Source organism: Gayadomonas joobiniege G7 (assembly GCF_000300815.1).
In the GTDB taxonomy this organism is placed as follows: domain Bacteria; phylum Pseudomonadota; class Gammaproteobacteria; order Enterobacterales; family Alteromonadaceae; genus Catenovulum; species Catenovulum joobiniege.
Window position 1 is genome coordinate 57,672 of the sequence record NZ_AMRX01000008.1, and the last position, 57,671, is coordinate 115,342.

The following is a 57,671-nucleotide window of genomic DNA, read 5'->3' on the forward strand; positions in this document are numbered from 1 at the left end:
GTAGCTGATAGCTGCAACGGGTAATCAATGGCAACATTGGCTTCGCTACCTTGTTGTATAACGATTTGTTCAACTTTATCTTCAGTCCCTGTAATAGTGACTTGGATATTGCGTAATACGGAATCGTCTGCGCCATTGTCAATTAAATAATCAAAATTATAAACTGCAGTCTCTTGATAGGCCAACAAGTTTTGCCACATGCTGGTATCTATCACTAAAAACTCTTCGCGTTTACGAATAGCGCCGTTAGGTAGGGCAGGACCTTGATATAAAGGATCGTCGTTTTCATCGGTGTCGTAATAATTTAGCTGTCTCGTGTAGATCACCCCATCGGCTTTTGGATTGCTGACGCCGTCTAATAAAGAAGCTTCTACGATCCCCTGTTCTTCAGTTAGGTCAATTTTTAACGGGCCATCAATAGTGACTGGCTCTGAAGCCAAGAAGTTTCCATTTCCTTCGTTTTTGTGGTCATCACAGGCGCTAAGTGTTGCGGCTATGGCAACTGTGAATAATAAATTTTTAATCATTTTTGTTGTCATAATGAATTCTCCTAGTTACCCCTTAAAAGTTAACTCGTACAGATGCACGATACATACGGCCAGTTTTGTATTCGGTTAACGTTCTTGATGTGTCGACATCGTTATCAAGCGCGTTGCCTTCATCCAAAATAGTGCCATCGTGCAGTTTCATAGAGGTTGAGGTAAAGAAGGTACGGGTCGTATCATCTGTTAAATTAAGTGCATGTAACGAAACGGAAATATCTTGACTCACTTTGTAATTAGCAGTGAAATCCAGTCGGTTTTTAGCGTCTTGCCATGAAGCCCCATTATCTAAACCACGGTTAACTAGCTGTATGCCGTTATAGCGATTTGCTAATCTAAGTTCTAGATCTTGATAGCCCCAAAATACGGTCATATTTGCACTGTGTTTTGGTGTATAAGGTTGTGGCAAGGATTTTAACTCGCGACCAGTTAATTCAGAGCCTTGAATCTGCAAAACTTCTGCGTCTGATTCAGATTCTGCATAGGTGTAGTTAAGCTCAGCGCCCAAACCTGCTAATGCACCCGGTAAAAAGTCGTAAGTTTGGCGGTAGTTAAACTCAATACCTTGCGTGGTGGCGCCAGAGGCATTCCGCCATACTTTGGCTTGAATGTCTTTACAACCGAGGCGAATACCGGCTTTCATTTGGTCAAACGCCATGCGGTGCGGCATACAGTTATAGCTTTCCGATACTTGATCGTAAGCCATCATGCTTTCATCTTTTGCGATTAGTACGTCCGCTATATCAAGTGTTTCTCGTTCATAATCGGTTCTAAAGTCGTTCCAATAAAAGGTATCAGTCACTTGTTCTTCTAGGTTTTTCATATCTTTCATAAAATAACCTAAAGACAGCATGCCGGTTTTATCAAAATACCATTCGATCGATAAATCTAAATTATTTGATTCTAATGGGGCTAGTTTAGGGTTAAACACCTCAACACGGTCAAAATCATTCCAAATCATTTCTTGCGCTTTAAAACCCGGCGCAATATGGTCCATAATCGGACGTGACATGGTTTTGGATACCGCAAAGCGACCAATTAGCTCATTTGAGAATAGATAATTTAAATTTAGGCTCGGTAATAAAATACTATAATTGTTTTCACCTGTATCGCTATAGACACGTCGGCTCATGGCATTGGGGTTAAGTGCTGCGACTTCTTCACCGTAAATTTCTTCAGCAAATTGATCTTGAGTTGATGTGTCGCCATGGCGGTAGTTTGACCACCAAGAGCGCCATGAGCCATTTGCCGTCGGATCATTTTGCACTATGTCTGTGACCATGCCATTTTCATCATAGTTAACTTCTAAGATTTGATTGGTCGTTTGGTTCCAATTAGTAAAGTTATGAGTGAGTGTATAGTCGTAACAAGGGTAATCTTCACTGGTTAAAAATTCGCCTTGGTTGCTGGCGTTTAATTCTGGACAAGCTGATAATTGTTCGTTGGCCAATTGTTTTATATAAATTAATTCACTGCCGTCCATCATTTCTGGGCCGCCAAAATATTCAATGGTTGGGTTACCTACCGAATGAACATCATCTTCAACGTACCTTAAACCGATATTACCGCGTAGTTTACTATCCAAAAATTCAAAGTTGAGTTTGGCGTATAAAGAGGTGGTATCCACTTGAATACGGCGGCTGCCACTATCATCTGTCGCTAGTTCAACATCGTCAATTGCAAATGCTTGTTCAAAAGCTTTGTCCGAATCAAGCATTAACCAACCATTCATAAATTCGTTGGAGTATTGCGGGTCATTTGCGACTAAACCGTCCATAAAATTGTCATAAGGAAAGTTTTCGCCCGATAAGATATTAACGACTGCAATATCCGCTGGTTTTTGGCCACGTATCGGTTGACCAGTCTCAGGATCAAATACAACCGTTTCTGTATTGTCGATAAAGCTATAAACAGTGCGTACATCTTTATCACGCTGTGAATATTTAACACCAAATTCGGCTTTGTTGAAATGATCTCCGTCCAGATCCCAATCTAAATCAACAAACAATGACTTATTGATGTCGGTCGTATTATTATCATATTTTGCCATATAACCGACATGTGACATATAAGGGTCTAATGGGTTAAAACCACCCGTCGCTTCATTCGATTGATTGTTATTAACACCGCCCGGTACATAGGTGAACGCACCCGTTGAAACGACCATTTGACATTTTCCAGACGTACAGTCATAACCTACGGGTTCTAATTGCTCGGTTGGGATTTTATCAAGCGCTTCTTGAGGTAATGAATTCCAGGTTGCGGTGCCAACATTTGAGTTAGGTAAAGATTCAAAATCAGTTTTTGAATAACCCGCTTTAACGTCTAAAGTAAGTGTATCTCCGATATATTGTTTAATTGCTAAAGAGGCAACTGAGTTTTCATTAATACTACCGCCAACACTGCGCGTAAATCCGCCATTACCAAAACGGTTTAATGATTTAGTGATTGTATGCGAATCTTGATTTACGACCCAATAATTAGGGCTGTCAGCTTGACCGTCTTCACTTTCGGTGTGGTTGAATTTTTGCTTATTACTCCAGAGATCGGGTACACGAACATTGATCGAATGATTGTCTGTATGAGATTCTGTTTTACTATAGTTTAAGTCAAGTTGAACGTCTGTTGTTGATGTGGGTAAAAATTGAAAACCACCGCTAACAGTAAGTCGATCTCGTGAGTTTTGATTAAGCCCATAGTTTAACGTTTTACGGATAATGGCTGAAGTATCTTCGCTGATTACTTCACCGGTTTTTGAATCAACGGCAGTGCCAGCCTGAATAGGGACGACTTGATATGGGGTTAACCAGTCGCCAGAAATTCTATCGGTGCGAGATTCTTGCGTTTCGTCGGCAACGGTAAGTGCAATACCAAATCGATCGTCAAAAAACTTTTCAGTAATAGTGCCTGAAATCTTTCTATCATATTCACCCGCATATTCATGATAGCGACCTTGAATGGATAAACTGCGACGATCTTTTTGCACATTCAAAGGTTTAACTGTGCGTAAAATAACATTAGCACCTAAAGAACCCTCATCATGATCGGCGCTGGGCGTTTTTACTACATCAATTGACGCTAGCATATCCGACGAAAAGGTGCTTAGATCCACGGCTTGGTCAGCAACTGGGTTAGCGCCATCACCATTTAAACCTGAGGTTAATGCAACCCCGTTAATGGAGACTTGGTTTAAGTTAGCACCTGCACCACGAACTGAGATACGTGTACCTTCGCCATCTGATTCTTGTACGGTAACACCTGTCACCCGAGATAAAGCATCCGCGATATTTTGGTCGGTCGACTTACCTATATCTTCGGCAAAAATTGAATCAACTATGGTATCTGAGTTTCGTTTTTGGCTAATGGCTTTTAAAATACTGCCTCTATACCCTTTAACTTCTATTTTTTCAATTTTTTCGTCACTCTTGTTTTCTTCAAGGTTTTCACGTTCTGTGTTTTCAGCCGCGTATAACGATTGGCTAGACAGAGCAGCGATCACCGCAAGATGGACAGGTTTGATAATTGGTTGTTTGACCATTTTTAACCCCATATTAGATGTGTAATTATATTTTAATTGTAAATTTCATAAATGAACTGGTGGATTGTATACAATTAAATATATTTTTAAAGGGGTTACACTATAAAAATGTGTAAAGATATAAAATTTATGTGTATATATTTCTAATATGTTGAAATTTAGAACAATGAATTTTAACTATGGAAACTCATTTTTCAAAAGGACGGATAATATTAGATGAGAATGTTCTTTTTTGAAATATTGTTTTTGTATATGTAAAAACGGCATGCCAGAAGCCAGCTAATGGCATGCCATTGTATTAAATGTCGATTACAACTTTACCTCTTGCTTTGCCACTGGAGAGGTGATCGTGGGCTTTACCGACCTCAGCTAATGTGAAACGCTGTTCATCTACTATTGGTTTAAGCGCACCTTGACCGACAATTGCTGCCAGATCTTTTAATATGGCTCCGTGGGTTTTACGATTTGCATTGTGTAACATAGGTATAAGCATAAAGATCACATGTAATGAAAGGCCCTTTAAGTGAGCTAAGCTCAGATCCAATGAGACTAAAGCGACGGTAGAGGCAACTTGACCATTTAACTTTGCAGCCTCAAAAGAGTTCAACATATTTTCGCCGCCAACAGAGTCAAAGACGATATCAAAACCTTGTCCGTTTGTGGCGCTCTGAACATAATCTTGAACAGATTGTGTTTTATAGTTGATACCTTTAGCACCTAGGGATTCAATCAGTTGAATTTGCTCATCTCCACCGCCAGTTGAAAAAACTTGTGCTCCCCAGTGTTTTGCAAGTTGAATGGCAATATGACCAACACCGCCTGAACCGCCATGCACTAATACGGACTTATTCGCCGCGATCTGGCTGCGCTGTAAACCTTCATAAGCCGTAATGCCGACTAATGGTATTGCTGCGGCTTCTCGCATAGATAACCGTGTTGGTTTATGAGCAATTAAATCCGCATCTGCATTGATATATTCAGTCAGTGTGCCTGGTAAATTGGCTAAACCACCAGCACAACCATATACCTGATCGCCAACCTGAAATTGCTCAACCCCTTCGCCAACGGCTTCAACCGTGCCGGCAAAGTCCATTCCTAAAATGGCGGGCAACGCAGGGGATAATGGCAAACTTTCGCCCATTTCTCTGATCATGGTATCCACTGTATTGACACTGGTCGCGGCGATTTTTACCAACACATGTCCCGCTTTAATCTCTGGTTTTTCTACCTCAGCGGATTCAAATACTGAGCTGTCACCAAAACTTTTAATTATCATTGCTTTCATTTGTTATTCCTCAGGTTTGCTAAATTGGATACCAATTTACACTAAGCTAGTTTTTTAAGAACCTGGGATGTAGATAATCAGTTTCAAAAAATTATTGAAAGATTGTTGACGGTTAAAAAAATTAGTTGCCGTTTTGCAGGGCAGATTGCACTGTGACCGAACAATGGGCAGTTTAAAAGAAAGGTTAATATTGCTAGCAATAAGTTAATTTTTATATCCTTTATAAAATTTCATAAATACCAAAATTGCTAGCAACCTGCGGAATCATTGTTACCAATCACTACATTTGTTCGTTTTATATTTTAACATTTGTCTTGTATTTGTTTTTTGGCCTGTTGTTTGCTTTAACGATTTAGACATCAACAAACACGGAAAATAAAAATATGAAAAAACATCTATTAAGTTTAACCGCAGTGGCTTTGTTGCAGGCCTGTAATAGCAGTGATTCGGATCCTGCTGGGGAAACCATGAACCCAGAACCTATTGATATTTCTGAAATCACTATTGCTGGAATCCATTCAGCAATTGAAAGCGGTGAGGCTACCTGTGAAAGTATTATTGAACAATATGTTGAACGTAATAATGCGCTCAACAAAGAAGGCCCTGCTTTAAATGCGGTTATCACCTTAAACGATAAAGCTATCGAGCAGGCGATTGCATTAGATGAAGCATATGCCGAAGAAGGGCTGACTGGTAAAATGCACTGTGTGCCTGTTACCCTTAAAGATAACGTAAATACAAAAGATTTGCCGACCACAGGTGGGGCTATTGCTGGGGCACAGCCAGATTATGATGCTTTTATCACTCAGCGTATTTTAGCCGAGGGCGGTATCATTATTAGTAAAGCGAACCTGCACGAATACGCTTTGGGTTATGGCGGTGGCAGTACTTTAGGTGGGCAAGCTAAAAACGTATACGATATTAGCAAAGGGCCGGGTGGTTCCTCATCTGGTACAGCAACCGCTGTTTCTGCAAATATGGCCGTTGTTGGCATAGGAACAGACACAGGGGGCTCTATTCGTGTACCTTCTTCAGTACAAGGTTTAGTGGGTATCCGACCCTCAATGCGCTTAGTTTCGCAAAACGGTATTATGCCACTTGCACCTTTCCAAGACACCGCTGGGCCGATTTGTCGAACGGTTGCAGATTGTGCTGTGTTTTTAGATGTACTAACTGGTTATGACGAAGCTAAGGACAGTGGTCAACGGCAGGAATTTGCAAAAATAGCACCATTAATTACCAATGAAGCACAATATAAAGCCATTACCAATGTGCCAGAAAATGGTTACAAGTTAGATGCTGATGCGCTCGAAGGCGCTCGTATTGGTGTTGTTCGAGATATGTTTGCACCGGGTGACACACCAGAGCAATTAGAAGTAAATCGTTTAATGGAAAACGCAATCGAAAACATGAAAGCCATGGGTGCTGTTATTGTTGAAGTTGATATTCCAGATTTAGATTATATTGTTTCACGTTATTACAGTTTGTCTCGTTATGAATTTGAAACGAGTCTTGAAGATTATTTATTAAGCTGGCCGTCTGATATCGATAATCACCCAACCACTATGGCTGATTTATATAACCAAGGTATGTATACAGACGGTTTGTATTTTAATAGTTCATACGAAAGCCGCTATTTAAACTTAGACGATCCTTGGGAAGAAGAAGAATATTTAACGGTTATTAATGAGCGCCCTGATTATGTACGTAGCCGAATCACACAAACTCTGGATCAGACAGATGAATTGGGTAATTCATTAGCAGAACCACTAGATGTCATTATTTATCCAAGTATTTTAGGTCTAGCTGGCGAGCTAGGACGATCACCAACTACCTCAGGTACCAATAACAGATTAAGCCCATTTAGTGGTTATCCTGCGATCACTCTACCTGTTGGTTACAGTGATATCGAAGGCACTTTACCATTACCAGTTGGCTTGGAGATGTTAGCACGTGAATTTGACGAAGCGACTTTGATCAAATTGGCTCATTCATACGAATCGCATTATTCAGCGCGTATTGAACCTGAGTTTTTATCTTCAGAAACTTTATCAACAAGTGCTAAAACTATCTCAGCACGGTCTTATGTAGAGTATGGTCTGCCAGAAGAAAACTAATGGTTTGAACCAATCATAATTAAAATGGTGAGATAACTAAAAAAGCTAAACAACCAGGTTGTTTAGCTTTTTTATTAATGGGTCAATCTCGTTTTCAGCTGGCTTAAAAGATATTAAATAATCATCGGCGCTAAACGTTTGCTGTGTTAAATTAGTGGCTTGTCGCTTTATCGATTGCCGAAAAACTCGATGATACCACTAGAAACCCTGCTCGTATTTATTACCGCATCATTTGCTTTAGCCCTTGTCCCAGGCCCAGATAATATCTTTGTCTTAACTCAGTCGGTATTGTATGGCCGTCGCGCCGGTTTGTTCGTCAACGCGGGTTTGTGCACTGGGTTGTTATTTCATACCGCATTAGTCACCTTGGGTGTTGCGGCTTTATTGCAGGCGTCACCATTGGCGTTTAATTTAATAAAAACCGTTGGCGCGCTCTATCTGCTGTATTTAGCATGGCAGGCTTGGCACGCACACCCTAGCTTGTCAGTGGGCAAGCAAAGTCGTACTTTGCCGAAGCGCGCGCTATATTTTCGTGGACTGATGATGAATATGAGTAACCCTAAAGTAGCGATTTTTTTTATCGCGTTTTTACCTCAGTTTAGCGATCCTGAATCCGGCTCAGTTTTTTTGCAAATGGCCATGCTGGGTGTTTTGTTTATGTTGGCCACCTTGATTATTTTTTCTGCAATTGCGTGGGCAGGCGAGTTATTGGCTAGAGGCTTTATTCATTCAGTCAAGGCACAGCGAGTACTGAATCGATTTGCCGCTGCTATTTTTGCCACTTTGGCGATTAGGCTACTGTTTATAGAACTTTAAGCTGGGCTGATTAACAAAATTTCAAAACACAAGCTTGTGGTTAATCAGTATAATGATGGTTTTGTGTCGCTATTGGTTTTACATGTCAAACCTTCAACTTACTTCTTCGTTTTATCGGTTTTTGGCTGGCCGTGCATTATTCAGCCTAGTTGAGTCAGTGCTCTTGGTCGCGGTGGGCTGGCACTTGTATCAGCAAACCGGCGACCCCTTTGACTTAGCGCTGGTTGGTCTGTTCCAAATAACGCCGGTTCTGGCTTTATTTTTAGTCACTGGCTGGGTGGTTGATCATGTCTCGCGGAAAAAAATCTTAGTTTATGGTGCCGCAATGCAAAGCTGTATTTTGTTGGCGATCGCTTTTGTGATGAATGCGGCGAGTTTTGATAAATGGCAGTTATTATTACTGTTAAGTGCCGCTGGTGCTGTTAAAGCTTTTATGTCGCCCACTATTCAAGCCGCGCTGGTTAATATTGTTGAATCTAAACGATTAAATAAAGCCATCGCTATCAGTAGCACTGTGTGGAATTTAGCGACTACACTAGGGCCTTTTATTGCTGGGATTTTAGTGGCTTGGATAGCTTACGATACCTATTGGCTGTTGGTGGTTGGATCGCTTTTAACATTGATTAGCTTTATTAGCTTACCTGCAATACCAGCCAGTAACAAGGTCGCACGTTCTTGGGCTGTGATGCTGGGTGGTTTTACATTTTTGCGCCGAAATCCCATTGTTTTTGGCTGTTTATTATTAGATTTATTAATGGTGTTATTAGGCAGTGTGGTTGCTTTGTTACCCATATATGCCGCGGATATTCTAAAAGTAGGTGCTGAAGGTTTAGGTTTATTGCGGGCCATGCCTGCGGTTGGCGCTGTGGTGATAGGCGTCTATTTGGCTCGTTATAAAAGTGATTTTGCGCATACGGGTTACACATTATTTATTGCGCTGGTGGTTTTCGCTATGTCTATTTTGATGTTTTCGTTTGCGACTACCTTATGGCTTGCCGCGGTCTCGTTATTTATCTACGGCGCATCAGACATGTTTAGTGTGGTGATAAGGGGGGCTGTCGTTCAGCATCATACGCCCGATGAGCTAAGAGGTAGAGTCAGTGCGGTTAACTCGATTTTTATCGCTAGTTCAAACCAGTTAGGAGATTTTAGGGCTGGCAGTGTTGCAGCAGCCGGTGGTGCTGTTAACGCAGCAATTTGGGGTGGCATAAGTGCATTGTTAGTGGCAGTTTGGGGAGCTTATTATTTTAAAGATTTGCGTAAATTAAAATCCAGCCAAACCGCAAACCATTAGCCCTAATTAATTAAAATAATGGGCTAATCTTTGATATTTATTTTTAATATGTTCAATTAAGGTTTTGGTTTTAAGCGGCAGATGTTTAGTGTTTGGATACACAGCATAAACCCCTTGTTTTTTAGCCACCTGTGAAGGAAATAAGAGGCTTAATTTGTGATCGCGAAGATCTTCATGCACTAAACAGCGGGGTAAATACGCAATACCATAACCGGCTAATACAGCTTTACGAAGAGCCGCAGCGTTGTTTGTCGAAAATGAGCCGTTAACTCGAATCGAATATGTATGCTGACCGTCTTTAAATGCCCATTCATTTGCGCCAGAACTCTGATAAGCGTATTTTAAACAATTATGCTGTAAAAGATCTTTAGGTGTCTTGGGGGACGGGTGATTTTGCAGATAGCTTGTTGATGCACATACCACCCATTGTGAATCAATAATATGACGGGCAATTAAACTTGAATCTGTTAGGTGCCCAGTACGGATCACAAGATCATAACCTTCTTCTATCAGATCGACAAAACGATTATCAAGCGACATATCAACAGTTAAACCTTGGTGCAGCTGGCAAAATTCTGCGACTGCTTCGGCTAATAACAAATCACCAGAAATTGTTGGCACAGACATTTTTATATGTCCAGTGATGCAAGTCTCTAAATTCGAGACGCTGGCAAACGCTTCTATGGCAGCCTGATTGACGTTTTTTGCACCTTGCGTCAACAGCCGCCCAGCTTCAGTGACGGTCAACTTGCGCGTTGTCCGATACAGTAGCTGTACGCCCAATTCAGCTTCTAACCGTGCAATACGTTTACTGACCACTGAGTTGCTTACTTGGTTGATTTCGGCGGCTTTACTAAAACTGCCAAGTTCAACCACCTGAGAAAATAGAATTAAATCGTCAGCTTGCATATTATGTAACTTTTAGAAATAGTGTTTTTCATTATTTCTATTTATTGACAAAAAATAAAGCAGTAAAGTTAAAAAATCATAAATATTAATTGTCTGGTACGCAAAAATGATTATTTCAGCTTCAACTGACTATCGCAAAGCGGCTCAAGCCAAGTTACCACCGTTTTTATTTCATTATATTGATGGTGGATCGTACGGCGAACATACGTTAAAACATAATACGAGTGATTTAGCCGATATCGCGCTGAAGCAGCGTGTTTTAAAAAATATGTCTGAATTAGATCTGTCGACTGAATTGTTTGGCGAAGAACTGTCACTTCCTATGGTGTTAGCCCCCGTGGGTTTAACGGGCATGTATGCACGCCGCGGTGAAGTGCAAGCAGCGAAAGCGGCTGAGAACAAAGGCATTCCTTTTTGTATGTCTACGGTTTCTGTTTGCCCTATTGAAGAAGTCGTGCCAACAATCGATCGTAAAATGTGGTTTCAGTTGTACGTATTACGTGATCGCGGTTTCATGAAAAACGTGTTAGAGCGGGCAAAAGCCGCGGGGGTAAAAACGCTTGTTTTTACGGTTGATATGCCAGTACCAGGTGCTAGGTATCGCGATATGCATTCTGGTATGAGTGGGCCGAATGCGGCGATGCGTCGCGTTTTACAGGCAATGACACATCCTTCTTGGGCACTCGATGTTGGTTTGTTGGGTAAACCGCACGATTTGGGTAATATTTCAACTTATCGCGGAGAGCCAACTAAACTAGAAGATTATATCGGCTGGTTAGGAAAAAACTTTGATCCTTCGATTTCTTGGCAAGATCTTGAATGGATCCGTGATTTTTGGGATGGTCCCATGATCATCAAAGGGATTTTAGATGCTGAAGATGCAAAAGATGCCGTTCGTTTTGGTGCCGATGGCATTGTCGTTTCGAACCATGGCGGTCGCCAATTAGATGGTGTTTTGTCTTCAGTAAAAGCCTTGCCAGATATTGCCGATGCGGTAAAAGGTGATATAAAAATTTTAGTTGATTCTGGTATACGGACTGGCTTGGATGTAGTGCGGATGATCGCGCTAGGTGCGGACTGTACCTTATTAGGGCGCTCGTATATTTATGCGCTGGCCGCTGCGGGGCAAAAAGGGGTTGAAAATTTATTGGATCTCTACCAAAAAGAAATGCGTGTTGCTATGACACTGACAGGTGCGAAAAATTTATCTGAATTAAATCAAGATGCGTTAATTCAACACAATAAATAATTGCGGTTTTTGGCGGTTGCATTGTTTTATTTTTAGTAAAATTAAATTAATAACAGAGTAATAAAATTTCATGAAAATAAACGTGTTATTGAGCAGCCTAGTGCTGCTGACCGCCAATGTTAGTGGTACCCTGAGTGCGCATGAACATGGTCATACACAAGCAAAAGACCTAAGCAAACCGAACGTTATTTATATTTTATCTGATGATACCGGCTACGGTGATTTAGGAAGCTACAATCCTAACTCAAAAATACCAACACCGAATTTAGATAAAATGGCGGCTCAAGGGATCAGGTTCACCGACGCTCATTCGCCATCTTCAGTTTGTACGCCCACTCGGTATAGTGTTTTAACTGGGCGATACGCTTGGCGAAGCCGATTGAAAAAAGGGGTCCTATGGGGATATGATCCTGCGTTAATTGAAGATGGAAGGGAAACTCTAGCCTCGTTACTTAAACGTAGCGGTTATAATACGGTTGGTATCGGCAAATGGCATTTAGGATTAGGTGATCGTAAAAAGACGGATTACACGCAGCCATTAAGACCTGGTCCAGTCGACAATGGCTTTGATTATTATTATGGTATTCCAGCGTCTTTAGACATGTCACCGTATGTGTATTTTGAAAATGATAAAGTGGTAGAGCCACTTAGTAAAAAAATTGCAACGCATGGCAAACCAAGAGGTCAAGGGTTTTACGACGGAGAAGGGTATTGGCGCGGAGGCGCTATATCGGAAAACTTTAAACATATAGATGTAGTGCCGCATTTTACCGAAAAAGCAGCAAATTATATTAAGTCGCAAAAAGACAGCGATAAACCTTTCTTTTTATTTTTTCCTGTGCCAGCTCCGCATCAACCTTGGTTGCCAACCGACGAATTTAAAGGTAAAAGCCAAGTAGGTGCGTATGGTGATTTTATTAATCAAATGGACGCGTCAATCGGTCAATTAATGGCTGCTTTAGACGATGCGGAACTAACTCAAAATACCATTATAGTGTTTACCAGTGATAATGGTTCTCACTGGTACGAGCACGACACCAAAAAATATGGTCACTCGGCAAACTATATCTATCGCGGCCTGAAAGGCGGTGTATATGAGGGCGGACATAGGGTACCTTTTATTGTGCAGTGGCCTGCGGCGATCCCGGCTGGGCAGGTTTCAGATCAATTAGTTAATTTAACCGATTTTATGGCCACTTTGGCTGATATTACAGGAACTCAGTTAGCTGAAGATGCTGGCGAGGATAGCGTCAGTTTGTTGCCGATTTTAACGGGAAAACAAGCAGACAAACCAGTCCGTGAATCAACTATAGTGCACTCAGTATCTGGCATGTTTGCGATCTTAAAAGGGCCTTGGAAACTTATTGATGGTGCCACCTCAGGCGGATTTGGTGCTGGTAAACAAGATACAAAAAACTTGCCACCGATTCAGCTGTTCAATTTAGATAAAGATCCGTCGGAAACAACTAATGTTTACGACAAACATCCAAAAATTGTTAAAGAGTTATTATCAGATTTAGAGCGGATTAAAAACCAATCTTAGCTGCTAATTACCAATAACGATTAACCTTCTTCTAAACAGAGACAGGGACGTCTTTTTCCGTCAGATATTTGGTCAAAATGATGAAACTATTATCAAAAAAACGACTATCAAAACAGGTCAAAATTTTGTCTGTGTGTGCGCTTGGTTTTAGCAGTGTTTTTGCGCAATTTTTAGCACCCGCAGCAGCAAGTCAAGTTAAGCCCAATGTCATTGTAATATTTACCGATGATCAAGGGTGGGAAGATGTTGGTATTTATGGTGGTGACCATGTACTTACGCCTAATTTGGATCAAATGGCAAAAGAAGGTATTCAGCTGACCGATTTTTATGCCCCAGCCCCTTTGTGTTCGCCATCAAGAGCTGCGTTAATGACGGGGTCTTATCCGAGACGTGTTAATATGGCGACCGGATCCAATTTTCCCGTATTATTGGCCGGTGATGCTAAAGGGCTCAATCCAGCCGAAGTGACGATTGCCGAAATTATGCAGCAGGCCGGTTATGCGACAGGCATGTTCGGGAAATGGCATCTGGGTGATCAACCCAGTTTTTTACCAACCAAGCAGGGTTTTAAAGAGTTTTTTGGTTTGCCATATAGTCATGATATTTGGCCAAAACACCATCGACAGGAACACTTTAAGTTTCCGGATTTACCATTGTTAGACGGTGAGACCGTTATTGAATTAAATCCAGATCCACGCCAGTTAACCCGTCGTTTTACCGCCCGTGCGATTGATTTTATTAAGCGCCACAAAGATCAACCTTTTTTTCTTTATATGCCACAGCCGATGCCGCATGGTCCCTTATATGTATCGCCAGAGTTTACTGAGGGCGAGGGGCAAATGAGCATTCAAAAATTTGGTTTTACTGAAAAAGAGCTTAAAAAACGTAACCGAAAAGCGACTTATCCTTTAGTTGTTGCTGAATTAGACCATTCAGTTGGGCAAATTTTAAATACGCTTAAAACCTTAGGGATAGACCAAAAAACTCTGGTTATTTTCAGTTCAGATAATGGCCCTTCTGGACGCAAAAACTCTGACGGTACTGACCGGTTGTTAGCTGGCCATAAAACACAGACGTTAGAAGGTGGTATGCGGGTCCCGACTATTGCGCGTTGGCCCGGTAAAATTCCTGCCGGACAAGTGTCAAATGAAGTGGCGACACTAATGGATATCTTACCTACAGCTGCATATTTAGCAGGTGCCAGCTTGCCAACCGATAGAGTCCTTGATGGTAAAAATATTTGGCCGCTTTTATCCGGCCAGCAAGGGGCAAAATCGCCATATGAAGCTTTTTTTTATCACCGCGAAAATACTATAGAAGCGGTACGCGTTGGGGTTTGGAAGTTAGCAATAAAAGGCCAGCGCCCCGGGTTATACAATTTGTCTGAAGATCCATCTGAAAAGCAAAATGTGGCAAAAGATTACCCAAATAAAGTTATTGAATTAACCAAAAAAATTAATGAATTTAAACAAAATTTACAAATAAATGACGATGAGAGTTGCGGAAAGTGTCGACCCGCTGGTTATGTAGATGTCCCTGTTAATTTAATGTTTCAAAAATAACAAGGGACAGGCTGATTGTTCAGCTGAAGTTGACTAGTAGGAAATAAATGTTCACTCAGCGGACCAGCACTTTAATGATGATAATGCTGTAGTTAAATCGTGAATTATTTAACTTATCGTTAAGGTATACATAATTATTTTGGGGAATTAGCATGCGTAGCTATCGATATCCAGTTCTAAAACCGATAATTGGACGTTTAAATACTCTGTATAATAAATCTATCCTTCTGATTCTATTCAGTGTGTTCGGTTTATATAGTCAAACCGCCAATGCCGCAGGTGAGGGCATTGAGCCACCACCAGGTAACTGGACCTATTGTGCAACAGCACAGCAAGATTGTACTTTTGATGGCACTAAACAAGTGGCGTTTGGTTTAGATGGTAAATTCAACTATCAAGTGCATAGTGATGAGGTGTATTGCCATCCGTCAGTTTTTGGTGATCCTAAACCTGGCGTTCGAAAACATTGTTGGATCCGCAATGATATCTCTCATTTAACACCGCCGGCTGGTTTAAATTGGCAGTATTGCAGCCAGGAACAAACTGAATGTACATTCAGTGGCGAATATTCAGTAGCCTATGGTCGGGATGGACAGTTTAACATAGAAACTCATACCGATGGCGTGACTTGCGACAATAACGAATTTGGTGATGCTGCGCCAGGCAAATACAAACATTGCTGGGTTCGACCTGCGGGTACAGTTGATCCAGTTGGCCCAGAGGGAGACGATTGGGTTATTTGTGGCGGCGAAAACGCGACCTGCTATTTTAATGGTTATGCCGAAGTTGCTTATGGCCGACAAGGCAGCTTAGTTTATGGTACTTATTATAATGAAGTGGCATGTACCAATGCCGAGTTTGGCGATCCTGCGCCCGGTAAAGCAAAATATTGCTGGTTTAAAGAGGTCGATGTTGATAATACTGTGACACTAGACTTAGCCAATCCCGGTCAAGAGATCACCTTGATGGGTTCTGATATGGAACGTTCTCAGTTTTTTTTAAATAATGCTGCGAACTCACAAGAAATTTCTGATTGGGTATTTAAAGATATTCCATTTGATTACGCGCGCGTATCTTATGATAGAAAACAAGAATTGGTTGAAGGCGAGCCAAATCATGCGTTTTATGACCGTGCCATTTTGTCGATGAAAATGGTGCAGCAATCCAACCCTAATGTAAAGTTCTGGGCCACTTTAAAATCCGATTATGATGGTTATGGTACGGTGAATAATTTGCCTGATTGGGCATATACAGGCGGTGGTTATAACGGTGGCAGCTATGATCCAGAAGCATTAAATGTTGAAAAATATGCCCGTTTTTTAGCTGATTATTTGAAGATCATGAGTGATAATGGCGTTCCTATCAGTGTATTAAGTGTCGTAAAAGAGTGGACACAAGTCGTTTCATCGGAAAAAGAAATTGCTGTCATCGAAGAAATTAAGCGTTTATTAACGACCAGTGATTATATCGGTGTACCTGAACCAGAATTTTCTGGACCTTCCACATGGGGCACTAAACAAGCACTTAACGTATTACGACAGTATATTGCGCAAGACAAAGTGTCTTTGTTCAAAGGCATTTCTACTCACGCTTATGACGGTGCGGCTGAATCAGTATGGAAAGACCTAGTAACTGAAGCGAACGCAGTGGGCCTCGATGTTTGGCATACAGAAACAGGGTTAGGCACAGGACCTACTTCAGGTGTTGAACTGGATATAAATGCACCTATTAATCGTTTTTCAAGCCGAGCTAGATGGTATCGCGCTGGAATGCAAGGTGAGCTCTTTTTTGAACCTTGGTCACGCGGGGTTAACCGTGAAACTCGCATGATTTATTTTAAAAATGGTCAAGTGGGACAAAAATACCGAGCTTATTACATTATGAAATTGTTCGGCAATAACGCGCCTGAAGGATCTCAATATATCCCAACCCAGCTGACAGGTTTAGCTGAAACGGATGCGATGGCGTTTAGAAACGGCAATAAAGTGATTTTATGGTTAATGAATGGCGCTGAAATTGCTCATACAGATACCACTTTCTATTTTAATGGTGAAGCATTAAGTAGTGATCAGATTGAACAGGTAACTTGGACAAATGATACCACGGCTGAAGGTTTATCTTCATCTTACGGATCAACAGATTCAAGTACTTTGGAAACTGTCATTGAGCCTAAATCAGTCAATGCGTACATTTTTACCCTATACGAAGCAGTCGCTGGCGATTTAGATGAGGATGGTGAAGTTACACAAGCAGATATAAGTGCTTTTATCAGCGTAATGGGTACAAAAGAAGGGGATGCCGAATTTAATGCAGCCGCCGATTTTGATGCCGATGGCCTAATTTCGCGTCGAGATTACAGTTACATCTATAATTTATATCGTTCACGTTAGTCACTCAACCAAGATGGCTGTGTAAATCACAGCCATCATCATTTTGAAACCTTATTATGAACACCTTAAATACTCTTTTTGACAAGCCCATGAGAAAACTCTTTTTACCGAGAGCTTTAGTTTTAACCACTACCTTGGTTACATTGAATACTGCTTTGGCCGGTTCCTTGGAACAATCAAATGCTCAACCATCAAAACTTTATTTTAATGCCCCGGCGCAGGTTGATATAAAACCTAAAGCGAATGATGATGCTAAAACTCGTGGTAAAACCTTTATGGGTGAAGCTTTGGCGCTAGGCAATGGGCGTTTGGGCGTTATGTTTTCAGGAGGCGTAGAAGCCGAATATCTAGTGATGAATGAAATCACCTTATGGATGAATAGCGTTCGGGGTTTAGATAAAACCGCACAATCAGGTACGCGAATTGGCGCTTATAAACATCTAGATACTGTTCGAAAAGCAGCCCGTGAACGTCATTTTGGCCGTCGTAACGACTCAGTAGAAGCATTGGGCAGTAAATATCTAGCAACGCAAAAGCCTTTAGGTAATTATGCACCTTTTGCTGATTTAAAAATTCAAACTGGCCATAGAATAGATGAAAGTAAAAATTATCGTCGTGAGTTAGATATACAATCTGGTATCGGTCGCGTTTTTTATCAAATAGACGGTGTAAACTATCAGCGTGAATATTTTTGTAGTCATCCGGATGATCTATGTGTAGCAAAGTTTACCGCTGACCGAAATGCCCTCAATTTAACCGTTAGCGCCTACACAGCTCATCAAAATTACCAGGTTACCAGCCAAGAGAATCAGCTCACGTTATTGGGCCATTCCCCGATGCAAGCTGGTAAAGACATAGAGTTTAGCCAAACCGCACAGATTATCCATAAAGACGGACAAATAACTCAATTAAAGGATAAACTGAAAATAAATAATGCTTCGGAAGTGATTTTTTATATTTCTGGTTTTACCGATTATTTACCGAACTATCCAAATTTTAACGGCCGCGATCACCTTGCAGAGAATAAACAAACCTTATCGGCAGCGGTTAATAAAGGCTATGAGCAAGTTAAAAAAGATCATCAATCAGACTTTAGCGGGTTAATGGATAGAGTTTCATTAAACTTAATGGCGGATTCAAAGCCCATTTCGACTGTTCAACTGGCTGCGCATGGCGATCCTTTATTTTTATACAAATTGTATTTTGATTATGCGCGCTATTTACATATTAGCTCATCGAGAGATGCGCCTGTACCGAGCAATTTACAAGGCCTGTGGAATACACTTGAAGCACCGCCATGGCGTTCGGATTACCACACAGATATTAATATTCAAATGAATTATTGGTTAGCTGAAACCACTAACTTAAGTGAAACCTTCACCCCCTTTTTGCGTTGGTTAGACGTGGTTGCTGAATCAGGTCGTTATACAGCCGCGGAAACGTTTGGCGTAAATAAAGGCTGGAGCATAGGTTTAAACGGTAATGTTTACGGCTTTACTGCACAAAACGAACATGGTCGGCGTATGCAGCAGGGCGGGCACTGGGTGGCCCAGCATTTGTTTGAGCATTATGCATTTAACCCGAATCTTAAATACTTGCAGCAGGCCTACCCAATTTTAAAAGGGGCTTGCGACTTTTTTGCCGGACACCTGGCTCCCTGGAAAGATGGTAGTTTATTGGTATATCCAACCTGGTCACCAGAAAATCACTTTTTAGACAAACAGTACGGGCGTTTAAATAAACAAGCTTGGGGCGCCAGTTACGACCAACAGTTGTTAGTTAATCTATTTACTGATTGTATTCAAAGCGCGCTAATCCTAAATACAGATCAGAAGGCACAAAATCTGTGGCGACAACTGATAGCGAAATTAACACCACAAAAAATTAACGCCGATGGGGTGATCCAAGAGTGGCCAGAAAATTATGACGATCCAGAAAATACTCACCGTCATTTATCTCATTTAATTGCGCTACACCCTGGCCGTGATTTTTCACCCTTGACCACACCTGAACTTGCTCGCGCCAGTAAAAAGGTGCTGATAAATCGCGAGTTGCGGGGATTTTGGGCCGGTGCTTGGCGCGCTGCGCTTTGGGCACGATTAAGAGACGGGGACCAAGCACTCAGTTATTACCATGATGTGGTCTATAAAATGGACGCGATCAATTTATTTAATGGTGATCCTTGGCAAATAGATGCTAATCTAGGCGCTGGTGCTGCCGTTGCTGAAATGTTATTGCAGAGTCATTTACGCAGTATAGATCCAAAAGCCAAAAGCATCAAAGATGCCGCTTTTGTTGCTTATAAAGCCGACCCGAATAATGCGGGTGACTATGTCCCGGTATCACCGCCAGAATCATTGGCGGATGCTCCGTACATCCTTGATTTGCTGCCAGCGCTGCCGTCGCAATGGGCAAAGGGATCAGTAAAGGGTTTAAAAGCCAGAGGTGGCTTTGTTGTTGATCTAACTTGGCGTGATCAGCAATTGACAGAAGCTCGGATTAGCGCGTCTCAAGACGGGGCATTTAGGCTGTATCATAACGGGTTTTTATCTAAAACCCTGCAGTTAGAAAAAGGAGAGGTTTATATATACAAACCTTAGGCGCTCGTTTGTGATTTAAATAAATACAGGTCCTTTTGTTTTATTGCTGAGTCAACATTTAATTTTATTTTTGTTTACAATTTTAAATTTAAATGTATACAATCATATGTATGATGAGTTATTAAGTGATAAAACTAAAAGGTACCTTATGAGCTTTCAATTTAATCAAATTGCCGGTGCACTTGCTGTGTTAGGCTGGCTAACGGCCTGTAGTGACCCGAATACGGATAACAATAACAGCCAAGCGAGTGAAACGGCACAAAGCACCTCTAAACCCCCTGTCTCGGTGATAAACGCTGAGCCGTCGTCAAATGATGCACTTGTCCAAGTGGTAGATTTTGAAAACCTTGATAAACAAGCAATAGCGCTAACTAATGTCAGCGGCCAGCGAGTCTCTGCGCTTGGTGTTAGCGAAGGAAAGTATGCTTATCAGCTTACGTTTGATGCGTCCGAGCCTGAACATGAAGCCGTCATCAAAGCCAAAACTAAATGGGATTGGAGTAAGCTGGGTAATATTAATTTGGCGTTAGATATTAATAATCCGAAAGAGGTCTCGGCTTTTATTTATCTTGTTGTCATTGATCATTCCGGCAAATCACACCGCCGTGGTATTAGTATCCCAGCCAATAGCACTGCAACCTATTATGCTTTATTAAAAGGTCCACAACTTGATTTAGATAGCGGCTTACGCGAAGACCCTAAATCTTGGCCATCTGATGACAAAAAAATGTTTTGGTTAAATGGCAATAAACAGTTAGATTTAGCCAATGTTAAAGCGATTAAAATTGAAATGGGATCGACTTCCGAAGATAAAACCATTGTTGTTGATAACATTAGAATCCGTCAAAACCCAAGTTTTAATACTGCGTATCTGGAAGGGCTTGCCGATAAGTTTGGTCAAAATGCAAAATTTGAATTTGCCGAAAAAGTTAAAAGTGATAGCCATATTAAAGCCCTTGCAGAAGCTGAAATTGCACAGCTAAATAAAGAAGGCCCGATGGCAGATAGGACTGAGTACGGAGGGTGGAAAAGTGGCCCTAGATTAGAAGCGACAGGGTATTTTAGAACTGAAAAATATAAAGGTAAATGGTGGATTGTTGACCCTGAAGGGGCATTATTCTTTTCATCTGCGTTGGCAAATATACGTATCGCAAATACCACTACTTTAACGGGTATTGACTTTAAAGATGATTCAGTCAGGTATCGAGATCCAGAAGATGTTACACCAGAAGACTCATTGGGGATCCGGCCTGTCTCCAAAGCGGCTCAAAAAACACGTTACATCGCCTCAGAGGTTAGACATAAGATGTTTAACGAGTTACCGGATTATGATGACCCTCTGGCCAATCATTATAGTTACCGAAGATCAACTCACAAAGGCCCATTACCACATGGTGAAACATTTAGTTTTTATCAAGCTAACTTAGAGCGTCGCTATGGTGAGACTTACCCAGATTCATATCTAGATACTTGGCGAGACGTAACCATAAAAAGGTTTAAAAATTGGGGATTCACATCAACCGGTAACTGGACAGACGCAAGTTATTATCAAATGAATAGAATCCCATATTTTGCAAATGGTTGGATCATTGGCGACTATAAAACGGTTGAATCTGGCGGTTATGTTTGGTCCCCCATGCCAGATCCTTTTGATCCTGAGTTTAAACGCAGAGCAGAATTAACCACGCAAGTAATAGCAGAAGAAGTCAAAAATAATCCTTGGTGTATCGGTGTATTTGTCGACAACGAAAAAAGCTGGGGCAATGTCAATAATGTTAAATCGCATTACAGCATTCCAATGAATACCATGGGCTTAAAAGATTCAGAAAGCCCCACCAAAGCGGTATTTACTGGACTATTGAAAGACAAATATGCTGACATAAAAGCGTTAAACAAAGCATGGGAAACCGCGTATGACTCTTGGCAAGTGGTGGAACAAGGCGTTGAAATCAAGCATTTAAATGATGCGGTTTTGGCTGATATGTCCTCTATGTTATACACCTACGCAGAGCAGTATTTTAAAATTGTCCATGATGCGTTAGAAAAAGTATTGCCAAATCATATGTATATGGGCGTTCGTTTAACCATGTGGGGTAAAAATCCAGAGGTGATTCAAGCGTCTAAAAAATACGTGGACATTATGAGTTACAACTCGTACCGCGAAATTTTGCATGAAAAAGATTGGGCTTATCTAGCTAAATACGATAAACCTTCGATTATTGGTGAGTTTCATATGGGCGCAAACAGTGATACAGGCCTTTACCACCCGGGTTTGATTCATGCAGAAGATCAAAAAGACAGAGCTAGAATGTATCAATTGTACATGCACAGTGCGATCGATAACCCATATATTGTTGGGGCCCACTGGTTCCAGTACTTAGATTCACCGCTAACCGGCCGCGCCTATGATGGTGAAAACTATAATACGGGTTTTGTCACCATTGCTGATATCCCATATAAAACCATGGTTAATAAAGCAAAAGAGATAAATAGCAATTTATATCCGCGCAGAATGAAAGCGTCAACTGACTAATCTCAGTGCGCACCTTTTGATCGGTTAAATGTTATTAAAAAAGGGCCAATTATTGGCCCTTTATCGTTTTTAGTTTGGAAACACGTTATGAAATTTATCTATTTATTACCGCTCGCCTTGATACCTCTGGGTCTAATAGGATGTCATAGTAAGCCCGAGCCTAGTCATTATGCTCATCATCAAACGGAATATTTTGAGCAACTCAAACACAACAAAGTAAAATCTGATGATATGGTTAATTGGAAAAATATTGGCCCAGGCATGTCGGGTTACAATGAAGAATTATGGACTCATCCTGATGATCCCAATGTGATCTTGATGGGGCCTGATATGCATGTTGCTTATGGTAGCTGGGATCAATCCGTATGATCCTGAAGCATTTAAAAAAGGTTGGTACGATGAACAATTAGGCTTTCGTCTGAGCCATATCGCAGTTGACCCGAGTAATGATTCAGTTTGGTATGTAGGGGCTGGCGATTTTTGGAACGTTAAAGAAAATCATAGATCAAAAAACAAACTCACGGGCAATCAGCTTAGTTATGCAGATTATGTTTATATTTTAAAATCAGCTGATAAAGGTAAAACTTGGCAAAAAATAAGCAATGGCTTGCCAGATGATTTAGACGTTGGTCAAATTCTGGTTGATCCACGTCAGTCAAATACTCTGTTAATGTTAACGAATCATGGTTTAATGGAAAGCTTAGATGCAGGTTTAAATTGGCACAAAAAGCAAACTATTGGCTTACCTAATGAACGGCCGAGGGATTTAACTTATCACTATAATGAAAAAACTGGCGAATACACACTCTATTTAGTTGAGCAAACCTTTTATCACCCAGATGGAGATTCAATTAAAGCGACCGGCGGTGTTTTTAAAAGTACTGATGGTGGTGCCAGTTGGCTGGACTTAACGGGCAATCTTGCGTTTGATTTATCAAAATTAAACTACAAAACAGAGGTTTATCGTTATTATCGAGCTATCGCGCACTGGTTTTCTATCAGCTGGAATCAAGCAAAAAAACAATTTCCAGTGCTCCCAGATGCAGCCCTACCTGTTTTCAACCGACTGGTGGTTAATCCCCAAAATCCGGATGAAATTTATCTAACTTACAACAAAAAACATGACAGAAGTTTTGGCCCCGGCCACGTATGGCGAACATTAGACGCTGGTAAAAGCTGGCATGTGGTAGCCCGTGAGGGCGCGTATTGGCATCAGTTGCCGGAGCAAGATAAGGCTTATTGGCAATCACGCGGCAATCCGGTTAAACCTAATGTTGAATTTGCGCACGTACAAGCTTATATGGATGTTCATCACGAACAACAGGGGAATCGTTTATTAAACATTAACTCTAATGGCGAATTATTTATCAGTGTTGCGCAGCAAACTCAGATGTCAGATGATAAAGGCGCAAATTGGCGGCAAATAGATGATATCCAAGTTTCTGCTGGTAAGAACCTGTGGGTTGGACGAGGGAATAGTGATCTGCCAGGTCGGTTTATGCTGCATAGTACAGGGATCAAAGATCGTCGTTTAATGGCGAGTGGAGAGCATGGATTATGGCAAACAGTCGTGGTTGATGGTATCTCTGATAAACAAGCGGTTGCGATGAAACAAATTGAAGGGCAAGTCAATATCGATGGCATGGTCTCTATTTCAACGGTCGCTGTGCATCCAAAAAATCCAGACATTATTTACATCACTGCTTGGCGACAGGATCACAGAGGCCAATTGAGACGGTCAACCGATGGTGGCAAAAGCTGGGAAAATATTTCAACCATTTTAAAGGTCAACGAACAAAGACGAAGTGACCTCGGGCAGGTTGTTCAAGGGCCACCTGGGCTGATCCCGGCTCAAAATAGCCTATTAATAGATCCAGTGAATTCAGATAACATGTATCTGGCCGTGACACTAGATGCGTTTTCAGAAATATACCGTGCGCCACGTCGTAAACCTACGGTTGGTGGTTTTGGCGTCATGAAATCAACTGATGGTGGTTATAGTTGGCAGGTCAGTAACAAAGGCTTTCATCCACAAGCGAGCATTCGCATGATTGCACTCGACCCAAACAATTCAAAGGTCTTGTATGCCGCGGCAAGCGATGAAAATGGTGGTCTGTACAAGTCAATTGATCAGGGTAGCAGCTGGCAAAAAATGAAAATACCGGAACAAATATCGAGTGTTAACCATGTGTTTATTGATGCCAATAGTGCAGATATATATATCAGTGCAGGTGGTTTTTATCACGGTGACTATGAGCAAGGTGGTGCATGGCGCAGTAGCGACCAAGGTAAGAGTTGGCAGCAGATTTTTAAAGCTCCCCTGGTATTGCAATTGGAGTCGTCACCAGTTGATAAAAACATCTTATTATTGACGGCTGGTAATCAGATGAATACAGAGGTCAAATTTACAAATCCCGGACTGTATCTATCACTAGATGCTGGTCGCAGCTGGAAAAAAATCAATAATAACTTATCAAATTACGACAAGATAATTGATGCTAAACCGGATCCCTATAATGCGAATGTGCTTTGGGCCGCAGGTTGGGGCAGTGGCTGGTATGTTGGTTATATTAATGGGGCAAATGGCCAAGCATGGCACGAATAGGATACGTGCAAGCTAAGTGTTTATTCCCATTGATCTAATAAAAAAGGCTTCTAACGAAGCCTTTTTGTTTTAAGGGATGTTAAACCCTAATATTTGTTTTGTTAAACAATTATTTTTCGGTTTTTATTTCATCACCAAATCGACGCTGATAAATTTCGCCATTGATTTCTCTGGCGGCATCAATCATGGCATTGTAAGGTACGTCAGCAACAGTGACAAAACCAACATTGTAGTTTTCGCCATCATAGGCTCGTCCTGTGATGGGTGAATCTATATATTGGAACCAGTGCGCACCAACAAAATAGTCATTATCTATGACTGAACGCATATACTCTTTATACATACGGGCTCTGTCTTTTTGATCGGTCGCTGCTATTAATCCCGGATGGAAAAAGCCTGACGCCGTGGTGCCAAAATGATATTCGCCGATAACAGCTGGCATATCCAATTCTTTTAAAAATTCCCAAGTGGACGGAATTAAACCTTCTTTATATAGATTTATACTCAATACATCGACGTATTCTGAGGCTGCTTTAACCACAGGTGCTGGCATGCCCCAGCCAGCAAAACGAACGCCCATATACAGATGATTGGGTAGATACTTAGCGAGTGCGCCATCAACCACTTTAAAATACTGTTTTGCGTACAAATACAATAAGTTTTCAAAATCAGCAATGCGCGTTTTATTAGAAGGTTTAGTATCAAAACCACCTTTTTGGAATGCCTCCCAAGACTCAAGTGATAATCCCCAAGCTTGGTTTAATTTGTTTATGCTACCGTATTGCGCTTTAAGCGTTTGGGTAAACATATTTTTAGTGGGCACATCGGCTCCGTCTCGGTTCAAGGTATGAATGACTATGCCAAGCTCACTTTCTGGGCTACCTGGACGACCCCAGCTTTTTTCGTTATCAACAAATACCCCAACGCACCAAGGGCTGCCTTTTACTTCATCCGCAACCACTTTAAGCGTTACGTCTGCGCGTTCGGCAAACTTAGGGTCAAATACATCGGGTAAAGGCGACCAAAAATCATTTCCGCTTGAAACTGTTTTAAAATCACCAATGATCCAACCATTGGCAAAATAGGGCATTTTTTTGTTTTCGTAAAAAACTGGATCCACCCAGTTGCCAAATGATGTAAAGCCCCAGCTGCGCATTCGATCTAAAGTGACTTCCGCCCAATCATTAACGTATGAATAAGGACTGGTTTCGCCGTATTTACGCTCCAAGTTAGCCATATAAAAACTAAATACTTCACCATGCTCAATTGGCCCTGAATGCACTTCACGGCGATAACCGTAGTTGCCCGCTAACGGATCGTCATAACTTGGTAACCATTGAAACATATTTTTACGGGTCTCAGAGACCAAGTGACGTGTTGGAATCGCTTCAGGTGGTGGCGTATTTAAACCCTCTGAATCTTCTGGTGTCACATCATCGGCCGAACGCTGTTTGATTTTGTCTTTCGCAAAATCATAGCCTGTGACTGTGGTGGTATTAGACATACGTACATTGGCAATGCCAGAGGTAAAAAAGATATATCCGTCAGGATCAATCAATGACCATTTATCGCCAATTTTTTGCGTTCTAAAGTAACCAGTTGCCTCAAATTTAGGACCTGCTTTCCAGCCACTATATCGAGAGCGGCCCTCTAACATTTCGCCATGATTAAGGCGCGCCAGCTCTTTATTTTTAAATTCGATCAGCTGTTCAGTTGAATGGACTTTTTCTTCAAATTCTTGTTTTGAAGATTGGCCAAATTTATCAACAATACCAACTAAATAATCAGGGTTAAGTTTAGGATTGGGCCGGATACGGATATTGTCTATGATGAGTTCTTTGTTACGAAGGTTATGCTCTAGTGACAGGCTGATTTTTTTAATGCCTTTTAGATTCAGGTTTTTATTGCCCCACATCCAAACGAATTGAACTTCATCTGAGTCCCAAGTAGGTGGGTTAGATCGCAAGCCAGAACTTAAATTAAGTTCAACATTATCGCCTAAATCAGAGTCTGGGCTGCCAACATCATGACCTGCCATTTTTGAATAATAAGTTTTAGCGGGTCCAACAGGCACAACAATTGAGCGGGTATAATTACTGCCATCTATGTCCGTTACACCAAGTTTTAAAAATACCGAAACATCCCCTTCGTTTGCCATATCAAATGCAATATTAAAGCTATCGTATTGGCTCCAATCCCAGGGTGTTTCAGGTTCAAAACTGATGGATGCGTATGGCTTGTTGGCTGAGTTAAAATGAACTTTTAAGGCATTTTTCCCTTCAGTCACGCCATGATTAGAAATGATTTCGCCTGTTGCATTACCAAACTTTATCGTGTTTGGAATTTGCCCTGTTTCAAAGTTGTACAGTATCTCTGTAACCTTTGATTTATCTGAGGTTGTCGCTTGATTTTTGGCTTTACTCTCTTGTTGAGACACTGAATCTTGTGGATTTTGCGTAGCGTCAGAACAAGCAGTTGCAAATGCGCAACTCGCTGCAATAACAGACCATTTAAATAGATTAGGATTTGCTTTCATATTAACAATTCACTCTGGTTTATTGGTGATTGTTAACAATTGTATAGATTTAATTAACTAATTTGAAGCTTTATTTTGCAAGTTAATTATTCGTCATAAAATGCGGTGCTAAGTTTGGCATGGTTAAAATTGTTTGCCTTTGATAAAAAGAGTGAGTGAACATTTATTCCCATTAGTCGTTTAATAATCACAGCGACTAATGGGTGGTGTTAAAAACATGCTTTAATGTTTAGCTTATTTCAAACCACTTTCAATTTGACTTAAACTAACACCAAATACCTTTAAAGCAACTTGGTTAAGCTGATTCCTTTCGCCTTTTATATGAAAACTTTGATGTAGGTGTTCATATGATTGACCCGGCGCAAGCGCTAATGCTGGGCTAGAGGTTTCAATTTCATAAAAAGGCCCTAACATGCCACCATCAACCGGCCCATCATTGTAGCTATTAATGGCATCACCAACAAATGGGTCTTCTTGTTTTTGCCAAGACGAATTAACATAGTCGGCTGGACCCTGCGGTTGATTATAACGGGTAATGGTTAATACTTGTTTTTGTGCATCCCAACTACCGGCAATGCCTAAACTACGGGCGTGGTTAATACCGATTTTGCTGCGATACTTGCCATCCGCAGAAAAATAGATGACGCCCTTATCTGCAACTAAACGTTCGCTTGGCACTTGACCAAAATAATCATCTTTTACGATTTCAGCGTCCGCATCGCTTGGGGTTTCATTGTATGGGATCACGACCGTTGTTTCTGGGCCGTGATTTAACATACCTAAGATCCAAATAGACGGCATACCTGTGTTTTGGCTCCAGCTAAAATCTCCGTCATTGGTGATGGTATTGCGACTTTCGTATGCCACGACCGACAACTTGTTTAAGTCTTCGATATTAAAAATGTCTGCCAGCGCCTGTGGTGATAATAAATTAACCGTACGGGTAATGGCTAAATTAAATTCAGTGCCGGACCAGTTAGTTAAGCTTTCGCTATGGTTAAAAGTGACACTATTTGCTGTCTGCGCTGAGACCTGCCAGGGTTTGGTATCAATAAAGGCTGGGACTTTCCATTGTGCAAAGGTAAACTCGCTACCGGGTTTAAAATACCAAGAAAATTGACCACCTTCTGGACCGATCCAAAATCTGTCGGCACCGCCAAAAGCGTAAAGATGCTGGGTTAAGCCTTCACGTTCGGCTTCTGGTTTAATCCCTTGTTCTATTAATTTATAATTCAACCAACCAAAACTATCACCTTGGCCAGTTGTTGCGGTCATGATACGACCCTGCCAAGCAGGCACTACGGCTAACGCGGCACCGCTTTCGGCATCTTTAAGGATCAGGGTTTCAACATGATTTTGTAAAAATTGAATGTCTTTAGTGAAAGCATCAGTGCTTTTATTCGTGTTCGCTGGCAGCACAGGTTTTTGCTTTTCAGATGGTTCTACCTTTGTTTCTGCGCCTTTTGGCCCGCCATTTGTTTGTGTATCTTGACAGCCCGTTAGCGATAGAGAAGCAGCTAAAATGCCGGCTGCAATCATGGTTAGCTTTTTAGTTTTCACGTGTTTATCCTTTTTGATTCATTGCTTGTTTTGTTAGTTACGCCACCAAGCGTCTATTTTTTGTGGGTTTGGCATTGGTGGTTCACTGGACCGCCAAAACCTTAATTGCATTAAATAAGCCTTATTTTTAATGTGTATTTTTATTTATAATTATACTAATTTTATCGTATATTGCATGTTATGCAAATATTATATTTATGTAACTTTAATTGTATCTTGTTTAAGCCCTTTATTAGCCGAGAATATTATGATGACACGCATTTTTAAAACCGTTTATTTATGTTTATATATGAGCTTTACCTTTGTACAGGCGAGCGATAAACCTAATATAGTGGTTTTATTTGCCGATGACATGGGGATTGGAGAGGTGAAATCACTGAACCCCGAACGAGGTAAAATTTTAACCACCAATATTGATCAATTAGCTCGTACCGGCATTACTTTTACTGATGCTCATACCGCTTCATCTGTTTGCACTCCTTCTAGGTATGCATTATTGACTGGGCGGTATGCATGGAGAACGCGGTTACAAAGTGGAGTGACGACCGGTTATGCAGATCCGCTGATTGCAGACGATCAATTAACTTTGGCTAAAATGTTAAAAACGGAAGGCTATCGAACGGCTATTTCAGGTAAATGGCACTTAAATTTTAATTATTATTTTGAGGGAAAAAAATTACTTAAACCTAAAAATAAACAGAGTCCACCTATTAATAGTTATATTCCAGACGGCCCAATAAGTAGAGGGTTTGATGAATATTTTGGTTTCCATCATGCCCGAGATATGCAAACGCTTATCCATAATGACCGCGTTATTGAGCATATTAACGTGGTTGATATGTTACCGAGAACCACTGAATATGCGGTGGATTTTATAAATAAAAATGCATCAAACGCAAAAAATGGAAAACCATTTTTTTTATATATGGCGTTTGGATCGCCGCATACACCAATAGTGCCGAGTAAAGAATGGATCGGGAAAAGTGGTTTAGGAAAATATGGCGATTTTGTCATGATGACAGATGCTATGGTCGGAAAAATTGTTGATGCCATTGATAAAGCAGGTTTATCCAAGGATACCCTTATCATTTTCAGCTCTGATAATGGCACCTCTAAAGCGGCTGATGTTAAATCTCTTATTGAGCAAGGACATTATCCAAGCGCGCATTTACGTGGATTAAAATCTGATCTCTGGGAGGGCGGACATAGAGTTCCATTTATCTTACGCTGGCCCGCTAAGCAGGGTAACGGCAATAGAATACAAAAGGGTTTAATTGGCCTTACGGATGTATTCGCGACGCTTGCTGATATCTTGGAGGTAAAATTAGATCATCACCAGGGTGAAGATAGCATAAGTTTTTATCCGTTAATAAAAGGTGAAGATGCTCAGAGCGCGCGCCATGCAATAGTGCATCATTCGATTTATGGTAAATTTTCGATTCGGCAGGGAAACTGGAAATTGCTATTGGCACCAGGTTCGGGCGGCTGGAGTACACCGAATGATAAACAAGCAAAACAGCAAAAGATGCCAAAAGTACAGTTATATAACTTATCAACTGATGTCTCAGAACGTACTAACATAGCGCAACAATATCCAGCGAAGGTCACTGAATTGATTAATTTACTCAAAGATTATGTGAATAACGGCCGCAGTACGCAGGGCCCTATATTAAAAAATGATACGCAGGTTGATATCTGGAAAGATAATCTTTAATTAAGGCCAAAAAAAACGCATTAAATTCAAAGATTACTTTATGCTCAACAAGGAGTTATACTAATGATGTTTTTTTTAATTAAAGCGGCTGGGTAATTAACTGGTCGCCGCAGTGTTTAATCCATGTTGGGACCCGCATGACGTCAGAAAAAACTTATCTATTCAAGCACTCTGTCAATCGAATGTTATCGCAGATACAAGCATTGAGTGGCAAAGAACTGGTTATGCCAAATGACATACAATTAACGAATCAATTGAATATTAGCCGCACTACGGTAAGAAATTGTGTTGATTATCTTATCGGGCAAGGCATCATAGAACGACAAGGTTCTAAAAAAGTGGTTTTACGAAAACCAACAGATTCAGATTTTTTTAATATTAAAAATTCAACGTCAAGTAAAGATCAACTGATCGAAAAGTACTTTTTAAATCTTATCAATACAGGCCAACTCGTACCGGGTGATCGTTTTTCTGAGCTGAGTTTAGCGCGGGATTCGGGGTGCACAACCATTAGTGTTCGTGAGTTTCTAATTAAGTTCTCTAATTCTGGTTTAATTAAAAAAAATCCACGTGGCCGCTGGCAAATGGTTGAGTTTGATGAATCTTTTGCCCGTGAGCTAATTGCTTTTCGTGAGATGGTGGAATTAGATGCGTTAAACAAGTTATTGACAGTACCTAAAGATCATTCGCTCTGGCAGGACTTGGTCACTTTATTAGATAAACATCTGGCGTTAAAAGCAGACTTAAAAAATAGTTACCAGCGTTTTCCTGACTTAGATAAAGAAATGCATTATAAACTGCGTGAGCATATGCCTAACCGATTTACCGATCAGTTTTACGATATAGTTTCTTTTATCTGTCACTATCATTATCAATGGGACAAACAAGGTGAATACGAGCGTTTTAGTGTGGCGATTGATGAACATATCGATTTTTTAAATCATTTAATTGTTGGCAATCATGCGGGCGCTATCTTGAGCATGAAGAGACATTTAGAATCTGCAGAAAAAACCTTGATGCGATGTGTGCATGGCCTAGAAGTTTAATCCTTAAAGTAAAAGATCTGCGTTGATCTCTGTATATTGGTCGCAGGCTTCAATTAATGAATTTGCGGTCAGTAAAGGTACAGAGACAACCTGAGTTTCAACTTGATATAATTGACGAATACGTAAAAGTAATAAATCAAAGTCTCCATCACCAGATAATAAAACAATTTTATCCACTTTGGCCGCTGTTTCCATAATATCTATGGCAATACCCACATCCCAATCACCTTTTGCCGAACCGTCAGCGCGTTGAATATAGGGTTTTAATTTAACGTTAAAACCTATGCTTTTAAGGGCCTTTTGAAACTTATGTTGTCCATCATCGCCTTTATGTATCGCGTAGGCATTTGCAAGCACTATATCCCCTTGGCACACCATATTTTGCCAAAATGCCCGGTAATTAAATTGTTTCTGGTAGGCTTCTTTACAGGTGTAGTAGATGTTTTGCACATCGGCAAAAATAGCGATTTTGGTCATATTTTTAAGGTTATTTAAGCAAGCTGGAGGCAGTTTACACAGCTTGCTTAGATAAATACAGCATCTTAACTTTTATATTTTATCGAACATCCGTACGGTCGCGTCAGGGGATTTTTTACTGCTTGGTTTTGTAATAACAGGCTCATGCTCTCATCCAGGTAATTAGTGGCTTTAGCAATGTCTGCTGGGTTTGCTGATTTGATACTGTCGATGCCCCCAGCATACTTTAAATTACCTTGTTTATCTATTATGTAGATATGAGGTGTGGTTTTAGCGCTATACTGTTTGCCAACTGTGCCATCAGGGTCAAATAACACATGGCTGGGGTAGGCATTTCTTTGTTTCGTCAGTTGGTTTGCTTTTTCAGCGCTCACATGGCCTTGTTTGCCTTTTGCGGACGAAATAATAGTGAGCCAAACTACGTCTTTTTGGTGGTATTTTTTTTGCAGTCCTTGCATATTCCCGCTGTCATAATGTTTTTGCACATAAGGACAGCCGTGATTCGTCCATTCTAAAATAACATATTGGCCGCGGTAGTCTTTTAAAGAAACCGTTTTACCGTAACTATCGGTTAATTCGAATTCGGGCGCGGGGGCGTCTATTTTAATAGCAGCCGTTAGGTTAAAACTGAATACCAGTAATAAAAATAAACTAAAACAGGGTTTAAGTTTCATTATTTATCTCCTTTTGAGCTTGGTTGAGGGCGTTTACTACTTGTTTAGAGGTTAATAATTGGGGCAGTATTTGCTCACGTTTGTTACCTATATAGAGCACGTATAAAGGTACGCCAGCACGATTGTATTCTGTTAAAAATTTAAAGATATGCTCATCCTTATTTGTCCAATCACCCACCATATAATGTACGTTTTCGACTTTAATGGCGTTTTTAAATGCCTCTGTATTAAAGGCGGTCTGTTCGTTTACTTTGCAGGTGATACACCAATCGGCAGTCATATTTACCAATATTATTTGATTATCTTGACGCAGTTTGGCGAGTGTTTTTGCGTCATAATCGATACTGGTTAAAGTGTTTTGTGATGCCCGCTCAAAATCTTTGGGCTCTGGCGGAAAAATAACTGTGGGTAGCGTTAAACTCGTTAATAAAGTGAGGCAGGCAAAGCCTCTAATCCAAAATGATTTAAAGCCAAATAACCAAATAGCAAAAGCAAATAATAATAAACTAGACAATAATACTAAAAGGTTAAAATGACTGGATTGATTTAAATAGATCCATACTAACCAGATGACGGTTGCCAACATAGGAAAAGCTAAAAAGTGTTTAAATTTGATCATCCAAGCGCCCGGTTTAGGTAACAGACGCCGACAAACAGGTAACCAGCTCATTAGGGTGAGTGGCAGGGCAAAGCCGATCGCCAACGAACTAAATAATAAAAAAGTGACTAGAGCAGGGCTGATAAGTGCGATACCTATAGATGCGGCCATAAACGGAGCTGTGCAGGGAGAGGCGACCACAACGGCTAACACACCTGTGAAAAACTGGCTTTTAAAACCGTTTCCTTGTGTTAATTGTTGCCCTATACCGGAAAACCGATCGTTTATTTTAAATTGGTCTAATAATGCAAGTGCGATGGATAAAAATAAAAAAGCCATCACGGCTATAAACACAGGCGATTGCATTTGAAAACCCCAACCGATACTTTGCCCAGTTTCTTTCAACAAGATTAATAACAAAGCCAATAGATTAAAGCTGACCAAAACACCTATCGCATATGCTAACTTTGACCAAACTGAGCGCATATTTGTTTGCAAGCTGAGCGCTTTAATTGCTAATACCGGCAATACGCATGGCATTAAGTTTAAAACTAGGCCGCCGACAAAAGCCATCAGCATAAGCACTGCTAGATTATTATCTTTTTGTGTATTGTTAGATTGAGGGGTGCTCGAATTTATACTGTCTGGTGTATTCAGCTGGCTATTAACATAATAACCCTGGCGACCGTCCGTCACTAAAAACTGGATTGGTGCCTTGTTTGGGTTGAAAAAAGCAGATTTCATCAATTGAAACGAGGTTTGATTGTTATCTAAAACCACCTTTTGTTGAGAGCGACTATGTTCAATAATACTGTCGTTCGTGGGATAGAGTCGCCAGCTTGATGGATAAGGTAATTGCATTTGCACTATGATATGGCGGTCGGTAATTTCGTGTTGCGCGGTAAGTTGTTTAGCTTGGGGTAGCCGCATCCGAGTGTTTGCAAATAACTTTGCATGTTCGCTGGCGCTTGCTTTTGTTTGTATTGGTAGGGTTAAAGCGAGTGATGCCCAGCCGGGAATGCAATCTTCTTTACACACCAGCCAAGACAAATCCAGCGCCACTGTTAATTTTTCGGGTCTGTGTGCTTTGGCAGTGTCGCTAAATTCGATCGGGACCATTAATAAAGTATCGCCTTCGTAGCCATAATTGACCAGATGCGCCACTTTAATTGCTTGTGGCAAAGGCCATTCTATTTCGCCATAAGTTAAATGTGAGTTTGGCTGCCAGTTAAATTTTGGTGCTTCACCAGAGTCGCCGGGGTTTTTCCAGTAGGTATGCCAGCCTTTTTCCGGTTGTAAAAGAACGGCAATCCAGTTTGTTTGATGTGGGATTAAGGCATCCAGTTCACTGACTAGTGAAACACTTATATGGGGCCCAGCTGCTGAATTTTTTTGTTCTGCGGCCTGGCTGCTGAATTGAAATAAAAAAGTAAACAACAAAAAGCTAAATAAGCGCATCTAAAACCCTTCTAACGAGCATTTTATAGTCGCTTACGCTATCACTTTTTAGTCTAAAATTGTACATAAAAAAGCCAGATTAAAGGTTAATCTGGCTTTCATTTAGGCTCATTTAACGGGAATAAGCTGAGCAGTCTTTGTTATAACTTGTCAATAAGGGTCATTGGGTTTGATTTTAATGATCTCAGCATAATCAACAATTTTGTTTTCAGCCCGCCATTCGTCGATCATTTTACTGAGTTTTTTGACTAATTCAGGTTTTTTATCGGCTAGGTTTCTAGTTTCGCCCGGATCTTTTTGTAGATCATATAATTCAATTGCAATACCGGGTTTCGCTAATGTTTGTAAATACCAACCTGGCTCAATTAATAACTTCCAGCGGCCTTGATAAATCACACTTTGTTGCCCTTTATCGTTAAAATAAATGGCCTCGGGTGGCGCCATCTTTTCGCCTTTTAACGAGGCTAATACACTGCGACCATCTGGTTTTCGCGGAGTTTGGCCTCTAAAAGTTTCAGGAAACTTGGTATCTGATATTTCTAAAAAGGTCGGTAACATATCTCCCACCCAAACTATATCTCGGTTGATTGTGCCCGCTTTGATTACACCTGGCCAAGTCGCGATAGCATGTGCACGTGCGCCCCCCTCCCAAAGTAGTGCTTTAACGCCGTTATAAGGCGTATTCATTAAATCGCCAATGTGAGCCGCAGCGCCATTATCTGACATATAGACTATGAGTGTATTTTCATATTCGCCGGTTTCTTTTAATGTTTTGACAAGCTTGCCAACATTTTCATCCAGCTTTTCCATCATAGCGGCGTGCAAGGCAGCTTTTAAACGATAATCTTCAACTTTCTTTTTGTCGGATTGGCGCCAATTATAGTTATTGTTTCTATGTGCTGCGTCTGCTGGAAACAGGTTTTGCTCAACTAAACCTTGATGACGGTCGTCGGCAATTTTTTGCAAGTTTTGATAGCGCTTTAAATATTTATCAACTAAAGGCTGTGGTGCTTGCAATGGCTTGTGCGGCGCTCGGTAAGCCACATACATAAAAAACGGATCTGGCTTTTGGCTGGCCGTTTGCACCATCTCGAGTGCACGATCTGTCATACCATCTGTGGCATAAAAAGCTTTGCCTTCTTTGCCGTCACAGGCGCTATAGTGTTTTTTCGCAAATGGGGTGCCAGCATAACAGTTCATTTTATATGAATACTTGTATTCTAACTTGGCTTTTTGATTGCCTTCCCAATATTCATGTTTATCTTCTGGGCGATAAAAAAGGTTACCCTGTGCACCATGAAAAACAAACGTGTGTTGGAATCCTCGTTGCGGCGGCAGGGCAAGATAATCAGCCTCTTTTTCGGCTTGCGTTAACTGCATTTGCGGTGGGTGAGTTTTTTTCCAGTGAGATTCCATTGCTGGATTATCTTTAATATAACTTCCACCTAGGTGCCATTTACCCACCATCATGGTTTGATAGCCATTGCCGGCTAATAATTCAGAAATTAATGGTTGATTATATGGCAATCTGGCTCTATGGGCTTCAAATGGTAATTCACGTACCCAATCCCCAACAACGCCGCCACCAAAACCTACATGGGCTGCGTCAACGCCAGTTAATAATGAAGCGCGAGTTGGGCTACAGCGCGCATTACTATAAAAGGCACTAAATTTCATGCCATCTGCGGCTAACGCATCTAAGTTTGGCGTATCAATTTCGCCGCCAAAACTGCCTAAATCGGTGAAACCTGCGTCATCTGACAAAATAACAACAATGTTAGGGCGAGTAGCCTGCGCTATCGCGCCGCTTGCAAACAGAGTTAAGGCTGCGGCTAATAGTGATTTTTTAATAGACTTCATCTATGTATTCATGCTCATCAACAAGGAAATTTGTTTACTATAGCGGATAAATTATTAGCTGTCATTATTGTTAACAATAAAATATATTCAATTTTAATTAGTCACTTAACCTGCCTAGAAACGACGCCCCCATTTGCCCTTACTGCTTTGTTTTGCCTGTTCAGAGTTAAGATCAATAATGAGCTTGTAAAATATCTTTTGGTTTTGTTTCTTAAATGTTGTCAATCAGGATTTATTGATGTAAGTTTTATGTGTGTTGTTAACAGTTTCATGTTTATTTTAAGTGGACAATCGGCTCATCATTAAAGAGGACGTTATGAAAACACAGTATCGCTTTAACCCAATTCAGCTTGCTTTAGTAACAACATTAGCCAGCTCTGCTTTTGTTGCATCAGCGGCACAAGCAGAGGGAAATATTGAAACTATTCAAGTATCTGGCATCCGAGGTTCATTAAATAAATCCGCTGCGATCAAACGAGATTCGGTTGGTGTGGTTGATGCAATCTCGGCTGAAGATATAGGTAAATTTCCGGATACCAACTTAGCTGAATCCTTGCAAAGGATCACCGGGGTTGCAATTGATCGCACGAATAACGAAGGTAATCAAGTGACCGTCCGCGGTTTAGGGCCAAATTTTAATCTAGTTACACTCAATGATCGCCAGATGCCAAATTCCTCGGCATTGCAAAGTCGCGGTATCAGCCGTAGTTTTAACTTTAGAGAGATAGCGGCAGAAACAGTCTCTGAAGTGCAGGTGATGAAAAGCAGCCAAGCAAATTTGGACTCTGGTGGCATAGGTGCAACGATTAATATTCGCACAGCACGTCCATTTGATCGACCGGGTTTTAGAGCGCACGCCAGCGCTAAAGCCATTGTTGATACCAGTGTCGATAAAGGGGATTCGGTAACGCCAGAACTCTCTGGCATGGTCAGCAATACTTTTATGGACGATACGGTCGGTGTGTTATTGTCTGTGTCTCATTCGGCGCGTGATAGCCATGTTGATCGCACAGGGACTTCAGGTGACTGGGCAAGACTGACCAGTGATGACGCTGATAATATAGATACGTCAAATACTAATACGTCTACCAATCCCACTAATGAGATTTGGTCGGTTGAAACTATTGATTATGAAAAAATAGATTACGAACGTGAGCGCCAAAACGCACAGTTGGTGGTTCAATGGGCGCCGCATGATTCTGTGGTTGCAACTCTTGACTACACTTTATCGCGTTTAGATGAAAAAGGTAAACAAAACCGAATGAGCTATTGGTTTGACGGTTTTGATGATGGCGCAACCGATGAAAACGGCACCTTAGTGACAGCGAGCCGAGACAATGATGAACTTAACTTTTGGGCGTGGGAATATGCCTTTGAAACCGAAAATGATTCTTTGGGTATTAACGTAGAATGGCAAGCCACTGACCAATTAAAGTTATTTTTAGATGCCCACGACTCTACTTCGCATGCAAATCCAGGTGCACTGCCGGCAGAGCGTATCGCTAACTTAAAAAATCCGTTTAGCGATGCATATCCAGTGACCATAAACGCTGATTTTACCGGTGACTTGCCATTGGCTTCATACAATGATTTTAATTTAAATGGTGGGGCGTTTGATCAAGACAATATTATTGCCGACTTATATCAAGAACGGGGTTATGAAGTTGAAAATAACATCAAACAACTTAAATTGGGGGGTGTGTTAGAGCTTTATCAAGGTTCGTTCGATCAAAAACTAAGTTTTGGCGTTAGCAGTACTGAATATAAAGTGGATGTTCTGAATATTTATAATCGTAATTTTGCGTTAGGTAATACCATGGATATTTCTGCCCTAAATTTATCCTTTGAAAGTGGCGGCGCAGGATTTGAATCTTTACCAAGATATAGTGCCGCACAATTCATCGATTTAGTCAGCGAGCAAAATCTACGCAATGTTGAAGAAGTATCAGAAAATGGTATTGAAGAAATTACTGATGCGGTTTATATCAAATACGATCTTAGTGGTGAAATTGACGGCATGAGCTTTAATGCGAATGCGGGCCTACGCTATGAGCAAACCGATGTAAAAGCCTACTCTGTATTACAACCTGTGATAGGTTTACATTGGATCACAGAAATTGGTATTGATCAAATTAAAGCTGAAACTACGGCTAGCTACGAAGCGAGCGATTATGATTATTTATTGCCAAGTTTAAGTTTTTCGTTAGATTTAAACGATGACATGGTGGTCCGCGCGGCATACAGTAAAACCATAGCGCGCAGTAATATTAGTGCTATGTTCCCCAATACCAACCTAGTTACACGAGTAGATACTTTTACCGCCTCTATTGGCAACCCGGGGTTGTCACCGTATGAAGCTGATAACTATGATCTTTCGTATGAATGGTACTATGATGATACAAGTTATTTATCGGTCAGTTATTTTCTTAAAAACGTAGATAATTATATTGCGACAGGGACGACGGACAGAACTCTATCGGGTCCTGTGAGTGAATTTAATAACAATGGCGTTTACACAGATCCGAGTGCGGCAAATCGTGCAGACTGTACGAAAGGTGATGTTCGTAATAATGCGTGTAAATCAAGACCAACAGATCCTGAAATTATCTGGCGTGTCACCACCAGTGAAAACATTAATGCAACCACAGTGGATGGCATTGAATTTAATGTACAGCATATTTTTGGCGATACAGGTTTTGGCGGCATAGCTAACTATACTTATGTCAGCACCAGTGACGAATACGATATTTACAGTTTAGAAAACAAGTTTGCGATTAATGGCTTAAGTGATACAGCAAATTTAGTTGCCTTTTATGAAGATGAAGTGTTTGAAGCACGTATTGCATATAACTGGCGAGATAAATTTTTATTAAGCAGTGGTGTCGAACCTAAATTTACCGAAGCTTATTCACAAATTGATATTTCTGGCAGCTATCAAATAAACGATATGCTCTCGGTATTTGTAGAAGGTATCAATGTAACCAACGAAGAAACTCGCCGCCATGGTCGTTTTGCAAATCAGTTAATTGATTTTGAAGAGTATGGCGCGCGTTACAATTTTGGCGTAAGAGCTAAATTTTAACTAACCTAAGCGCTTAACCTTTTGTTAAGCGCTTACTTTGATAGGCCGCTCATGAATAAAGTTATCCGCTCTGTTGTTATTCTTGGTGGGGGCACCGCGGGCTGGTTAACAGCCGGAATTTTAGCGGCTAAACTCAAGCAGGAAAAAAAGTCAGGTTATAAAATTACCTTAATAGAGTCGCCCGATATAAAAACAGTTGGTGTGGGCGAAGGTACTTGGCCAACCATGCGTAAAACCTTAGCCAGCATGGGAATTAACGAAAGTGATTTTATTCAAGAGTGCCAAGTGTCTTTTAAACAAGGTGCCAAGTTCTCCCGCTGGGTCACTGGTTTAGACGATGATCATTATTATCATCCATTGATGTTACCGCAAGGGAATGAGCAATTTGCCATTGCAAAACATTGGTTAGCTGGTGACCGTAACCTGAGTTTTGCTCATGCGGTTTGCCCGCAAGCAAAAGCCTGTGATCTAAACTTAGCGCCAAAGCGCATTGTTGATGCTGAATATCGTGGGCCGCTAAATTATGCATACCATTTAGATGCCGGTGCTTTTGTTTCTTTTTTAAAAAAACATTGCTGTCAAAATTTACAGGTAAACTATGTGTCGGCTACTGTGACCTCAGTACAGTCTGACGTAGAGGGTGATATAACCGGTTTGATGACAGATACTCAAGGGCTTGTCAGCGGCGATCTATTTATTGATTGCAGTGGCTTTAATAGCCGCCTGTTAGCTCAACATTATCAAATCCCTTTTGTTAGCCAAGCTGATGTATTATTTGCCGATACTGCATTGGCTGTGCATGTGCCCTACGCAGATGCAAATACTGGCATAGCATCAATGACATTATCTACGGCCCAGTCAGCGGGGTGGATTTGGGATATAGGTTTACCATCACGGCGCGGCGTTGGACATGTGTTTTCTTCAAATTATATTAGTCAGCAAGTGGCTGAGGATGAGCTGGCGCAATATATAAAAAATTCAGGTGGTCAATTAAAGGACGCACAATTTAAAAAGATAGCGATAAACTGTGGGCATCGACAAACGTTTTGGCACAAAAACTCTGTGGCTATTGGTTTGGCTGCTGGCTTTTTTGAGCCGTTAGAAGCTTCGGCGCTGTTATTAATAGAAATATCTGCACAATCTATTGCACAAAATTTTCCAACCAATAGAGCCGCAATGTCGCTGGTGGCTAAGCAGTATAACCGTATGAGTCACTATCGTTGGGCGCGCATTTTAGATTTTTTAAAATTACATTATTTATTAAATCAGCGCCAAGACAGTCAATTTTGGATTGATAATAGGGCGGCTGAATCCATCCCAGAAAGCCTGCAAGAAAAACTGGCGCTTTGGCAATACCAAGTGCCATCAGACGATGATTTTGAACAAGCCGTTGAAGTGTTTCCTGCGGCTAGTTATTTATACATACTCTATGGTATGGGCTTCAATACCCAGCCAGATCCGCTTGGCATTTCATCGGGCGGTCAAAGATTAGCCGAACATTATTTTAGCAAAAATCAGCAGCAATTTGAGCATTTGGCCAAAAGCTTGACTCAACATAAAACACTGCTTGATAAAATCCAACAATATGGCCTACAAAAAATATAGGGGAGAAGAGGTGTCTAACATTGTTTTATTGGATAAACAAAAACATCGCCAGCTAAAAATTAAAACAGGCCATGGCAAAGCTTTTGGTGAAAATATTCACTTTGTGCCCGTGGTTGCACAAGAGTTAAGTGAATTGGCTAAAGAATATCCGGTTTGTTTTTTAAAAGATGATCAGAGCGGTCAGTTTGGTTTATTTGCTTTGTTAGGGTTTGAAGCGGGCCAAAACTGTTTTTTGCAAAACGGTCAATGGCAGAGCCGATATCTACCACTGCATTTTCAACGGCAACCTTTTTTATTGCCGGCTGACAAGCAACAAGTTTATATTGATCTGGCGAGTGCAAAAATTTGTTCGGATGAAGAAGAGGGCGTTTTGTTGTTCGGTGATGACGGTGAGCCAAGCGATTATTTAAAGCAGACAGTCTCACAACTTAAGCTATTAGCCGAGGGACGAGTGCAAACCAATAAGATGATTAAAGAGTTGCTCGCGCTTGATTTAATTGAAGCGGCGCAAGTTAACTTTATTGATAATACAGGCGCAGTAAAACAATATGAAGGTATTTATCGACTCAGTGAAGATCGTTTGCAAGCCCTTGATGTTGCCGACCGAGAGTCCCTTTTTAAAAAAGGATATCTCGAAGCCTTTTATTTATTAAAACAATCGCTGACAAACCTCAATCAATTATGCTGAGCATATAGATTAACAAATAGCGGGCCTGCAATTTTTATCAAGTGTTATTGCTTAATGTACTGCTTAATTTGATTTAACATAAAACTCAGAGTTATCAGCCGTTAAGCTTGCAGCCCCTTGCTGGTGTTTATTGATCCATGCTGCGTTAATGCGCTCAAGACCACTAAACCAATCGAACAAATGTATATGTACTTTATTTAATGCATCTAAGTTGTCACAGCTAAAATGATAGCTGGCAATGATCTCACTGTGGGACTCTTCGCCGCCTTGATGTGAATGTCCATTATGCGCGGTTTCATCTTCATCATGCCGGTGGTGATGGTGATCATTTTTGTTATCCTGATGCTCGTGCTCGTGCTCGTGCTCGTGTTCGTGCTCGTGTTCATGTTCGTCTTTATGTGGCTGAGTAGCATGAGGCTCATCGTGAGCATGACCTGCATTTGAATTTGCCATAACCGCCGATAGATCAAGCGAATAATCATCTAATTGACAGTTGGCGTTTGGTAATTCTAACCATTGGCTGCTGGTTAATCTTGTTTTTATTTGGTTAACCTTGTTAATTTCTGTTTGGCTACGCGCTTTATGCTCAAAACCTAACAGGTTATAGGCGGGTGATCTAAATTGGACAGAAAGTTGATTATTTTCAGCTGCAAGCATTAGCTCGGCTTGGCCGTGAACATGCGCACCGAGTGACGCTGCCTGAGCCAAATTGATACCAGTCACAGTCAACACTGAGGTGGTTAACAATAATTTACAAAAATTCATTGATTTAAATCCTGTTAATGCCTTTAAGCGAGTGGGTTTATTGTTCGTCATAGCGCTGATAAGAATCTAACTGCAATTGATACGCGGATGTGCCCATATCACTTTGTACAAGCTTTGTGCTTAATACACCAGATACCCAAATTGGGTCATAAAAATTGCTTATAGTCAGCCCCTTAGCGTATTCAACAAAAATCACTTGGTTAGGCGGCGGTGGCGGTACATGGATACAGGCACCAAAAAAGGGCACTAATAAAAACTGAGTCACCATCTGTTGCTCGTTATATGCAAGCGGGACCACAAAACCGGGTAAGCGTATTGCTTGGCCATCCATTTTTTCAATGACTCGAGTGGAGGTCAAGGCTTGCTGATATCTATCGTCTGACTCTGAAGCGCTATTATTGTTTAAACTGCCATCAATTTGATCAGCTTCGCTTCCATCTTCTATTTCTGATAAATAAGCAGGTGGGTTCATTAAGGCGTCGAGATCATCTTTTGGCATGAGATCTGTCCATTCTAATTCTTTATACTCAAGCTCGGTTTGTGGTTGCGCCTGGGCTGAGGTTTTGTTAATGAGAGGGTCATCGGGCTGGGATGGCTGGTTTTCATTACATGCCATTAATTGACCAGATAGCATGATAAACGAGAGCCCTTTTAATAAATGCATCTTCATACAAATGTTTGGTTACAAATTTGATTCAAAATATTGGTGTAATGTTATATCATTTTATGTGGCTTGTAAGTATAAAATTGAGAGATAAATGGCAATTCATTTAAAAAACTTAAGCTTTAGTTACCCTGAACAACCACAACAAAAGGTTATAGATATTGAACACTGGTCGCTCGCACAAGGAGAGCAAGTATTTTTGCAAGGTCCATCAGGCTGCGGTAAATCAACTTTATTGAGCTTGATCGGTGGCTTACTGGTGGCCGATGCTGGCGAAATCAATGTTTTAGGGACAGACTTAACGGCTTTGAGTGCGCGTGAAAGAGATGCTTTTCGTGCCCAGAATATCGGTTTTGTGTTTCAGCAATTTAATCTTATTCCGTATTTAAGTGCTGTTGATAACGTGCGCTTGGCATTGAGTTTTGCGTCCCAACAAAAAGGTAATGACCCTTTGTTTTATATTAATGAACTTTTTGATCAGCTCGCGATTAGTCAAGAAGATAGGCATAAAGCCACTCGCTTACTCAGTGTCGGTCAGCAACAAAGAGTCGCCATTGTCCGCGCACTTTGTAACAAACCAAAACTGCTGATTGCCGATGAACCAACGTCTGCGTTAGACCAAAAAAATCGCGACGCGTTTTTATCCATTCTAAAAGCGTTAACGACTGAACAAAAAACCAGTTTATTATTTGTCAGTCATGATCTGAGCCTTGCCAAAACATTTGAGCGAACCGAGCAGTTGGCGTTAATCAATCAAATAAGTGGACAAAATTAATGTTGCTAAAATTAGCGTTAGAGAGTTTAAAAGATCGTAAGTCCTCGGTTGTTTTGGCTGTGATTGCAATGACGATAAGCATTTTTGTTTTGCTGGCGGTTGAGCATGTAAGGTCCCAGACTAAAAAAAATTTTTATAGTACCGTCTCGGGTGTTGATTTGATTGTTGGCGCGCGTACTGGCCAAATAAACTTATTATTGTATTCTGTTTTTCGTTTAGGACAGCCGACAAATAACATACGTTGGCAAAGCTTTCAGCAAATAACACAAGATGATAGGGTTAATTGGGCAATTCCAATTTCGCTCGGTGATTCGCATAAAGGTTATCCGGTATTAGGAACGGATAATCGGTATTTTGAGCACTTTAAATACGCACAGCAGCAAGCACTCAAGCTAGTTAAAGGTCATCAATTCACCTCAGTGTTTGATGTTGTGATTGGCGCCAATGTGGCGACAAAATTAGGCTATCAGCTCGGTGATAAAATTACGCTTTCGCATGGCATGTCATCGACAAGCTTTAGTCAACATGACGATTTACCTTTTACAGTAACCGGCATATTAGCACCGACTGGGACTGCGGTTGATCAAACTTTACATGTGCAATTAACCGCGTTAGAAGCTATCCACAAAGGCTGGCACGGTGGGGTGAAGATGGCAAACGTAAAGTTAACGCAGACCCAGTTAAATGGGTTAAAAGTAAATAATATTACTGCCTTTATGTTAGGTCTAAACTCTAAAATGTCGACCTTTCAAGTGCAGCGTGCCGTGAATGATTTTGCGCAAGAACCATTAACAGCGATACTACCCGGGGTCGCTTTAAGTCAATTATGGCAAATGATGAGGGGGTTAGAGCGCGCTTTGGTCATGGTGACAGCCTTGGTATTTATTGCAGCGAGTTTTGGCGTAAGTGCTATGTTGTTGGCTTCAATTCGAGAACGTCAAAAAGAAATACAGCTATTGCGTGTAATAGGTGCACCGGCAATCAAGATTATTTTGTTAATTCTTATCGAAGCGACAGTGATCACCTTAATCAGTATCGGTTTAGCGCTGTTCGTTTTGTTTATTTGTTTAAATTTATTGCAAAGCTATTTAATGGTTGAGTTTGCATTGCATGTGCACAGCAACCTGATCACTGCAAACAATTTATATTTGTTGCTCGGTGTCCTTCTGACTGCTTTGTTCATAGCTTTTATCCCGGCGATAAGTGGCTATCAGCAGACCAAAAAGGCTTGGTAACAACGCCTTTTTGCATTAACAGTCAAAATTTATTCGGCAAGTTTTTTGATATATTTTATCGAAAATTGTGTGATAAAGGCTTTTTTTGCCAGAGCTTGTTTTAAGCCCCAGATAACCTTGGCATCAAATAACTGGTCTGCGCCTTTTTCAAGCTCGGCCAATGCAAACTCGTCACCCAAGGCTGAGCGATAGGGGCGGCGATGAGAAATCGCCTGGTATACATCAGCGACACAGACAATACGCACGGGCAAGCTGATTTGCTCACCAATCAGAGCATAAGGGTAGCCACTTCCGTCTAACCTTTCATGATGCTGGCTAATGATATCTGTGATAACTTCAGGTAGCCGCAACATGTGGGCGATTACTCGGCCATGGTTAGCATGTTGTTTAACCGTATAAAACTCTTCGTCAGTGAGTTTAGTTCGTTTATTTAAAAGGGTGTTTGGCACATTCAGCTTGCCTAAATCATGGAGCAGGGCGCCGCACCAAATATTAAATATGTCGTCATTTGGGAGCTTTAGAACATCGGCGATAGCAGCTGCGTGTTGGGCGACGCTTAATTGATGCTGATAAGTATAAAGATCTTTACTTTTTATTAAGTTCGCTAAATTTAATACTTGATCCAAGACCGAGCTGGCTTGCGGCTGGGTCGGCTGGTGATCAGGGGGTAGATTGTGTGTAGCGTTAAACATCCGAACAACTATTTTTCTCGAATTGAAGTGCGTAATTTAGCAAAACACCGTGTTTATTTAAATGCAAAAAACAGTGAAGGTTGCGCTAGATCAATCAAAACCATTGATTATTTTGGTTAATGATTTTTTTGATCGCAAATCGGGCAGGCATTAGGGTTTCTGAGTTGTCTGTTTGGTACATTAAATAAACTGGGTAAGAGAATTCGGCAGCATCGGGGACTATTCTGAGTTCCTGTTTGTTTAGGTGTTTATGGATCACTCGAGTTCTAAAATATCCTTGTCCACCATATTCTAACAAATACTGGAGTGCAGCCGGACCAAAATCGAAATAAAGCGCTGTTTTCACATAGCTTGGGTGTGCTGCTCGAAATTGTTCGGCAAAAACAGTGCCCCAATCGACATAGATATATTGTGAGCTGACTGGGTTTTCAATTAACACTAATTTTTCGTCTAAAATGTGTTCAACCATATGTTGGCCCCCGTAGATCGGCTGATGGGTCAGAGCGATGTCGATAAACCCGTTGCGTATATCTTGATTAATTTGCTCGGCTGAAAGCACTTGCGAAACGATCACAAGATTAGGTTCTTTTGCCCTTATTGCGGCAATCCATTCAGCCAAAACCGGATTCCACAAGCTTTGCTCACATGCAAGACGAATGATTTTTTGGTCGTTTTTAAGCAATGGAATTTCTCGTTGGCTGGTTTGCCACAATTGCAATATTTGTCGAGCGTAAGGTAAAAAACGTTGCCCATTGTCGGTTAAAGTCACGCCTTTTTTATTTCGTATCAGCAAGGTGCATTTAAGTTTATGCTCCAAGTTTTTTATACGCGCCGTTACCGCGGTTTGCGAAATATGCAGTTTTTCGGCGGCGGCGATAAAACTGCCGGATTCAACAACGGCAATAAAGGTATTGGCTAAATCTGTATCCATTAGTATTAAAATTTTTGATTTTAAAATTCATTATTATTCATTATTTTAATTATACCCAAAAAGGTACAATTTGCACTCTTTTGGTGAGATGGGTTTAATTAAGTGAAACAGTTCCGACAGTTTTTAGGTATCGAGTCGCATAATTTACCGGTTAAAGAGATTTTAGTCGCAGTAGTTAGTGGCGGCCTAGCGATTTTAATATTATACCTAGCAGGTAGTTTCTGGGCTGAGCAATTTAATAACTATAAAAATTGTTTTGTATTGCTTCCAATTGGTGCAACTGCGGTATTGGTTTTTGCGGTCCCGCACGGTGCTTTATCACAACCGTGGAATGTGATCGCGGGAAATTTTATAAGTGCTTTAGTTGGAATTGCCTCGGCTCAAATCTTTAAAGACGAAGCCTTAGCTGCCGCGGTTGCCTTGGCGATTGCTATTTTATTGATGCAAGTTTTTCATTGTATTCACCCCCCTGGCGGCGCGACCGCGTTAACGGCCGTGCTCGGCGGAAGCCATATTGAACAGCTTGGTTATGCGTATGCGTTTTTTCCAGTGTTAACGAGCGCTTTGATGATTGTTGTATTGGCGGTTGCGCTTAATTATCCCTTTAGCTGGCGTCGTTATCCAATTCATTTATTGTATATTCATCGTAAAAAAGTTCAAAAAAATGCCGCCGAAATTACCGCTAACGATATGTTGTTGGCAGTTGAAGCACATGGTTCTTATTTGGATATCGGCGAAGAAACCTGGCAAGAATTGTTAGAGATTGCGAAACAAATAAAAGACCAAGCCGATTGATTTGATCTTAATAAGCGCTTGTTTGGTAACTAATTATAACAAAAGTATTAACTTTTTAAGTCATTGTTTAGTGAATAACACAGTTTATTAGGGGCATAATGGTTATTGAACAACGGATTCCGCGCATCGGTTTAGGTACTTATCGGATGAAAGGAGAGGTGGCCATTAACTCGGTAAAAATTGCACTTGAGTTAGGTTACCGGCATATAGATACGGCGCAAATTTATAAAAATGAAGCAGAGATTGGCCATGCCATTGCGCAAAGTCAAATCGCTAGAGATGAAGTGTTTTTAACGAGTAAAGTGTGGCTAGATAATTTAACGCCAAAACGCTTTCTGCCAAGTGTTATAGAAAGTTTGCAGCAATTAAAAACCGATCACCTTGATTTGCTGTTAATACATTGGCCGGCGCCCAATGATGAAACAGCGATGGCGGTGTACTTGGATGAACTTTGCAAAATAAAAAAGCAGGGACTCACGCGATTTATTGGCGTGTCTAATTTTACCTGCACGCAATTGGCATCAGCGATGAGTTTTATGCCAGCGAATGAAATCTACACCAATCAAATTGAAGTCCATCCATATTTGCAAAATAATAAGGTGAGGGATTTTTGCAGGCAGCATAATATTTTGGTGACCGCTTATATGCCGTTTGCCGTCGGTAAAGTTTTAGCCGATCCGCAAATTAAAAATATTGCCAACCAATATAAAGTGACGAGCGCACAGATTGTATTGGCTTGGGCATATTCGCAGGGAATGGTTAGTATTCCGTCATCAACTAAAAAGTCTCATTTATCTGCCAATTTGGCGGCTTTAGAGTTTAACCTTAAAGAACAAGACATACAGCTGATCAATCAACTTGACTCAAATCAGAGACAAGCTAATCCTGACTTTGCGCCAGTTTGGGACTCGTGTTTTAGCTAGTCAAAACTAACCATAGGTTTAGTTGTTTTTATGACGCTTTTATGAATTTTAAGTTCAGTGCTACTCTTTTATCTGTTTTGAATTAATATATCGGCTCATTTCTGTTTTTATAACCAACTAAATGGTTTTTTATGCTGACTAGACGAAATTTTATTGTGGGTGCGGGGTCGCTGGCGTTTTTAGGTTTATCGAAAAGTGCTTTTGGCAAACTTTCATTAAGTAGCTTGACTGATAAAGTGTTTGCTTATGGTTCATTAATTAAAGATCCTCATGATTTATTAGATTTGCCGTCAGGTTTTAGCTATCAGGTTATCTCCCAACTTGGTGATAAAATGGACGATGGGTTTACCGTACCGGATAAAGCGGATGGTATGGGCTGTATTCAGCTTGATGAAAACAGAGTCGCCTTAATTAGAAATCATGAATTAAAACCAACCGATTTAGCCAAAGCAGAAGCCAGTATCAAACATCATAAAACAGCATTGGCTTATGATACAGATCAAGCGGGCGTCGCACTGCCGGGTGGCACCAGCCACATCATCTACAATGTTAAAACAGGTCAAAAAGAACAAGAGTTTTTGTCTTTGGTGGGGACGATTCGAAATTGTGCTGGTGGGATCACCCCATGGGGTACCTGGCTGACCTGTGAAGAATCAGTCCTTGATAAAAGTTCAGGTGTTGGTAAATCTCATGGTTTTGTATTTGAAGTGCCAGCCAATGCTAAGGGCTTGATTAAAGCAACCCCATTGCCTGAACTAGGCCGATTTAATCACGAAGCCGCTGTGGTTGACCCTAACACAGGGATTGTTTATTTAACTGAAGATAGAGGCGATAGCTTATTTTATCGTTTTATTCCAAAAGAGTACGGTCAATTGCATAAAGGTGGTCAATTACAGGCCATGGTGATAAAAAACAGTGCGCAGTTTGATACACGCAATTGGCAATCAAATGATATGCCAATCCAACAATGGTTTGATGTGGAGTGGCTTAATATTGATAATCCTTTAAGCCCTAATGATGATTTACGCAAGCAAGGCTATCAAAAGGGCGCTGCGCTTTTTGCGCGAGGTGAAGGGATTCACTGGGGAGACAATGAGTTGTATTTTTGTTGTACCAATGGTGGCGCTAAACAACTTGGGCAAATAATGCGGTATCAACCATCTACCAATGAGGGGCAAGCGAGCGAAAAAACACAGCCAGCGCGAATACAGCTATTTATGGAAAGCCATCAGGTCGATTTTTATAACTTTGGGGATAACTTAACGGTTGCGCCGAACGGACACCTAATTGTATGCGAAGATCAATATACAGACGAGGTGAATAATCATTTACGCGGGGTTACGCCAGAAGGGCGTGTATATGATTTTGCACGCTTAACTGCGCCGACTGAGCTTGCGGGCGCTTGTTTTTCGCCGGATGGACAAACACTTTTTGTCAATGTATATGCGCCGGCAAAAACCTTAGCCATAACTGGACCTTGGGCGAGCTTTTTAGAACAAAAGCCAGCTTAAGACTTAGCTAACTCAGTTTATTTATCGGTCAGTCGTAAGTCGTAGTGCAGCCGCAGTCGGCTGCCTGAATATTTGTATTTGATAAGACAAAGACCAACTTTCTCCTTGTTTAAAATACTGATCACCAGCAAATAAAAAAGCGGGGCTTATAAAAGGCATATATTGGGAAACATACCAGGCTTCAGTCTGTTTTGTCACTGAGCTTTGGTTATTTGATATTTGTACCCCGCCATTATCACCACCATAATAAAGCCAGGGTAAATTTTTGCCGTGGATCTGTTTGGCTAAGGTATTTTGCTGATAGCTGAACTGCCAGTATTTTTTCAGTTCAGGTGAAAAGCGCCATGATAAACCCGCATAACCGCCATACGAACGTCCATTCTTTTCACCAAGGATTGGGGTTCGTGATAAATGTACAGCTTCTAGTGCGGTAAAATCTGCCATCCAATCGATATCTAAAGAGCCATCTTTTTTAGGGGCTGATACACTGATTATGCGCTTTTCGCTGATCATAGAGTGCTTATGAATTTGGTACAGAAGTATGAGTTTAATTATTGCTGAGCCATCGTCATTTAGTGTTAAATCAATATCGCTTAGTAGCGTAGTGCCGTCTGAAACACCTGTCTGTTTGTCCTCTTCCCAAAAATTTGTCCCATTAATAAATTTAAAAGAAAACCATAAACCTTTATGCCAAGGATGTTCATCAGAATCCGGTTGATGGCGGGTAATTAAAGTTCTATCGGCTAAATAGATTGGATGAAAAAAGGGCTTGTCGAACTTATTTTTATAGTTAAACCGCCAAATAACGGCTTTATTGTTATCCAACAGAGTTAATGAACCTGTTTGTTGCCGCCAACTGATCGCGTGTGCCGATAGACTGAATAAATGCAGTAATAAAAAAAACAAAAGCGTTAATACGCTATTAAAAAACCTATTTTGCATGGTTAAGGGCTCCGGTGACAAAAAGTAAACCATCTAATAAATGAGTTTGCATCATTTTATTAAAATAAGTATCGCCATGATGACCAAGCGATGTATAAAAGGACCGACCACCATCGTAATGGTGAAACCATGCAATGGGATGATGTTCGCCATGAATTTTTTTGCCCTGATAACTGGTTTCATCAACGGTTAAAATGTCGATGCGTTCGGGGTTTAGATTAATAAAGTTGTACCACTCATCGGTAAACATAAATGAAGCAGGTAAACGGTTGATAAAATAATCTGTCGTGTTTATTTTATTCAGTCGTGCAGATTGGATTTTGGGGTGGCTGATAAAAGTGCCGCCAACAAGTTTAACAAACCATGGCCAATCAAGTTCACACCAAGCGCTTGCATGTACACCCATAAAACCACCACCTGATTGGATATATTTTTTAAACGCTTGGCGTTGTGTAGGATTAAATAGTGGGCCTGTTGTATTAATGAATACAATGGCATCGAAGTTTGTTAGTTTATCCGTGGTAAACTCAGCCGAGTTTTCGGTTTTATGTACGCTAAACTGATATTGTTTACCTAACGCTTCAAACGACTCAATAGCCTCTTTGATGGATGCATGCCTTACTTTAGTCGTTTTACTAAATAAAAGAAGATTTTTACCTGCTAATAATGTTGAGAGATCATTTTTTGCATTAGCATGGAATGTATGAATTAAACCGAATAATAAAACAAAAGCCGATATTATATTGCGTAGCTTTGTTAGAATAACTGCCATTTTAATTACCTTGTTGCAACATGGTTACATATTTCAATTATTTTAAGTTAAAAATAGATCAACATTCGTTTAAAATATACTGGTCATTATTCAATGGTAAATATTTAACATGAAAGACATTGTTAAAGTAGCTCGCTATTTCAGCCAAGATGGGGTCCTGCATGCAGATAACTGCGATCTACTGGAGAAAGCTGCACGAGAAAAAAAGCTAACGATGAGTGCTATTTCACGTCGCGCGTATCCAGGCCAGCGATTAGCTGATTATGCAATGCCGGGGCTTTTGTCATTTGGCGTTTGGGATTGCCGAAAATTGCAAGACTGGCATCTTACCCCTCACAGAAACGAAGGGGTTGAAATCACCTACTTGGCAAAAGGAAGTTTAAATTTTACCGTTGATGAGCAAAGTTATGTATTGACCAAGGGCGCTGTTAGTGTCACACGACCATGGCAAAAGCACAGTTTAGGTGCGCCAAAGCTTGGGTATTCTAAATTATTTTGGTTAATTATTGATTTAAACGTGCAAAAACCAGATGACCAATGGCGATGGCCGGCTTGGGTTGTGTTAGACGTCAATGAAATGGCCAGTTTAACCAATTATCTTCAACATACAGAACAACATGTTTGGATGGCTAACCAAAAGGTTCAGTCAATATTCAAAAAGCTTAATGCGCTGCTTATTAAACAAATTGAACAGAGTCAGAGTTATTATTCTTTAATTACACTCTGTATTAATGAATTATTACTCTCTTTGCTCGATTTATTTAGAAGCCAAACGACCATCCTTAATAATCATCTGTCGTCAAAAACATATACAGTTGAACGTTTTTTGCAGGCTCTACCGGAAGTGTGTGAGCAAGCATGGGATCTAACACAAATGGCGAATGAATGTGGCTTAAAACGAAGCCAATTTAGCGAATATTGTTATCAATTGAAAGGCATGTCACCAAATGATTATCTGACCACATGCCGTATTGATAAAGCAAAGCGTTTGTTAATGAATAGCGCTTTAAATATCACCCAAGTTGCATTTAGTGCCGGTTTTAGCAGTAGCCAATATTTTGCTACTGTGTTTAAAAAGAAAGTGGGCATGACGCCTATTTTGTTTAAAAATTACCAGTTAATAGAGCGGTAAATACTAGACGCTTAGTTCGCTTAGTTTGTTTATCATTTAACAAAAAACAAACAGAGAGCGTTTATGAAACAAGCAACTTTTGCGATTTGGCCATTATTATGTATGTTCAGTGTTTTACCTTTTATGTCATCTGCCGAGACGAACAAACCAAACGAACGGGTAAACATAGTAGCGCAAGGTAAAACACTGTTTGTTGATAAAGGCTGTGTTGAATGCCATGCAAATAAAAAAGGCGATACATCTTACAAAACCGGCCCTAATTTGTGGGGGCTCTTTCAAAAAACGCCTAAAATGCACTCTATTTATCTATCAAATGGGCGTTTAGCTCGGGTGGAAGCAGATCAAGAGTATTTAAAAAATTCGTTATTAATTCCGGCAACTCAGCTAGCCATACAGGAATTGGGCCCCGAAAGAGGGAGTCCATATTTAGCAGTCATGCCTAAGATCTTTTTAAATGGCCATGAGCGCAACGCTTTGTTTGCTTATTTAAAAACTTTGAATGAAAAAAGATATCGTGGGCCGCAGGAAGTTTGGCGTAGTATTTCTAACACCAATACCAAACAAAAACAGCGTTATGATAACGAGTTGTGGGCGGGGAAAGATGCAACTTTTTCTCGCCATCATATAGCAGACGTTTCAACGCGCAGTATTCATATTGCTTTGCCAAATAAAACCAATTATAGCTTTGACAGTAAAGACTTCTCGGTTAAAAGAATTTGGTCAGGCGGTTTTTTAGATATCACACCGGAGCGCACGAATAGAGGTCGTGGTTTAAACGAGCTGCCCAGTACGGCCAAAGAGTGGAAAGACCTTGTGCACTTATTACCCTTAACAAGCGACGGTAAACCTGTTGATTTAGGGTTTAAGAATTGGCCCACGTTTAAAACTGAAGGTTTGCTTGAGCAGTACCGGATAAAAAATGAAAACTCTAACTTTGCGCAACCTTATTTGGATCAAGTTAATGCAGCCAAAGGTCAATTTTTAGGCATCGACCATCAAAACAAAAAAGCACCTATTCTAATGTATAAAATTGAAGGTGTGACCTATCGCCAGGCCGTAACACTGTCATTAGATGGACACATTCAATTTGCTTTTGCATTAGACAATAGCCAAAAACCGGTGCGTTTTAAGCTTGACAACATTAAAGAAAGGTTAATCGAAGTTTCGCATGGCACCGTTAATGAAGATATATGGACGGTCCCAGTTGAACAACAAACCGCGTTTTCGATCCGTTTTAAACTAGATGCGCCCCAACTTTCCGAAAATGCCGCGAATAACCTACATGAAGTGACCCATGATAAACAACCGGTAAAAATGGTGCAGGATGACGAAGCTAAACTGCCAGCTGGCTATCAGGCGTTTAATATAATGGCGCCATTGGATAAGTTCGGGCGTGAGCAGCTATTTGAACCTTTAGCAATAGATTTTGCGGTGAATGGTGATGCTGTGATTGCCTCTCGTACATCAGGAATATGGAAAATCAAGGACAAATATTGGCATTTTTTTGCGGACGGCTTTTATGATCCGCTCGGGGTTTATATTGAAGATGAGGCGGGTGATCAAATGGTGATTGCGCATAAACCTGAATTGACTCGATTGACTGATGTAGACGGTGACGGGTACGCAGATACTCATTATACAATTAATGACGATTGGCGTTACGCTGGCAATTATTGTGAGTACGTTCATGGGCCTGTACCTGATGGTCAAGGCGGTTACTTTTTGAACTTAAATTTGGCTCATGGCGGCGATAAGGTGCATGGTGGGCCTATGGGAACCTTCGGTGGGTATGATGGCTGGCTGGTGAAAATTGATAAAAACGGCGTATTTACCCCATGGGCAAGCGGGCTTAGAAGCCCAGCTGGTTTAGGTTATGGCTCAAACAAACAACTTTTATATACTGATAATCAAGGGGTTTTTGTTGGCACTTCAAAAATGCATCTGGTGAAAAAAGATGCTTATTATGGTTACCCCGCAAGTTTGAAAGATCATCCCGATCATAGAGGCAAATCTATCAATTGGCAGCAAGTGAACAAAAAAGCAAGGCTAGCTGAAATCTATTTCCCGCATGGGATTGTGGGTAATTCACCGGGCAATCCAACATTTGACTCTACAAAAGGTGGGTTTGGACCTTTTGCTGGTCAGATCTTAGTTGGTGATCAGAGTCTTTCTAATATTTCGCGGGTGGTGTTAGAAGAAGTGAATCACCAGTGGCAAGGGGTTGTGATCCCTTTTATCAGTGGATTACAGTCGGGCGCTATGCGATTAACTTTTGCGCCCGATAATAGTTTGTGGGTTGGTCAAACAGGACGTGGCTGGAGCGCACGTGGTGGTCATTATCAAGCACTGCAAAAAATTGTTTGGGATGGCAAAACCCAGCCATTTGAAATTAAAAATGTGCAGCTCACTCTATCTGGATTTAAATTAACTTTTAGTGATAGTTTACAATCTAACAAGATAGCGCAAGCAGATATCAGCGTAAAATCTTGGCGCTATTTAGATACCAATGTTTATGGATCCCCTAGGTATGATTTAGAGACACACCAGGTAACCGATTTATCGCAAGCAGACAAAAGTATAAAATTTAATATAAAAAATATGCGAGCGGGCTTTATTTATGAAATCAAACTCGCGGACATTAGAGCGAGCGCAGGCACGGAACTGGGGCATAACAGTGCCTATTATACTTTACATCAACTAAAACCATAACGGCTCAAGCCTCGAGCCTAATTGTTATATCGATTTTGACGCAGCAAATTAGTAAACCTATAGGCATCAGCCACTTCAGAGTTTTTGTTCCGGTTTTAAGTTTGCGAACGGTTTAATCATTAAAATTTTATTTTTTTGGAGCTTTTTGATGCTTAACCTCAACCCTGCTGCGTTCATTTTAAAGTCTTTGTTTAATGGCTTGCTCGCTGGCAACGCAAAACCAGTTACGTTTAAATTGGGTTTTATTTTTGGGCTAGTTTTATTTTTAAATTTTTTTCGCAGTGCAGAAGTGTTGGCTGCGAGTCATAAAAAGCTTGAGTCACCTAATGTTATTTATATCATCGTTGATGATATGGGCATAGGTGACATTAGCCCATATGGTCAAGAGAAAATACGGACACCTAATTTGCAAAAAATGGCAGACGAAGGATTAACTTTCACTCAACATTATGCAGGAAGTACCGTATGTGCGCCGTCGCGTGCCTCTGTGATCACTGGTTTGCATTCAGGACATAGTCAAATTAGAGGCAATTTTGAATTAGGTGGTTTCACTGACGATAAAGAATACGGCCAAATGCCGTTGGATCCGGGCACGCCAACAATCGCAACGGTAATGAAAGAAGCTGGCTACAAAACAGCCCTAATAGGTAAATGGGGATTAGGAGGTCCTGGTTCACATGGTGAACCCACTAAACATGGTTTTGATTACTTTTTTGGTTATTTAGATCAAAAACAAGCCCACAACCACTTCCCAACACACCTTTGGCGAAACACCAATCAATTTCCGTTAGGGAATGCTTGGTTAGATCCACATCAGACTTTGCCCGGGCACGTTGATAAAAATGATCCAGCCAGTTATAGGGTGTATCAACGAGATGATTTTGCCCAAGAAAGGCTGACACAAGATGCTTTAAATTATATCAAAACACATAAAGATGGGCGCTTTTTTATGTACCTAGCTTATGCAGGGCCGCACGCTGCTTTGCAAGCACCACAAGATCTCATTAACGAGTACAATTTTGATGAAACCCCTTATACAGGTGAAACTCATGGTAACTATGTTCCTCAGCTAAAACCAAGAGCGGCAAGAGCAGCCATGATCACCCATATAGATCAAGGTGTCGGTCGTTTGCTCGACTTGTTAAAAGACCTAAATATAGATAAAGATACTTTGATTATTTTTACCAGCGATAATGGGCCTAGTTTTGAGGGGGGCGCTGACTTAGACTTTTTTAACAGCAATGCTAAGTATCGAGGGTATAAACGGGACTTGTACGAAGGGGGCATTCGAATGCCTACCATTGCGCGTTGGCCGGGCAAAGTTGCCGCTGGTGTAAAAACCGATCACCTTTCTGCGTTTTGGGATTTAATGCCAACACTTGCCGAGCTAACTGGTGTCAGCGCGCCGAAAAACACGGATGGGATTTCTTTTTTGCCCACCTTGTTAGGTTCCAAAAAAATGCAAGCTCAACACACAAGTTTATACTGGGAATTTCATCAGGGTAAACGACGCCACATTCAAGCCGTTCGCATTAATGATGATA

The 57,671-nt window shown here is 40.8% G+C and carries 40 protein-coding genes (2 of these 40 cut by a window edge); 24 read left to right on the plus strand and 16 right to left on the minus strand.

Translation table 11 applies throughout. The features are described from left to right. The 3 genes from C727_RS18660 to C727_RS0115095 all read right to left on the minus strand — a co-directional run. Positions 1 to 539, minus strand: partial view of an Ig-like domain-containing protein gene (locus C727_RS18660; RefSeq protein ID WP_017446488.1) — the start only. The gene continues 1,000 nt to the left of window position 1, outside the view; the window shows 539 of its 1,539 coding nt (coding positions 1–539); its start codon is at positions 537 to 539; its stop codon lies beyond the left edge, outside the window. A 22-nt stretch (positions 540 to 561) separates the two neighbouring features. Further along, complete coding sequence (locus C727_RS0115090) at positions 562 to 4,080, minus strand: TonB-dependent receptor (RefSeq protein ID WP_017446489.1); 3,519 nt, start codon at positions 4,078 to 4,080, stop codon at positions 562 to 564. Positions 4,081 to 4,378: 298 nt separating this feature from the next. After that, the gene (locus C727_RS0115095; RefSeq protein ID WP_017446490.1) at positions 4,379 to 5,365 is read right to left on the minus strand and encodes a zinc-dependent alcohol dehydrogenase family protein; all 987 of its coding nucleotides are present in this window, start codon (positions 5,363 to 5,365) and stop codon (positions 4,379 to 4,381) included. Positions 5,366 to 5,748: 383 nt separating this feature from the next. On the opposite strand from C727_RS0115095, the gene C727_RS18665 reads away from it, so the two are divergent. From C727_RS18665 to C727_RS0115110, 3 genes are all read left to right on the plus strand, one after another. Then, on the plus strand, positions 5,749 to 7,482 hold the full coding sequence (locus C727_RS18665) for an amidase (protein ID WP_017446491.1): 1,734 nt from the start codon (positions 5,749 to 5,751) through the stop codon (positions 7,480 to 7,482). Positions 7,483 to 7,671: 189 nt separating this feature from the next. Further along, a complete protein-coding gene (locus C727_RS0115105) occupies positions 7,672 to 8,298 on the plus strand; it encodes a LysE family translocator (RefSeq protein WP_017446492.1) in 627 nt (208 codons plus the stop codon). Between the two features lie 82 nt (positions 8,299 to 8,380). Continuing rightward, entirely contained in the window at positions 8,381 to 9,592 is a 1,212-nt protein-coding gene (locus C727_RS0115110; protein ID WP_026052749.1) for an MFS transporter, read from the plus strand. A gap of 6 nt (positions 9,593 to 9,598) precedes the next feature. Here the strand turns inward: C727_RS0115110 and C727_RS0115115 are convergent, their stop codons facing one another. Continuing rightward, positions 9,599 to 10,501, minus strand: a complete 903-nt coding sequence (locus C727_RS0115115; RefSeq protein ID WP_017446494.1) for a LysR family transcriptional regulator — start codon at positions 10,499 to 10,501, stop codon at positions 9,599 to 9,601. A gap of 106 nt (positions 10,502 to 10,607) precedes the next feature. On the opposite strand from C727_RS0115115, the gene lldD reads away from it, so the two are divergent. The 8 genes from lldD to C727_RS18670 all read left to right on the plus strand — a co-directional run bounded on the left by lldD (position 10,608) and on the right by C727_RS18670 (position 24,983). Then, positions 10,608 to 11,750, plus strand: a complete 1,143-nt coding sequence (gene lldD, locus C727_RS0115120; protein WP_017446495.1) for an FMN-dependent L-lactate dehydrogenase LldD — start codon at positions 10,608 to 10,610, stop codon at positions 11,748 to 11,750. Positions 11,751 to 11,820: 70 nt separating this feature from the next. After that, positions 11,821 to 13,293, plus strand: a complete 1,473-nt coding sequence (locus tag C727_RS0115130; protein WP_017446497.1) for a sulfatase family protein — start codon at positions 11,821 to 11,823, stop codon at positions 13,291 to 13,293. 80 nt (positions 13,294 to 13,373) lie between these two features. Continuing rightward, a complete protein-coding gene (locus C727_RS0115135; RefSeq protein ID WP_017446498.1) occupies positions 13,374 to 14,855 on the plus strand; it encodes a sulfatase family protein in 1,482 nt (493 codons plus the stop codon). Between the two features lie 152 nt (positions 14,856 to 15,007). Then, positions 15,008 to 17,245 carry a dockerin type I domain-containing protein gene (locus C727_RS0115140; protein WP_017446499.1) on the plus strand — a complete coding sequence of 746 codons (2,238 nt, stop codon included), beginning with the start codon at positions 15,008 to 15,010 and terminating at the stop codon, positions 17,243 to 17,245. An 89-nt stretch (positions 17,246 to 17,334) separates the two neighbouring features. Continuing rightward, complete coding sequence (locus C727_RS0115145) at positions 17,335 to 19,845, plus strand: glycoside hydrolase family 95 protein (RefSeq protein WP_155949278.1); 2,511 nt, start codon at positions 17,335 to 17,337, stop codon at positions 19,843 to 19,845. Positions 19,846 to 19,993: 148 nt separating this feature from the next. Beyond that, positions 19,994 to 22,378 (plus strand): beta-galactosidase, encoded by a 2,385-nt coding sequence (locus tag C727_RS0115150; protein ID WP_155949279.1) that lies wholly within the window; start codon positions 19,994 to 19,996, stop codon positions 22,376 to 22,378. A gap of 87 nt (positions 22,379 to 22,465) precedes the next feature. Continuing rightward, positions 22,466 to 22,747 carry a hypothetical protein gene (locus C727_RS19170; protein ID WP_051008764.1) on the plus strand — a complete coding sequence of 94 codons (282 nt, stop codon included), beginning with the start codon at positions 22,466 to 22,468 and terminating at the stop codon, positions 22,745 to 22,747. Beyond that, positions 22,713 to 24,983, plus strand: coding sequence for a WD40/YVTN/BNR-like repeat-containing protein (locus tag C727_RS18670; RefSeq protein ID WP_081579240.1), 2,271 nt, complete (start codon positions 22,713 to 22,715; stop codon positions 24,981 to 24,983). The genes C727_RS19170 and C727_RS18670 overlap by 35 nt, the downstream gene beginning before the upstream one ends. Before the next feature lie 109 nt (positions 24,984 to 25,092). On the opposite strand, the gene C727_RS0115160 is transcribed toward C727_RS18670, so the two are convergent. Together C727_RS0115160 and C727_RS0115165 are read right to left on the minus strand one after the other, a co-directional pair. After that, positions 25,093 to 27,519 carry a hypothetical protein gene (locus C727_RS0115160; RefSeq protein ID WP_017446502.1) on the minus strand — a complete coding sequence of 809 codons (2,427 nt, stop codon included), beginning with the start codon at positions 27,517 to 27,519 and terminating at the stop codon, positions 25,093 to 25,095. A 234-nt stretch (positions 27,520 to 27,753) separates the two neighbouring features. Further along, positions 27,754 to 29,079: a DUF6786 family protein gene (locus C727_RS0115165; protein WP_017446503.1), complete on the minus strand. Its 1,326-nt coding sequence runs from the start codon at positions 29,077 to 29,079 to the stop codon at positions 27,754 to 27,756. Between the two features lie 247 nt (positions 29,080 to 29,326). Between C727_RS0115165 and C727_RS0115170 the strand changes: the two genes are divergently transcribed. Both C727_RS0115170 and C727_RS0115175 read left to right on the plus strand, forming a co-directional pair. Continuing rightward, positions 29,327 to 30,793, plus strand: a complete 1,467-nt coding sequence (locus tag C727_RS0115170) for a sulfatase family protein (RefSeq protein ID WP_237742359.1) — start codon at positions 29,327 to 29,329, stop codon at positions 30,791 to 30,793. 137 nt (positions 30,794 to 30,930) lie between these two features. Beyond that, entirely contained in the window at positions 30,931 to 31,839 is a 909-nt protein-coding gene (locus C727_RS0115175) for a GntR family transcriptional regulator (protein ID WP_017446505.1), read from the plus strand. 3 nt (positions 31,840 to 31,842) lie between these two features. Here C727_RS0115175 and C727_RS0115180 read toward each other — a convergent pair whose 3' ends face one another. The 4 genes from C727_RS0115180 to C727_RS0115195 form a co-directional block, all read right to left on the minus strand. Beyond that, positions 31,843 to 32,316 carry a LabA-like NYN domain-containing protein gene (locus C727_RS0115180; RefSeq protein ID WP_017446506.1) on the minus strand — a complete coding sequence of 158 codons (474 nt, stop codon included), beginning with the start codon at positions 32,314 to 32,316 and terminating at the stop codon, positions 31,843 to 31,845. Between the two features lie 65 nt (positions 32,317 to 32,381). Next, complete coding sequence (locus tag C727_RS0115185) at positions 32,382 to 32,990, minus strand: redoxin domain-containing protein (RefSeq protein ID WP_017446507.1); 609 nt, start codon at positions 32,988 to 32,990, stop codon at positions 32,382 to 32,384. Next, complete coding sequence (locus C727_RS0115190; protein WP_017446508.1) at positions 32,980 to 35,046, minus strand: protein-disulfide reductase DsbD family protein; 2,067 nt, start codon at positions 35,044 to 35,046, stop codon at positions 32,980 to 32,982. Before C727_RS0115190 ends, C727_RS0115185 begins: the two co-directional genes overlap by 11 nt. A gap of 150 nt (positions 35,047 to 35,196) precedes the next feature. Beyond that, a complete protein-coding gene (locus C727_RS0115195) occupies positions 35,197 to 36,906 on the minus strand; it encodes a sulfatase-like hydrolase/transferase (protein WP_017446509.1) in 1,710 nt (569 codons plus the stop codon). Between the two features lie 316 nt (positions 36,907 to 37,222). Here C727_RS0115195 and C727_RS0115200 point away from each other — a divergent pair, with 316 nt between their 5' ends. The 3 genes from C727_RS0115200 to C727_RS0115210 are packed head-to-tail and all read left to right on the plus strand — an operon-like array spanning position 37,223 to position 42,281. Then, a complete protein-coding gene (locus C727_RS0115200; protein ID WP_017446510.1) occupies positions 37,223 to 39,988 on the plus strand; it encodes a TonB-dependent receptor in 2,766 nt (921 codons plus the stop codon). A gap of 51 nt (positions 39,989 to 40,039) precedes the next feature. Next, on the plus strand, positions 40,040 to 41,593 hold the full coding sequence (locus tag C727_RS0115205) for a tryptophan halogenase family protein (RefSeq protein ID WP_017446511.1): 1,554 nt from the start codon (positions 40,040 to 40,042) through the stop codon (positions 41,591 to 41,593). A gap of 10 nt (positions 41,594 to 41,603) precedes the next feature. Next, positions 41,604 to 42,281: a SapC family protein gene (locus C727_RS0115210; protein WP_017446512.1), complete on the plus strand. Its 678-nt coding sequence runs from the start codon at positions 41,604 to 41,606 to the stop codon at positions 42,279 to 42,281. A 63-nt stretch (positions 42,282 to 42,344) separates the two neighbouring features. Here C727_RS0115210 and C727_RS0115215 read toward each other — a convergent pair whose 3' ends face one another. Together C727_RS0115215 and C727_RS0115220 are read right to left on the minus strand one after the other, a co-directional pair. Continuing rightward, on the minus strand, positions 42,345 to 43,046 hold the full coding sequence (locus C727_RS0115215; protein WP_017446513.1) for a ZrgA family zinc uptake protein: 702 nt from the start codon (positions 43,044 to 43,046) through the stop codon (positions 42,345 to 42,347). 37 nt (positions 43,047 to 43,083) lie between these two features. Then, positions 43,084 to 43,716 carry a DUF3299 domain-containing protein gene (locus tag C727_RS0115220; RefSeq protein ID WP_017446514.1) on the minus strand — a complete coding sequence of 211 codons (633 nt, stop codon included), beginning with the start codon at positions 43,714 to 43,716 and terminating at the stop codon, positions 43,084 to 43,086. Between the two features lie 88 nt (positions 43,717 to 43,804). Here C727_RS0115220 and C727_RS0115225 point away from each other — a divergent pair, with 88 nt between their 5' ends. Both C727_RS0115225 and C727_RS0115230 read left to right on the plus strand, forming a co-directional pair. Beyond that, positions 43,805 to 44,485 carry an ABC transporter ATP-binding protein gene (locus tag C727_RS0115225; protein WP_017446515.1) on the plus strand — a complete coding sequence of 227 codons (681 nt, stop codon included), beginning with the start codon at positions 43,805 to 43,807 and terminating at the stop codon, positions 44,483 to 44,485. After that, entirely contained in the window at positions 44,485 to 45,720 is a 1,236-nt protein-coding gene (locus tag C727_RS0115230) for an ABC transporter permease (RefSeq protein WP_017446516.1), read from the plus strand. Before C727_RS0115225 ends, C727_RS0115230 begins: the two co-directional genes overlap by 1 nt. Before the next feature lie 29 nt (positions 45,721 to 45,749). Here the strand turns inward: C727_RS0115230 and C727_RS18675 are convergent, their stop codons facing one another. After that, the gene (locus tag C727_RS18675; protein ID WP_017446517.1) at positions 45,750 to 46,412 is read right to left on the minus strand and encodes an HD-GYP domain-containing protein; all 663 of its coding nucleotides are present in this window, start codon (positions 46,410 to 46,412) and stop codon (positions 45,750 to 45,752) included. A 94-nt stretch (positions 46,413 to 46,506) separates the two neighbouring features. Next, positions 46,507 to 47,343, minus strand: a complete 837-nt coding sequence (locus tag C727_RS0115245) for a LysR family transcriptional regulator (protein WP_017446518.1) — start codon at positions 47,341 to 47,343, stop codon at positions 46,507 to 46,509. 102 nt (positions 47,344 to 47,445) lie between these two features. Here C727_RS0115245 and C727_RS18680 point away from each other — a divergent pair, with 102 nt between their 5' ends. From C727_RS18680 to C727_RS0115260, 3 genes are all read left to right on the plus strand, one after another. Next, positions 47,446 to 48,138, plus strand: coding sequence for an HPP family protein (locus C727_RS18680; RefSeq protein WP_017446519.1), 693 nt, complete (start codon positions 47,446 to 47,448; stop codon positions 48,136 to 48,138). Between the two features lie 98 nt (positions 48,139 to 48,236). Further along, positions 48,237 to 49,061: a 2,5-didehydrogluconate reductase DkgB gene (dkgB, locus tag C727_RS0115255; RefSeq protein WP_017446520.1), complete on the plus strand. Its 825-nt coding sequence runs from the start codon at positions 48,237 to 48,239 to the stop codon at positions 49,059 to 49,061. Between the two features lie 131 nt (positions 49,062 to 49,192). Further along, the gene (locus C727_RS0115260) at positions 49,193 to 50,572 is read left to right on the plus strand and encodes an alkaline phosphatase PhoX (RefSeq protein ID WP_017446521.1); all 1,380 of its coding nucleotides are present in this window, start codon (positions 49,193 to 49,195) and stop codon (positions 50,570 to 50,572) included. 21 nt (positions 50,573 to 50,593) lie between these two features. Here the strand turns inward: C727_RS0115260 and C727_RS0115265 are convergent, their stop codons facing one another. Further along, entirely contained in the window at positions 50,594 to 51,514 is a 921-nt protein-coding gene (locus tag C727_RS0115265) for a DUF6807 family protein (protein ID WP_017446522.1), read from the minus strand. Continuing rightward, positions 51,504 to 52,286, minus strand: a complete 783-nt coding sequence (locus C727_RS0115270; RefSeq protein WP_017446523.1) for a ThuA domain-containing protein — start codon at positions 52,284 to 52,286, stop codon at positions 51,504 to 51,506. The genes C727_RS0115265 and C727_RS0115270 overlap by 11 nt, the downstream gene beginning before the upstream one ends. Positions 52,287 to 52,395: 109 nt before the next feature. On the opposite strand from C727_RS0115270, the gene C727_RS0115275 reads away from it, so the two are divergent. The 3 genes from C727_RS0115275 to C727_RS0115285 all read left to right on the plus strand — a co-directional run. After that, positions 52,396 to 53,418 carry an AraC family transcriptional regulator gene (locus C727_RS0115275; RefSeq protein WP_017446524.1) on the plus strand — a complete coding sequence of 341 codons (1,023 nt, stop codon included), beginning with the start codon at positions 52,396 to 52,398 and terminating at the stop codon, positions 53,416 to 53,418. 63 nt (positions 53,419 to 53,481) lie between these two features. Next, complete coding sequence (locus C727_RS19175; protein ID WP_017446525.1) at positions 53,482 to 56,127, plus strand: c-type cytochrome; 2,646 nt, start codon at positions 53,482 to 53,484, stop codon at positions 56,125 to 56,127. A gap of 148 nt (positions 56,128 to 56,275) precedes the next feature. Continuing rightward, positions 56,276 to 57,671 carry the 5' portion of an arylsulfatase gene (locus tag C727_RS0115285; RefSeq protein ID WP_017446526.1) on the plus strand. It continues 218 nt past the right edge of the window, so the window shows 1,396 of its 1,614 coding nt (coding positions 1–1,396); the start codon lies at positions 56,276 to 56,278; its stop codon lies beyond the right edge, outside the window.

Coding starts and splice junctions, on each gene's coding strand:
- C727_RS0115090 (WP_017446489.1), bottom strand. CDS start 4,080: ATGGTCAAACAACCAATTATCAAACCTGTCCATCTTGCGGTGATCGCT.
- C727_RS0115095 (WP_017446490.1), bottom strand. CDS start 5,365: ATGAAAGCAATGATAATTAAAAGTTTTGGTGACAGCTCAGTATTTGAA.
- C727_RS18665 (WP_017446491.1), top strand. CDS start 5,749: ATGAAAAAACATCTATTAAGTTTAACCGCAGTGGCTTTGTTGCAGGCC.
- C727_RS0115105 (WP_017446492.1), top strand. CDS start 7,672: ATGATACCACTAGAAACCCTGCTCGTATTTATTACCGCATCATTTGCT.
- C727_RS0115110 (WP_026052749.1), top strand. CDS start 8,381: ATGTCAAACCTTCAACTTACTTCTTCGTTTTATCGGTTTTTGGCTGGC.
- C727_RS0115115 (WP_017446494.1), bottom strand. CDS start 10,501: ATGCAAGCTGACGATTTAATTCTATTTTCTCAGGTGGTTGAACTTGGC.
- lldD (WP_017446495.1), top strand. CDS start 10,608: ATGATTATTTCAGCTTCAACTGACTATCGCAAAGCGGCTCAAGCCAAG.
- C727_RS0115130 (WP_017446497.1), top strand. CDS start 11,821: ATGAAAATAAACGTGTTATTGAGCAGCCTAGTGCTGCTGACCGCCAAT.
- C727_RS0115135 (WP_017446498.1), top strand. CDS start 13,374: ATGAAACTATTATCAAAAAAACGACTATCAAAACAGGTCAAAATTTTG.
- C727_RS0115140 (WP_017446499.1), top strand. CDS start 15,008: ATGCGTAGCTATCGATATCCAGTTCTAAAACCGATAATTGGACGTTTA.
- C727_RS0115145 (WP_155949278.1), top strand. CDS start 17,335: ATGAGAAAACTCTTTTTACCGAGAGCTTTAGTTTTAACCACTACCTTG.
- C727_RS0115150 (WP_155949279.1), top strand. CDS start 19,994: ATGAGCTTTCAATTTAATCAAATTGCCGGTGCACTTGCTGTGTTAGGC.
- C727_RS19170 (WP_051008764.1), top strand. CDS start 22,466: ATGAAATTTATCTATTTATTACCGCTCGCCTTGATACCTCTGGGTCTA.
- C727_RS18670 (WP_081579240.1), top strand. CDS start 22,713: ATGTTGCTTATGGTAGCTGGGATCAATCCGTATGATCCTGAAGCATTT.
- C727_RS0115160 (WP_017446502.1), bottom strand. CDS start 27,519: ATGAAAGCAAATCCTAATCTATTTAAATGGTCTGTTATTGCAGCGAGT.
- C727_RS0115170 (WP_237742359.1), top strand. CDS start 29,327: ATGATGACACGCATTTTTAAAACCGTTTATTTATGTTTATATATGAGC.
- C727_RS0115175 (WP_017446505.1), top strand. CDS start 30,931: ATGACGTCAGAAAAAACTTATCTATTCAAGCACTCTGTCAATCGAATG.
- C727_RS0115180 (WP_017446506.1), bottom strand. CDS start 32,316: ATGACCAAAATCGCTATTTTTGCCGATGTGCAAAACATCTACTACACC.
- C727_RS0115185 (WP_017446507.1), bottom strand. CDS start 32,990: ATGAAACTTAAACCCTGTTTTAGTTTATTTTTATTACTGGTATTCAGT.
- C727_RS0115190 (WP_017446508.1), bottom strand. CDS start 35,046: ATGCGCTTATTTAGCTTTTTGTTGTTTACTTTTTTATTTCAATTCAGC.
- C727_RS0115195 (WP_017446509.1), bottom strand. CDS start 36,906: ATGAAGTCTATTAAAAAATCACTATTAGCCGCAGCCTTAACTCTGTTT.
- C727_RS0115200 (WP_017446510.1), top strand. CDS start 37,223: ATGAAAACACAGTATCGCTTTAACCCAATTCAGCTTGCTTTAGTAACA.
- C727_RS0115205 (WP_017446511.1), top strand. CDS start 40,040: ATGAATAAAGTTATCCGCTCTGTTGTTATTCTTGGTGGGGGCACCGCG.
- C727_RS0115215 (WP_017446513.1), bottom strand. CDS start 43,046: ATGAATTTTTGTAAATTATTGTTAACCACCTCAGTGTTGACTGTGACT.
- C727_RS0115220 (WP_017446514.1), bottom strand. CDS start 43,716: ATGAAGATGCATTTATTAAAAGGGCTCTCGTTTATCATGCTATCTGGT.
- C727_RS0115225 (WP_017446515.1), top strand. CDS start 43,805: ATGGCAATTCATTTAAAAAACTTAAGCTTTAGTTACCCTGAACAACCA.
- C727_RS0115230 (WP_017446516.1), top strand. CDS start 44,485: ATGTTGCTAAAATTAGCGTTAGAGAGTTTAAAAGATCGTAAGTCCTCG.
- C727_RS18675 (WP_017446517.1), bottom strand. CDS start 46,412: ATGTTTAACGCTACACACAATCTACCCCCTGATCACCAGCCGACCCAG.
- C727_RS0115245 (WP_017446518.1), bottom strand. CDS start 47,343: ATGGATACAGATTTAGCCAATACCTTTATTGCCGTTGTTGAATCCGGC.
- dkgB (WP_017446520.1), top strand. CDS start 48,237: ATGGTTATTGAACAACGGATTCCGCGCATCGGTTTAGGTACTTATCGG.
- C727_RS0115260 (WP_017446521.1), top strand. CDS start 49,193: ATGCTGACTAGACGAAATTTTATTGTGGGTGCGGGGTCGCTGGCGTTT.
- C727_RS0115265 (WP_017446522.1), bottom strand. CDS start 51,514: ATGCAAAATAGGTTTTTTAATAGCGTATTAACGCTTTTGTTTTTTTTA.
- C727_RS0115270 (WP_017446523.1), bottom strand. CDS start 52,286: ATGGCAGTTATTCTAACAAAGCTACGCAATATAATATCGGCTTTTGTT.
- C727_RS0115275 (WP_017446524.1), top strand. CDS start 52,396: ATGAAAGACATTGTTAAAGTAGCTCGCTATTTCAGCCAAGATGGGGTC.
- C727_RS19175 (WP_017446525.1), top strand. CDS start 53,482: ATGAAACAAGCAACTTTTGCGATTTGGCCATTATTATGTATGTTCAGT.